Annotated in this window: 48 protein-coding genes, 1 other RNA gene and 1 pseudogene (1 of these 50 only partly in view); 31 read left to right on the top strand and 19 right to left on the bottom strand. The window is 72.3% G+C overall.

Features of this window, described 5'->3' with window-relative positions:
• Positions 1–132 carry the 3' end of a hypothetical protein gene (locus ACF1FZ_RS06615; protein ID WP_391772268.1) on the top strand. 876 nt of this gene lie to the left of the window's left edge, so only the last 132 of its 1,008 coding nucleotides appear in the window; the start codon falls outside the window, past its left edge; it ends in the stop codon at positions 130–132.
• A 62-nt stretch (positions 133–194) separates the two neighbouring features.
• Here ACF1FZ_RS06615 and ACF1FZ_RS06610 read toward each other — a convergent pair whose 3' ends face one another.
• The gene (locus ACF1FZ_RS06610; protein ID WP_391772267.1) at positions 195–938 is read right to left on the bottom strand and encodes a bifunctional DNA primase/polymerase; all 744 of its coding nucleotides are present in this window, start codon (positions 936–938) and stop codon (positions 195–197) included.
• A gap of 141 nt (positions 939–1,079) precedes the next feature.
• Positions 1,080–1,709, bottom strand: coding sequence for a TetR/AcrR family transcriptional regulator (locus ACF1FZ_RS06605; protein ID WP_391772266.1), 630 nt, complete (start codon positions 1,707–1,709; stop codon positions 1,080–1,082).
• Between the two features lie 161 nt (positions 1,710–1,870).
• On the opposite strand from ACF1FZ_RS06605, the pseudogene ddaH reads away from it, so the two are divergent.
• Positions 1,871–2,707, top strand: a pseudogene (gene ddaH, locus ACF1FZ_RS06600) (dimethylargininase); the annotation flags it as partial.
• Here the strand turns inward: ddaH and ACF1FZ_RS06595 are convergent.
• Positions 2,704–3,699 carry a small ribosomal subunit Rsm22 family protein gene (locus ACF1FZ_RS06595; RefSeq protein WP_391772265.1) on the bottom strand — a complete coding sequence of 332 codons (996 nt, stop codon included), beginning with the start codon at positions 3,697–3,699 and terminating at the stop codon, positions 2,704–2,706. The pseudogene ddaH and the gene ACF1FZ_RS06595 overlap by 4 nt on opposite strands.
• A 167-nt stretch (positions 3,700–3,866) precedes the next feature.
• Between ACF1FZ_RS06595 and ACF1FZ_RS06590 the strand changes: the two genes are divergently transcribed.
• Positions 3,867–5,171, top strand: a complete 1,305-nt coding sequence (locus ACF1FZ_RS06590; protein WP_391772264.1) for a hypothetical protein — start codon at positions 3,867–3,869, stop codon at positions 5,169–5,171.
• A 120-nt stretch (positions 5,172–5,291) separates the two neighbouring features.
• Here ACF1FZ_RS06590 and ACF1FZ_RS06585 read toward each other — a convergent pair whose 3' ends face one another.
• Positions 5,292–6,686, bottom strand: a complete 1,395-nt coding sequence (locus tag ACF1FZ_RS06585) for a Bcr/CflA family multidrug efflux MFS transporter (protein WP_391772263.1) — start codon at positions 6,684–6,686, stop codon at positions 5,292–5,294.
• Between the two features lie 86 nt (positions 6,687–6,772).
• Between ACF1FZ_RS06585 and ACF1FZ_RS06580 the strand changes: the two genes are divergently transcribed.
• A complete protein-coding gene (locus tag ACF1FZ_RS06580) occupies positions 6,773–7,780 on the top strand; it encodes a Gfo/Idh/MocA family protein (RefSeq protein ID WP_391772262.1) in 1,008 nt (335 codons plus the stop codon).
• 22 nt (positions 7,781–7,802) lie between these two features.
• Here the strand turns inward: ACF1FZ_RS06580 and ACF1FZ_RS06575 are convergent, their stop codons facing one another.
• Positions 7,803–9,470, bottom strand: a complete 1,668-nt coding sequence (locus tag ACF1FZ_RS06575; RefSeq protein WP_391772261.1) for an alkaline phosphatase D family protein — start codon at positions 9,468–9,470, stop codon at positions 7,803–7,805.
• Between the two features lie 143 nt (positions 9,471–9,613).
• Here ACF1FZ_RS06575 and ACF1FZ_RS06570 point away from each other — a divergent pair, with 143 nt between their 5' ends.
• The 3 genes from ACF1FZ_RS06570 (at position 9,614) to ACF1FZ_RS06560 (ending at position 12,054) form a co-directional block, all read left to right on the top strand.
• Positions 9,614–10,369, top strand: coding sequence for an SDR family oxidoreductase (locus tag ACF1FZ_RS06570; protein WP_391772260.1), 756 nt, complete (start codon positions 9,614–9,616; stop codon positions 10,367–10,369).
• 137 nt (positions 10,370–10,506) lie between these two features.
• On the top strand, positions 10,507–10,971 hold the full coding sequence (locus ACF1FZ_RS06565; protein ID WP_391772259.1) for a lamin tail domain-containing protein: 465 nt from the start codon (positions 10,507–10,509) through the stop codon (positions 10,969–10,971).
• A gap of 228 nt (positions 10,972–11,199) precedes the next feature.
• On the top strand, positions 11,200–12,054 hold the full coding sequence (locus ACF1FZ_RS06560) for a PhzF family phenazine biosynthesis protein (protein WP_391772258.1): 855 nt from the start codon (positions 11,200–11,202) through the stop codon (positions 12,052–12,054).
• A 26-nt stretch (positions 12,055–12,080) separates the two neighbouring features.
• On the opposite strand, the gene ACF1FZ_RS06555 is transcribed toward ACF1FZ_RS06560, so the two are convergent.
• Together ACF1FZ_RS06555 and ACF1FZ_RS06550 are read right to left on the bottom strand one after the other, a co-directional pair.
• Complete coding sequence (locus ACF1FZ_RS06555) at positions 12,081–13,079, bottom strand: aldo/keto reductase (protein ID WP_391772257.1); 999 nt, start codon at positions 13,077–13,079, stop codon at positions 12,081–12,083.
• Between the two features lie 85 nt (positions 13,080–13,164).
• A complete protein-coding gene (locus tag ACF1FZ_RS06550; RefSeq protein ID WP_391772256.1) occupies positions 13,165–13,776 on the bottom strand; it encodes a TetR/AcrR family transcriptional regulator in 612 nt (203 codons plus the stop codon).
• A gap of 104 nt (positions 13,777–13,880) precedes the next feature.
• Here ACF1FZ_RS06550 and ACF1FZ_RS06545 point away from each other — a divergent pair, with 104 nt between their 5' ends.
• From ACF1FZ_RS06545 to ACF1FZ_RS06530, 4 genes are all read left to right on the top strand, one after another.
• Positions 13,881–15,326, top strand: a complete 1,446-nt coding sequence (locus tag ACF1FZ_RS06545; protein WP_391772255.1) for an MFS transporter — start codon at positions 13,881–13,883, stop codon at positions 15,324–15,326.
• A 42-nt stretch (positions 15,327–15,368) separates the two neighbouring features.
• Positions 15,369–15,950 (top strand): GNAT family N-acetyltransferase, encoded by a 582-nt coding sequence (locus ACF1FZ_RS06540; protein ID WP_391772254.1) that lies wholly within the window; start codon positions 15,369–15,371, stop codon positions 15,948–15,950.
• Between the two features lie 78 nt (positions 15,951–16,028).
• Entirely contained in the window at positions 16,029–16,931 is a 903-nt protein-coding gene (locus ACF1FZ_RS06535; RefSeq protein WP_391772253.1) for a glycosyltransferase family 2 protein, read from the top strand.
• A 146-nt stretch (positions 16,932–17,077) separates the two neighbouring features.
• Positions 17,078–17,506: a pyridoxamine 5'-phosphate oxidase family protein gene (locus tag ACF1FZ_RS06530; protein WP_391772252.1), complete on the top strand. Its 429-nt coding sequence runs from the start codon at positions 17,078–17,080 to the stop codon at positions 17,504–17,506.
• 328 nt (positions 17,507–17,834) lie between these two features.
• Here ACF1FZ_RS06530 and ACF1FZ_RS06525 read toward each other — a convergent pair whose 3' ends face one another.
• Positions 17,835–18,674 (bottom strand): SDR family oxidoreductase, encoded by an 840-nt coding sequence (locus ACF1FZ_RS06525; RefSeq protein ID WP_391772251.1) that lies wholly within the window; start codon positions 18,672–18,674, stop codon positions 17,835–17,837.
• Between the two features lie 51 nt (positions 18,675–18,725).
• Positions 18,726–19,190 carry a MarR family winged helix-turn-helix transcriptional regulator gene (locus ACF1FZ_RS06520; RefSeq protein ID WP_391772250.1) on the bottom strand — a complete coding sequence of 155 codons (465 nt, stop codon included), beginning with the start codon at positions 19,188–19,190 and terminating at the stop codon, positions 18,726–18,728.
• A gap of 621 nt (positions 19,191–19,811) precedes the next feature.
• On the opposite strand from ACF1FZ_RS06520, the gene ACF1FZ_RS06515 reads away from it, so the two are divergent.
• The 6 genes from ACF1FZ_RS06515 (at position 19,812) to ACF1FZ_RS06490 (ending at position 31,810) form a co-directional block, all read left to right on the top strand.
• Positions 19,812–21,656, top strand: coding sequence for an amino acid adenylation domain-containing protein (locus tag ACF1FZ_RS06515; RefSeq protein ID WP_391772249.1), 1,845 nt, complete (start codon positions 19,812–19,814; stop codon positions 21,654–21,656).
• A gap of 81 nt (positions 21,657–21,737) precedes the next feature.
• Complete coding sequence (locus tag ACF1FZ_RS06510; RefSeq protein ID WP_391772248.1) at positions 21,738–26,366, top strand: amino acid adenylation domain-containing protein; 4,629 nt, start codon at positions 21,738–21,740, stop codon at positions 26,364–26,366.
• An 80-nt stretch (positions 26,367–26,446) separates the two neighbouring features.
• On the top strand, positions 26,447–27,664 hold the full coding sequence (locus tag ACF1FZ_RS06505) for a 3-deoxy-7-phosphoheptulonate synthase (RefSeq protein WP_391772247.1): 1,218 nt from the start codon (positions 26,447–26,449) through the stop codon (positions 27,662–27,664).
• The gene (locus ACF1FZ_RS06500; protein ID WP_391772246.1) at positions 27,661–29,643 is read left to right on the top strand and encodes an anthranilate synthase family protein; all 1,983 of its coding nucleotides are present in this window, start codon (positions 27,661–27,663) and stop codon (positions 29,641–29,643) included. The genes ACF1FZ_RS06505 and ACF1FZ_RS06500 overlap by 4 nt, the downstream gene beginning before the upstream one ends.
• On the top strand, positions 29,630–30,226 hold the full coding sequence (locus tag ACF1FZ_RS06495) for a flavin reductase family protein (RefSeq protein WP_391772245.1): 597 nt from the start codon (positions 29,630–29,632) through the stop codon (positions 30,224–30,226). Before ACF1FZ_RS06500 ends, ACF1FZ_RS06495 begins: the two co-directional genes overlap by 14 nt.
• A 6-nt stretch (positions 30,227–30,232) precedes the next feature.
• On the top strand, positions 30,233–31,810 hold the full coding sequence (locus ACF1FZ_RS06490; protein ID WP_391772244.1) for a 4-hydroxyphenylacetate 3-hydroxylase family protein: 1,578 nt from the start codon (positions 30,233–30,235) through the stop codon (positions 31,808–31,810).
• Positions 31,811–31,889: 79 nt separating this feature from the next.
• On the opposite strand, the gene ACF1FZ_RS06485 is transcribed toward ACF1FZ_RS06490, so the two are convergent.
• Entirely contained in the window at positions 31,890–32,558 is a 669-nt protein-coding gene (locus ACF1FZ_RS06485) for an O-methyltransferase (protein WP_391772243.1), read from the bottom strand.
• 319 nt (positions 32,559–32,877) lie between these two features.
• On the opposite strand from ACF1FZ_RS06485, the gene ACF1FZ_RS06480 reads away from it, so the two are divergent.
• From ACF1FZ_RS06480 to ACF1FZ_RS06450, 7 genes are all read left to right on the top strand, one after another.
• Complete coding sequence (locus ACF1FZ_RS06480; protein WP_391772242.1) at positions 32,878–33,315, top strand: VOC family protein; 438 nt, start codon at positions 32,878–32,880, stop codon at positions 33,313–33,315.
• Positions 33,312–34,265 (top strand): hypothetical protein, encoded by a 954-nt coding sequence (locus ACF1FZ_RS06475; RefSeq protein WP_391772241.1) that lies wholly within the window; start codon positions 33,312–33,314, stop codon positions 34,263–34,265. The genes ACF1FZ_RS06480 and ACF1FZ_RS06475 overlap by 4 nt, the downstream gene beginning before the upstream one ends.
• 50 nt (positions 34,266–34,315) lie before the next feature.
• Entirely contained in the window at positions 34,316–35,266 is a 951-nt protein-coding gene (locus ACF1FZ_RS06470; protein WP_391772240.1) for an LLM class flavin-dependent oxidoreductase, read from the top strand.
• Positions 35,263–36,126 (top strand): PhzF family phenazine biosynthesis protein, encoded by an 864-nt coding sequence (locus tag ACF1FZ_RS06465; RefSeq protein ID WP_391772239.1) that lies wholly within the window; start codon positions 35,263–35,265, stop codon positions 36,124–36,126. Before ACF1FZ_RS06470 ends, ACF1FZ_RS06465 begins: the two co-directional genes overlap by 4 nt.
• A gap of 49 nt (positions 36,127–36,175) precedes the next feature.
• Complete coding sequence (locus tag ACF1FZ_RS06460) at positions 36,176–37,969, top strand: gamma-glutamyltransferase family protein (RefSeq protein ID WP_391772238.1); 1,794 nt, start codon at positions 36,176–36,178, stop codon at positions 37,967–37,969.
• Between the two features lie 63 nt (positions 37,970–38,032).
• Positions 38,033–40,333 carry an ATP-binding cassette domain-containing protein gene (locus tag ACF1FZ_RS06455; protein WP_391772237.1) on the top strand — a complete coding sequence of 767 codons (2,301 nt, stop codon included), beginning with the start codon at positions 38,033–38,035 and terminating at the stop codon, positions 40,331–40,333.
• 79 nt (positions 40,334–40,412) lie between these two features.
• Complete coding sequence (locus ACF1FZ_RS06450; protein ID WP_391772236.1) at positions 40,413–40,613, top strand: 2-hydroxymuconate tautomerase; 201 nt, start codon at positions 40,413–40,415, stop codon at positions 40,611–40,613.
• Positions 40,614–40,687: 74 nt separating this feature from the next.
• Here the strand turns inward: ACF1FZ_RS06450 and ACF1FZ_RS06445 are convergent, their stop codons facing one another.
• The gene (locus ACF1FZ_RS06445) at positions 40,688–41,866 is read right to left on the bottom strand and encodes an FAD-dependent monooxygenase (protein ID WP_391772235.1); all 1,179 of its coding nucleotides are present in this window, start codon (positions 41,864–41,866) and stop codon (positions 40,688–40,690) included.
• Positions 41,867–42,077: 211 nt separating this feature from the next.
• On the opposite strand from ACF1FZ_RS06445, the gene ACF1FZ_RS06440 reads away from it, so the two are divergent.
• Positions 42,078–44,024 carry a chorismate-binding protein gene (locus tag ACF1FZ_RS06440; RefSeq protein WP_391772234.1) on the top strand — a complete coding sequence of 649 codons (1,947 nt, stop codon included), beginning with the start codon at positions 42,078–42,080 and terminating at the stop codon, positions 44,022–44,024.
• Positions 44,025–44,050: 26 nt separating this feature from the next.
• Here the strand turns inward: ACF1FZ_RS06440 and ACF1FZ_RS06435 are convergent, their stop codons facing one another.
• Complete coding sequence (locus tag ACF1FZ_RS06435) at positions 44,051–45,496, bottom strand: flavin monoamine oxidase family protein (RefSeq protein WP_391772233.1); 1,446 nt, start codon at positions 45,494–45,496, stop codon at positions 44,051–44,053.
• A 202-nt stretch (positions 45,497–45,698) separates the two neighbouring features.
• Between ACF1FZ_RS06435 and ACF1FZ_RS06430 the strand changes: the two genes are divergently transcribed.
• A complete protein-coding gene (locus tag ACF1FZ_RS06430) occupies positions 45,699–45,878 on the top strand; it encodes a hypothetical protein (protein WP_391772232.1) in 180 nt (59 codons plus the stop codon).
• Positions 45,875–46,435: a hypothetical protein gene (locus tag ACF1FZ_RS06425; protein ID WP_391772231.1), complete on the top strand. Its 561-nt coding sequence runs from the start codon at positions 45,875–45,877 to the stop codon at positions 46,433–46,435. Before ACF1FZ_RS06430 ends, ACF1FZ_RS06425 begins: the two co-directional genes overlap by 4 nt.
• Before the next feature lie 158 nt (positions 46,436–46,593).
• Here the strand turns inward: ACF1FZ_RS06425 and rnpB are convergent.
• An RNA gene (gene rnpB / locus ACF1FZ_RS06420) (RNase P RNA component class A) lies at positions 46,594–46,993 on the bottom strand.
• 18 nt (positions 46,994–47,011) lie between these two features.
• Positions 47,012–47,545: a TetR/AcrR family transcriptional regulator gene (locus ACF1FZ_RS06415; protein ID WP_391772230.1), complete on the bottom strand. Its 534-nt coding sequence runs from the start codon at positions 47,543–47,545 to the stop codon at positions 47,012–47,014.
• Between the two features lie 250 nt (positions 47,546–47,795).
• Between ACF1FZ_RS06415 and yaaA the strand changes: the two genes are divergently transcribed.
• Both yaaA and eda read left to right on the top strand, forming a co-directional pair.
• Positions 47,796–48,596 (top strand): peroxide stress protein YaaA, encoded by an 801-nt coding sequence (yaaA, locus tag ACF1FZ_RS06410; RefSeq protein WP_391772603.1) that lies wholly within the window; start codon positions 47,796–47,798, stop codon positions 48,594–48,596.
• Positions 48,597–48,664: 68 nt separating this feature from the next.
• Complete coding sequence (gene eda, locus ACF1FZ_RS06405) at positions 48,665–49,312, top strand: bifunctional 4-hydroxy-2-oxoglutarate aldolase/2-dehydro-3-deoxy-phosphogluconate aldolase (RefSeq protein WP_391772229.1); 648 nt, start codon at positions 48,665–48,667, stop codon at positions 49,310–49,312.
• A gap of 9 nt (positions 49,313–49,321) precedes the next feature.
• On the opposite strand, the gene ACF1FZ_RS06400 is transcribed toward eda, so the two are convergent.
• The 5 genes from ACF1FZ_RS06400 to ACF1FZ_RS06380 form a co-directional block, all read right to left on the bottom strand.
• A complete protein-coding gene (locus ACF1FZ_RS06400) occupies positions 49,322–49,456 on the bottom strand; it encodes a hypothetical protein (RefSeq protein WP_391772228.1) in 135 nt (44 codons plus the stop codon).
• 10 nt (positions 49,457–49,466) lie between these two features.
• Entirely contained in the window at positions 49,467–50,744 is a 1,278-nt protein-coding gene (locus ACF1FZ_RS06395) for a bifunctional RNase H/acid phosphatase (RefSeq protein ID WP_391772227.1), read from the bottom strand.
• Positions 50,744–51,487 (bottom strand): zinc ribbon domain-containing protein, encoded by a 744-nt coding sequence (locus tag ACF1FZ_RS06390; RefSeq protein ID WP_391772602.1) that lies wholly within the window; start codon positions 51,485–51,487, stop codon positions 50,744–50,746. Before ACF1FZ_RS06390 ends, ACF1FZ_RS06395 begins: the two co-directional genes overlap by 1 nt.
• Positions 51,484–52,320 (bottom strand): Nif3-like dinuclear metal center hexameric protein, encoded by an 837-nt coding sequence (locus ACF1FZ_RS06385; protein WP_391772226.1) that lies wholly within the window; start codon positions 52,318–52,320, stop codon positions 51,484–51,486. The genes ACF1FZ_RS06390 and ACF1FZ_RS06385 overlap by 4 nt, the downstream gene beginning before the upstream one ends.
• A gap of 595 nt (positions 52,321–52,915) precedes the next feature.
• The gene (locus tag ACF1FZ_RS06380) at positions 52,916–54,430 is read right to left on the bottom strand and encodes an MFS transporter (protein ID WP_391772225.1); all 1,515 of its coding nucleotides are present in this window, start codon (positions 54,428–54,430) and stop codon (positions 52,916–52,918) included.
• Between the two features lie 243 nt (positions 54,431–54,673).
• On the opposite strand from ACF1FZ_RS06380, the gene ACF1FZ_RS06375 reads away from it, so the two are divergent.
• Positions 54,674–56,215: an MFS transporter gene (locus ACF1FZ_RS06375; RefSeq protein WP_391772224.1), complete on the top strand. Its 1,542-nt coding sequence runs from the start codon at positions 54,674–54,676 to the stop codon at positions 56,213–56,215.
• Between the two features lie 94 nt (positions 56,216–56,309).
• Positions 56,310–56,966, top strand: coding sequence for a class I SAM-dependent methyltransferase (locus ACF1FZ_RS06370; RefSeq protein ID WP_391772223.1), 657 nt, complete (start codon positions 56,310–56,312; stop codon positions 56,964–56,966).
• The last annotated feature ends 154 nt before the right edge of the window (positions 56,967–57,120 follow it).

Below are 57,120 nucleotides of genomic sequence, written 5' to 3'. Positions count from 1 at the left end.
CTCACCAAGGAGCGGGTGTCGAGCCAGCTGGTCTACGTACCCGGGAAGAGCGCGGGGGACGCGGCGGGTACGGGCGGCAAGGTACGCGTGCTGAACCGGCTGCCCGGCCTGGTGGCGGCCCAGGGCTCCTGACCGCCACGGCCCGGGCGCGCGCCCGGGCCCCGGCGGGCGGGGGCGGCCGCCGGCGGTCGCTCTCAGCGGCTGAGCGGCCAGGGCACCGAATCGTGGTCGAGGTCACTCGCGTCGGCCGTGTCCGCGTACTGGGCGCAGGCGTCGGTGAGCGTCTCGAGCAGGGTCAGCGGGTCGGGCAGCGGGTTCTCCGGGCCACGGATCCAGTGCACGTCCAGCTCGCCGGGGAGCCGCGCGGGCGGCAGGAGGACGTAGCTGCCGCGGCAGTGCCAGCGGAGCCCGGGATGCTCGTCCATGGTCTCGGGGTGGCAGTCCAGCTCGCACGGCCACCACTCGTCCTCGTCGTCGGGGGTGCCGCGGGTGGCGGTGAAGAAGAGCATCCGGTCGGTGCCGGACCGGGCCACGGGGCCGACGTCGATGCCCGCCGCGAGGAGCCGCTCCAGGGCCGCGCTTCCTGCTGCGAGGGGGACGTCGAGGACGTCGTGGACCAGACCCGTCGCGGTGATGAAGTTGGCCAGCGGCTGGTTCTCCGCCCAGCGCTCGATCTGCGCGCGGTCCGTCGTGGACTGCGTCTGCCAGGCGAACGAGAGGGGGTGCCGCGCGGGGGTGGGACAGCCGACGCGTTCACACGAGCACCGGTAACCGGACGGGTGTGCGGCGGGTGAGATCGGCATACCGGCCTCGGCCACGGCCAGGAGCAGCGCCAGCCGCGCCGCGTCGTCGGCCACCGGCTGTGGCTTCGGCCGCCTGCGCAGCCACTGGGAAATCCTGCCCTCTGTGCCGCGATAGCGGCCGGAATCGGCGCCCATCTATCCCCTCACCTCAGCGGTTACCTCTCCATGGTCGCACCATCCTGCTCCCCGGGGGGCCGGAGTTCCCGAGCGGGGTCCTCGGGACGGTGGGTGCGGGCCGCCGTGCCCGTACGGAATGTCATGGAATGCACACCTGCTTCACGGCCGGTCGAAGAGCCCGCGCAGCGTGTGGTCGACGACCGCGTCCGCGTACGCGTGGGTGAGCGGAAGCGTTCTCAGCAGCCAGCGGTGGGTGAGCGGGGCGACCAGGAGCTCCAGCGCGATGCGCGGATCGATGTCCGCGCGGACCTCTCCGGCCTCCTGTGCGGCGCGCAGGCGTGTGACGTACAGCTGGAGCTGGGGTTCGAGCAGATTCTCGACGAACTGGGCCCCGAGTGCCGGGTCGATGATGCCCTCGGCGGCCAGGGCCCGGGTGGGGGCCTCGGTGGCCGGATCGTTCAGTTCGTCCACCGTGGCCCGCAGGACCAGCCTGAGGTCGGCCGCCAGGTCCCCGGTGTCCGGGATGCCGTACCCGCCGTCGGCCCCGGCCTCCTCCACCCCCTCCGCCTGCCGGGCGTTCATGTCGAGGAAGGCGTCCATGAGCACGGCCGCCTTGGACGGCCACCACCGGTAGATCGTCTGTTTGCCGACCCCGGCCCGGGCGGCGATGCCCTCGATCGTCGTCCTGGCGTACCCCACCTCGCCGACCAGTGCGAGCGCGGCGTCGTGGATCGCGCGGCGGGAGCGGTCGCTGCGACGGCTGGAGTCGGGGGCCTTGTGAGGTGACATCCGGCAAGCCTACGGCTCACGGCCCGATACGTATCGTCTTGACCGGCGCCCGGCCCCTCCTGCGAACCACCCGAACGGATCACTGTGCGACAGCCCGGCTCGGCGCACCATGAACTCACGCACCCACCCCGTGCGCATCCCACCGTTCCGCGGCCGCGGCCGCCGTTCGTGAGGAGCCTGCATTGACCCGTGACGCCACCCCTCGTCGCTACCTGATGTGCGCCCCGGCCCACTTCCAGGTGACGTACTCCATCAACCCGTGGATGGACCCGTCCAAACCGGTGGACCTCCCGCTGGCCACCACCCAGTGGGAGGACCTGCGCGACCGCTACCGGTCGCTCGGCCACACCGTGGAGCTCCTCACCCCCCGGCCCGATCTGCCCGACATGGTGTTCGCCGCCAACGGGGCCACCGTGATCGACGGCCGGGTGCTCGGCGCCCTGTTCGCCTACCGGGAGCGGTACGCGGAGGCCGAGGCGCACCGGGAGTGGTTCCGGGCCAACGGTTTCACCGAGATCCACGAGCCGGCCCACGTCAACGAGGGCGAGGGTGATTTCGCCGTGACCGCCTCGTACGTGCTGGCCGGCCGGGGCTTCCGCTCCAGTCCGCTGTCCCACGACGAGGCCCAGGAGTTCTTCGGGCGCCCGGTGATCGGGCTCGATCTGGTGGATCCGCGCTATTACCACCTGGACACGGCGCTGTGTGTGCTCGACGACACGGCCGACGAGATCATGTACTACCCCGGGGCCTTCTCGCCGGGCAGCCGGTCCGTGCTGGCCCGGCTCTTCCCCGACGCCCTGCTGGCCGGCGAGGCGGACGCCGCCTCGCTGGGCCTCAACGCGGTCAGCGACGGGCGGCACGTGCTGCTCCCGCAGGCCGCCACGGGGCTCTTCGGCCCGCTGCGGGACCGGGGCTTCGAGCCGGTCCCGATGGATCTGGGCGAGCTGCTCAAGGGCGGCGGCAGCGTGAAGTGCTGCACCCAGGAGCTGCGGGCCTAGGCGTTCCCGGGCGGCGGCCAGGGGTCGCCCCACGCGGTGTCCCGGGCGGCACGGTAGAGCGTGCCGTGCCGCTTGGTGACCGTGGCGCGCTGCAGGCCCTCGTCCCGGGTGCAGAGCTCCAGCAGCACCTGGCCCTTGCGGATCTGCGGCCTGCGGACGACCCGGGCGGTGACCGGATCGGTGGCGAACCGTGTCGCCACGACATAGCTGAACTTCTCGTCCTCGTGGCTGAGCGAGCCGCCCTTGACCCGGCGGTGCAGGGACGAGCGGCTGACCCGCGCCGAGAAGTGGCACCAGTCCGTGCCGCGCTCGATGGGGCACGCGTCGTCGTGCGGGCAGGGTGCGGCGACGGTCAGTCCGGCGGCGATCAGCCGGTCGCGGGCCTCGATGATCCGGTCGTATCCGTCGGGGGTGCCGGGTTCCACGATCACCACGGCCTGCGCGGCTGTCGCGGCGGCGTCCACCACCGCGGCCCGGTCCCCTGCCGTGAGCTCCTTGAGTACGTACGAGACGGTCACCAGGTCCGTGGGTGCCGGAGCCGGTGACGCGCCGATCCTCGCCCGTTCCCAGGTGGCGGCCCGCAGCGCGGGGATGCCGGAGGCCCCGGCCAGCTCACGTCCGAGCGCGAGGGCGGGCTCGGACCAGTCCAGGACCGTCGTCCGCGGCCCGTCCCAGGCTCCGGCGACCGCCCAGCTCGCCGCGCCCGTGCCGCCCCCGATGTCGGTGTGGGTGGCGGGCACCCAGTCCGGCGCGGCGTCGCGGAGGGCGGCGAGGCAGGACCGTACGGCCTCGAACGTCGCGGGCATCCGGTACGCGGCGTACGCGACGGCGTCCGAGCGGTCCCGCAGGATCGGGGCGTCGGTGGGGGTGGTCCCGCGGTAGCTGGCGATCAGCCGGTCGACGGCCTGCGCGGCCTGCGTCGGGGGCAGCCCGTCGAGCAGGACGGCCAGCGCCGCACGCAGGGCTTCCGCGGTGGGGAGAGTGGCGTTCACCGCCGAATTGTAGGCACTGCGGCCCCTCTCCCCGCAGTCCGGTGGTCCGGCACCGAACCGGGACGCAACGGCCGCGGAACCGAACTGCTTTCCTGCGTGGGCCCGTTGTTACGCTGACCGACGCCGTGTACGGGGAATGCTCAGGCGTTGGCTCGTCGGGGGGGACCATGAGACAGAGGATCGTACGCCTGGCGCTGGTGGGCGGGGTGCTCGTCCTCGCCCTGCTCCTTCTGCTCGCGACGTGCGGGGGCGGCGGCGAAACCGAGGGCAGGCCGGAGAAGCCCGCCGGGAAGAGCACCGGTCCCGCGACGCGGCTGGCCGTGCCCCCGGAGTACACGACGCGGCGCGGCTGGGAGGTCGTCGGCGCGGGGCCCGATCACGCCGTCTCCCACACGACGGGCCGGCTGGCCTACCTCGAGGAGGTCTCCGGCCACCGTTACCGGCTGCGGACCCTCGACACGGAGACCGGCCGGGCCGGCTGGACCGGCGAGGCCTGGCGGCCGCCGGACCCGCCGGGCTTCCCGAAGCTGCTCATTGTCGCCAAGGACGACCGGCAGTTCTTCGTCACCTGGTCCTTCGGGAGGGCCGGTGACGGGCTCATCCCCTCGGAGACCTTCGTGTCCCTCGACGTGTACGACGTGGTGGACGGGGAGCGCCGGCGCGTCGAGGTGCCGTGGACCGGGGCGCCGACCGTCACGACGACCGGTCCTGGAGTCCTGATCAGCGACGGCGGGGCGAACAGCGCGGTCGTGGATCCGGTCAGCGGTGAGGTGTCCAGGATCGCCGCGTCCGCGGTGGCGTACCCGAGGGGCTGCACGGCCTGCAAGCAGCTCACCGAGGTGCGCGGGCAGACGGCGAAGGGCCTGCTGCTGAGCGGGGTCCGCGAATTCTGGGTGCGGGGCGGCTGGTTCAGCAGGGGGAACGCGCCGAAGGGCGCCGACCCGGCGACAGGGGTGCCGACCTCCGTGGCGCCGGGCCTGGTCCTGGCGAAGTGGCAGCTCCCCGAGGGTGCGAAGCGGGCCGCCACGCATCAGATGTGGACGGTCCACGACGCGGTGGGCGGGAAGCCTGTCGTATCGGTGGAGTGCCACACGCCGGCCATGGAGCCGGGACGCTATCCGCAGGCCGTCGTCTCGCCCTCGGGGGATTACCTGGTGGCGGGGAACCTGGCCTTCGACCTGGAGGCGGGGAAGGGGTTCTGTTTCGAGGAGGAGGGCGGCGCGGCGCGGCTGACGCTCGTGTCCGTGACGGACGGCGGCAGCGCCTACGGCGCGACGACCGCGCGCGACGCGGACGAGGCACTGGACGGCGAGGGCCGCGGTCCGGTCAGGATGAGCTTCACGACCTGGGGCGTCGAGGCACTGCCACCGAACACGCGGCTGCCCGAGGAGGAGACCTCCGGCGTCGGCGTCTTCCGCTGGACGGACCGTGAGGGCCGGCTGCGCCTGCTGGGCTACCCGCGCGTGGGCTGAACCCTCCGGCACCCCCTTCCGCCCCGTGGCCACGACGGAACCGGCCGGACCCGGGCGTGCGGAGGCCCGGGCGGACCGTCCCGCCCGGGTCTTCGCGACTCCGTCCCCGCAGGGAGCCGTTCAGCCCTTGGGGGCCGGTTTCCGCACGGCGCCCGTGTTCTGCCACGGCCTGCACAACAGCAGGAAGCACGCCACCGCGGACAGTGCGCAGACCACCTGCACGACGGCCATCGGCACAGCGGTCTTCTCACCCGCGATCCCGACCAGGGGTGAGGCGATGGCACCGATCAGGAACTGGCTCGTCCCCAGCAGCGCGGAGGCCGAACCGGCCGCGTGCCTGGTGCGCATGAGGGCCTGGGTGTTGGTGTTGGGCATCGCCAGGCCCATCGCCGACATGAGCACGAACAGCCCGGCGGCCACCGGCAGCAGGCCTGCCTCGCCGAAGACCCCTGAGGTCATCAGCAGCAGGGCGATCGCCGCGACGGAGATGACGGCGAGGCCGAAACCGAGTGCCTTGTCCAGGCTGACCCTTCCGACGAGCAGCTTGCCGTTGATCTGGCCGACGGCGATCAGGCCGACGGAATTGATCCCGAAGAGCAGGCTGAAGGTCTGCGGCGAGGCGCCGTAGATCTCCTGGACGACGAACGGGGAGGCGCTCACATAGGCGAAGAGCGCGGCGAAGGCGAGGCTGCCCGCGACCATGTACCCGGTGAACACCCGGTCGGCCAGCAGCCCGCGCATGGTGCGCAGCGCGTCGCCGACACCGCCGGTGTGGCGCTGTGCGGCGGGGAGCGTCTCGTGGAGCCACTTCCAGACGACGAGGGTGAGCAGCACGCCGACGCCGGTGAGGACGACGAAGATGCCGCGCCAGTCCGTGAACTGGAGGACCTGTCCGCCGATCACGGGCGCGATGACGGGTGCCACTCCCGAGATCAGCATCAGGGTGGAGAAGAACCGGGCCATCTCGTCGCCGTCGTAGAGGTCACGGACGACCGCCCGGGAGATCACGATGCCGGCGGCGCCGGCCAGGCCCTGGAGGAGGCGGAAACCGATGAGGAGTTCCGCGGTGGGGGCGACCGCGCAGATCGCGGTGGCGATCACGTAGACGACCATGCCGAGGAGCAGCGGGGTGCGCCGGCCCCAGCGGTCGCTCATGGGTCCGACGACGAGCTGGCCGAGCGCCATGCCCAGGAGGCAGGCCGTCAGGGTGAGCTGGACGGTCGCGGCCGGGGCGTGCAGCGCGTCGGTGACCTCCGGGAGTGCCGGGAGGTACATGTCCATGGAGAGGGGCGGCAGTGCGGTGAGCCCGCCCAGCACGAGGGTGACCAGGAGGCCTGCCCGTCGTGCGGTGGTCGTGGAGGTGGCCGGGCTGCCCGGCAGGGTGGGGAGGGGGGCGGCCGGGGCACCCACTGCGGTGGGGGTGGCGATGGCCGTGGCGTCCTGTGCGGCGCCCTTGCTGCTTGTCGGTATGTGTTCTTGTCCTTGCTGGGCCCGGCTCGCGCCGCTGTCCGGCATCCTCGTCTCCGCTTCGTTGAATCCGCATCTATGCTCTCAGGTCAGTCGTAGTGGTCGATACCTTTTTCGGGTGAGGGCGGGCGGGCATGAGCGGGACTGTGCGTTGGGGTGTACTGGCGACGGGTGGCATAGCCGCGACCTTCACGGGGGATCTGCTGGCGATGAAGGATTCCGGGGCCGAGGTCGTGGCGGTCGCGTCCCGCTCCGAGGCCTCCGCGAAGGTCTTCGCCGAACGGTTCGGGATCGAGCGGGCGTACGGCAGCTGGGCCGAGCTCGTCGCCGACGACTCCGTCGATGTCGTCTACGTCGCCACCCCGCACTCCGCGCACCGGGAGGCGGCCGGGCTCGCGCTGGAGGCCGGCAAGCACGTGTTGTGCGAGAAGGCGTTCACGCTCAACGAGCGTGAGGCGCGGGAGCTGGTGGATCTGGCCCGGGAGCGCGGGCTGTTCCTGATGGAAGCCATGTGGACGTACTGCAATCCGCTCATCCGCCGGATGACGGAGCTGGTGCGGGACGGCGCGATCGGCGAGATCCGCACGGTGCAGGCCGACTTCGGCTTCGCGGGAACGTTCGGGGCCGAGCACCGGCTGCGCGACCGGGCACTGGGGGGTGGCGCACTGCTGGACCTCGGGGTCTATCCGGTGTCGTTCGCCCAGCTCCTGCTGGGTGAGCCGGACCGGGTGCAGGCCGACGCGCTGCTGTCCCCGGAGGGTGTCGACCTGAACACCGGGATGCTGCTGGGCTGGGACTCGGGTGCCACCGCGCTGCTGAGCTGCTCGATCGTCGGGGACCTGCCGACCGTCGCGTCGGTCACCGGCACGGCGGGGCGGATCGACTTCCCGCAGGGTTTCTTCCACCCGGAGCACTTCCTCCTGCACCGGCCGGGCCGGGAACCCGAGAAGGTCGTCACGGGCCCGGGGCCGCAGGGCCTTTCAGGCATGCAGTACGAGGCGGCCGAGGTGACGCGCGCGCTCCTGGCGGGTGAGAAGGAGTCCCCGCTGGTGCCGCTGGAGGGTTCGCTCGCCGTCATGCGGACGCTCGACACGGTGCGCGACCGTATCGGCGTCCGCTATCCGGCGGACGACCTCGGCTGACCTCGCGCGGGCCGGGGCCGGGTCACGCGGGGGTGAGCCCCGGGTTCCCGGCCTCGGTCACGAATGAGGCGGCCGTACTGACCGGCGCGCCGGGGGTGGTGACCGCCGGCACCGTGCGGAAGTCGGCGCGCGCCTGCTCCGTACCGAGGGTGACGAGCGCGTAACCGCGGCGGCCGTCGTAGAACTTCATGTGCGGGTTGGCCCGGGTCAGGTTGTTCCAGTTGGCCGGCTTCTCGGAGCCGTCCTTGCCGCTGCTGATCGAGGTGGCCACGACCTCCGTGCCGACGGTCCGCGACGCCGGGTCGTCGAAGTCCTTCTTGAGGTCGAAGCCGTAGCCGACGTGCACGTCGCCGGTCAGGACCATCAGGTTCTCGATCCCGGCGGCCTCCGCGCCGTCCATGACGCGCTGCCGGGAGGCGGGGTAGCCGTCCCACGAGTCCATGGACAGCTTGTAGGCGCCGTCCGGCACGTCGCGCCGCCGGGCGAAGGTGACCTGCTGCGGTACGACGTTCCACCGGGCGTCCGAGGTCTTCCAGCCGTCGAGCAGCCAGCGCTCCTGGGCGGCGCCCGTCATGGTGCGCGAGGGGTCCTCGGACTCCGGTCCGGGGACCTTCCAGCCGTCGCCGTACGCCTGGTTGCTGCGGTACTGGCGGGTGTCGAGGATGTCGAACTGGGCGAGCCGGCCGAAGCGCAGCCGGCGGTAGAGCCGCATGTCGGGGCCGGTGGGGCGCTGGGGGGTGCGCAGTGGCTGGTTCTCCCAGTACGCGCGGTAGGCGGCTGCCCTGCGCAGGAGGAACTCCTCCGGGGGGACGCTGTTCTCCGGAGTGCCGCCCGCGTAGTTGTTCTCGGTCTCGTGGTCGTCCCAGGTGACGACGAAGGGGTGCGCGGCGTGGGCGGCGCGCAGGTCGGGGTCGGACTTGTAGAGGCCGTACCGCATGCGGTAGTCCTCCAGCGTGAGCGTCTCCCGGGCGTAGTGGTCCGGCAGGACGCGGTCGGTGTAGTTGCGGGCGCCGCCGACGGCGCTGACCGCGTACTCGTAGAGGTAGTCGCCGAGGTGGAAGACCACGTCGACGTCCTCGTCCGCGAGGTGCTGGTAGGCGGTGAAGTAGCCGTCGTGGTACGCCTGGCAGGATACGGCGGCCAGGGCCAGGGAGCTGTTGCGGGCATGGCGGGCGGGCGCGGTGCGGGTGCGGCCGGCGGGGCTGGTCCAGTTGCCGGCGCGGAAGCGGTAGTAGAAGTTCCGGTCGGAGTCGAGGCCGTTCACGTCCACATGGACGCTGTGCCCGAATTCCGGGTGGGCGGTGGCGGACCCGCGCCGGACGACCCGCCGGAAGCGCTCGTCGCGGGCGATCTCCCAGCGGACCCCGACGCGCTCGGCGGGCAGCCCGCCGTCGGCCTCGTACGGGCGGGGCGCGAGTCTCGTCCACAGCAGGACGGAATCCGGCAGCGGGTCCCCGGACGCCACGCCGAGGGTGAAGGGGTCCTCGGTGATCCTGCGGGCGTCCAGCTCGGCGGCGGCCGCCGTACCCGCACCCGGCAGGTCGACGGCGAAGGCCAGGGCGGCGGCGGCACCGGTGACGGTGAGGAAACGGCGGCGGCCCACCCCGGAGCCGAACCTCTGCGCGGCGCTGCGCAGCTCGGCGGAATGGCCGTGCCGGCCGGACGGCCTGCTGTTCTGTGCGGGTGTCATGTGCCCCTCCCCTGCCGGATGTTGTCAGAGGCATTGGAGTGCGGGGCGACGACTTACCGTTGGCGGGTACACAACATCCTTATGGCGGTGCGATGAGCACCGGGTGCCGGCCGCCGCGAAACCTCCCGCTACGCTGCCGGGCCATGAACGCTGAGCAGAAGACCGCTGTCGTCACAGGTGCGGGATCGGGGATCGGCAGGGCGGTCGCCCTCACCCTTTCGGGTGCCGGCTGGACCGTGGCCCTGGCGGGGCGGCGGGCCGCTGCCCTGGAGGAGACGGCCGCAGCCGCCGGGCCCGGCCCCACGACGTGCCTGCCCACCGACGTGAGCGTCCCGGAGGAGGTGGCCGCGCTCTTCACCTCCGTACGGGAGCGTTTCGGCCGGCTGGACCTGCTCTTCAACAACGCGGGGACCTTCGGGCCGGGTTCGGTACCGGTCGAGGACCTCGCGTACGAGGACTGGCGGACGGTGGTGGACGTCAACCTGACGGGGACCTTCCTGTGCGCGCAGGCGGCGTACCGCGTGATGAAGGAGCAGGATCCGCAGGGTGGCCGGATCATCAACAACGGCTCCGTCTCCGCCCACGTGCCGCGGCCGCGGTCCATCGCCTACACGGCGACGAAGCACGCGGTGACCGGTCTGACCAAGTCGCTGTCGCTGGACGGCCGGCCGTACCGGATCGCCTGCGGACAGATCGACGTCGGCAACGCGGCGACCGACATGACGGAGCGGATGAGCACGGGCGTCCTCCAGGCCGGCGGGCAGGTGGCGGCCGAGCCGGTCATGGCGGCGGACGACGTGGCCCGGACGGTCCTGCACATGGCGGAGCTGCCGCTGGAGGCCAATGTCCAGTTCGCGACGGTGCTGGCCACAGCCATGCCGTACGTGGGCCGGGGTTGATCCGTCGCGGTCCGCGCACGCCCGGAAGCCGGCCCCGATCGACGGAGATCGCGAGTTTCCCGATAAGGCCCCGGGCAGGTGCGGGCCGCCCGTATGCTGCTGGCCTTCACCGGATGCACACAGAAGGACCACACAGTATGCGCATATCCACCGCCGCGCCCCTCGCCCTGGCCGCCGCCACCGCACTGGCCGGCTCGCTCCTCGCCACGGCCCCGGCCTCGGCGGCCTCCCACCAGGGCGGTCCGCACCTCGGCAAGATCCAGTACGACAGCCCGGGCAAGGGCACCCGGACGAACACGTCCCTCAACGCCGAGTACGTGGACCTCCACAACAACGGCAAGTCCGGACTGCAGCTCAAGGGCTACAGGCTGAAGGACGACACCGGCTACACGTACACCTTCCCCGCCTTCACCGTCGCCGCAGGGAAGACGGTCCGGATCCACACCGGCAAGGGCAGGAACGCCGGGGCACACGTGTACTGGAACCGCGGCTCGTACGTCTGGAACAACACCGGCGACAGGGCCCGGCTGTTCAAGCCGTCCGGTGCGCTCCTGGACTCCTGCTCCTGGGGGAAGGGCAGCGGCGTGAAGGTCTGCCACTGACCGCATGTGAACGGGCCGCCGCGGCCGGGGCGCGGGAGCGGCCGGGCGGGGTGGTCCGGGGGGGCAGGGCCCCGGGCCGCCCCGCGAGAACCCGGGGGACCCCGCGCGCAGTCACCGCGAGTCCCCCTGAGGCGCGGTGGAGAAGACGCCGGGAAGCGGGGAGGCCCCCGGAGAGCTCCGAAGGCGCCACCGGGAATGCCCGCCGCCACTCCTCGGTTGACCTGCGGCATGAGTTCACGTCCCGGCGTCGAAGTCCTCCGCTACACCGCGTTCTCCGCCGACCCCGCCGGGGGCAACCCCGCGGGGGTCGTCCTGGACGCCTCCACGCTCGACGACGCGGCGATGCTCGCCGTGGCCGCGGAGCTGGGTTACAGCGAGTCGGCGTTCCTCACCGCGCCGGACGGCCGGGGCGGTCACACCGTCCGCTACTTCAGCCCGAAGGCCGAGGTCCCCTTCTGCGGCCATGCCACGGTGGCCGCCGCCATCGCGCTCGCCGAGCGGGACGGTCCGGGCGATCTGGTGTTCTCCACTCCCGCCGGCACGGTCCCCGTCACCGTCGCCCGCGAGGGCGACGAGCTCCGCGCGACCCTCACCAGCGTCGAACCGCACATCACGGACATCGCGCCCGAGGACCTGACGGAGACCCTGGCCGCCCTGGACTGGCCGGCCACCGAGCTGGACCCCGCGCTGCCGCCCCGCATCGCCTACGCGGGCGCCCGCCACCTGGTGCTGGCCGCCGCGACCCGGGAACGGCTGGCGGACCTGTCGTACGACTTCGCCCGTCTGGAAACCCTCATGCACCGCCTCGGCCTGACGACCGTCCAGCTGGTGTGGCGGGAGTCCGGCACGGTCTTCCACGTCCGTGACCCGTTCCCGGTCGGCGGCGTCGTCGAGGACCCGGCGACGGGCGCGGCGGCGGCCGCCTTCGGTGCGTACGCGCGCGAGCTCGGCCTCGCCCCGCACGACGCGGTCCTCACGCTGCACCAGGGTGCCGACATGGGCCGTCCCGGCACCCTCACCGTCGAGCTGAGGCCGGGCGACACGCGGATCAGGGTGACCGGGACGGGGACCCGCATCGGCTGATCCGCCGGAGGCCCGCCCCGTCCCGCTCATGCCAGCAGGGCGGCCACCTCATCGAGCTGCCCGGGCCGCAGCGGTCCGTGGATCAGGGCAGCCGCGTTCTCCTCGGCCTGGGCGACCGTCCGGAAGCCGGGGATCGGGACCGCCCGCCCGCTGCGCGCCCACAGCCAGCCGAGGGCGCCCTGGGCGAGGGTGCGGCCGTCGGCGGTCAGCACCTCACGGACGGCCTCGACCCGCGCCGCCCGGTGCTCCGCCGGAACCCCGCCCGCCTCGAACCAGCTCAGCCAGGCGGGCGGGGTGGACCGGATGCCCCCTGCGGCCGGCCGCCGGCCCGGATCACGGGTGCCGGCGAGGAGCCCCCTCGCCAACGGGCTCCGGATGACACCGATCAGGCCCCGTTCCTCGCTGAGGCTCAGCATCCCGGGAGCGTCCTCCAGCACGTTGCAGGCGTGCTGGACGGCCGCACAGTGCTCACCTTCGGCGAAGAACGCGGCGCGCTCCGGGTCGTCGGTGCTCCAGGCATAGGCCCGGATCAGCCCCTCCGCCACGAACTCCTCGCACGCGTCGCGCAGTTCCGCCGCCTCGTCGAGCGGGGTGTCGCCGAGGTGCAGCTGGCAGAGGTCGACCCGGTCGGTCCCCAGCCTGCGCAGCGAGGCGACGAGCGCCTCACGGGCGTACCCGGGAGAGCTGTCGGCGCCGTTCATCGTGCGGGTCCGCTCGTCGAACAGGTTGCCCCACTCGGTGGCGACGACGGCTTCGTCGCGCCTCCCCGCGAGCGCCCTGCCCAGCACGCGTTCGCTGTGCCCGGCCCCGTACACGTCCGCGGTGTCGAAGAAGGTCACCCCGAGGTCGAGCGCCCGCCGGATCGCGGCCGCCGACTCGTCGTCGTCGACCTCGCCCCAGCCGAGCGGGCTGCCGTCGGGCGTCGACCACTCCCCGCCGATCGCCCAGCACCCGAAGCCGAGCGCACCGGCCTCGACACCGCTACGGCCCAGCGTCCTCTTCCGCCCGTTCGTTTCTGTCCGCATGACGGCAGAAGCTACGAGCTGGAGTGCACACGAAGCCAGACACCGGTCACCGGGACCTGGCCGGCTCACCCGCGCGGGACCCGCGTCAGCTCACGTACACGCCCGCCCTCGCCGCCACCGCCGCCGCCTCGGCCGCGCGGTCGGCGACCGCCTCGTCCAGAGGGTCGCCGCTGGCCAGCAGCCGGTAGTAGAGGGGTGCCGACACCGCCCGGATCACCTCGCGGGCGTCGGTGCCCGGGGGCAGCTCCCCCCTCCGGACCGCCGCTTCGACACAGCCCGCCCACTCCCCGATGCGTACCGCGTAGAAGCGGTGCAGGGCCTCGGCCGTCCGGGCGTCGCACGTGGCCGCCGCGGCGACGGCGGCGAAGAGGGGGCCTTGGCGCGCGTCGGTCAGCGTCCGCACCACGAGTCGCGCGTTGGCCCGGAGGTCCTCGTCCAGGGACCCGGTGTCCGTGCGCGGCACGGACTGCTCGGCCATGTCCGTCAGCAGGTCGGCGACCAGCCCTGCCGTGGTGGACCAGCGCCGGTAGACCGTCGTCTTGCCGACCTCGGCACGGCGGGCGACATCGGCGAGATCGAGCCGGTCGAAACCCTGCTCGACCAGCGCGTCGCCGGCCGCGCGCAGCACGGACTCCCGCACCCGGGCCGTACGCCCGCCGGGCCGGACCGTACCCGGTTCCACATCTTCCGCATTCATAACGGGTCTCCAGTTCCTTTAGCGGGCCATTCCCTGCTACGGTGAACCCATCTTAACGGAACCAAGGAACCGTTAAGCCTTCAGGTCTCCAGGAAAGGGCACCCATGTCCACCACCAGCACGGCACCCGCCACCGCACCTCCCCAGGCCCCCGCCCCGCGCATGACCGGCCGGCAGAAGCTCGTCCTCACCCTCCTCCTCGGCGCGCAGTTCATGATCGCCGTGGATTTCTCGATCCTGAACGTGGCCCTGCCCGCCGTCGGTGAGGGCCTCGGATTCTCCCTCTCCCAGCTCCAGTGGATCGCCACCTCCTTCGCCCTCGCCGCTGCGGGCTTCACCCTGCTGTTCGGACGTGTCGCCGACCTCATCGGCCGTAAGCGCCTGTTCACCGGCGGCATGGCCGTCCTCGGCCTGTCCTCCGCACTCGGCGGGTTCGCCACCTCGCCCGAGGTCCTGCTCACCGCGCGCGTCCTGCAGGGCCTGGCCACCGCGGCCGTCACCCCGGCCGGACTCGCACTGCTCACCACGGCGTTCAAGGAGGGCCCGCTGCGTGAGCGCGCCCTCGGCCTCAACGGTGCCCTGATGTCCGCCGGCTTCACGGCGGGGGCGATCCTCGGCGGGGTCCTGACCGATCTGCTCTCCTGGCGCTGGGCCTTCTTCGTCAACGTCCCGGTCGCCGCGCTCGTCGTCGCCCTCGCGCCGTCCGTGATCACCGACTCGCGGCCGGCCGGGCGGCCGAAGCTCGACCTGCCGGGTGCGGCGACCGTCACCGGCGGCCTGCTGCTGCTCGTCTACGGACTGACGCAGGCGGGCGAGTCCGGCTGGAGCACGCCTTCCACGCTCACCGCACTGCTCGCGGGCGCCGCGCTCCTCGTGGGGTTCTGGTTCGTCGAGAAGCGGGCGGCGGAACCTCTGGTGCCTGTGCACGTCCTCAGGCGGCGCAGCGTCATCTGGGGCAACGCCACGGGGTTGCTCGCCTTCGTCACCGAGACCTCCCTGGTCTTCCTGCTGACGCTCTACCTCCAGGAGGTCCTCGGCTACTCCCCGCTCGCCACCGGTCTCGCCTTCGGCGTCCTGGGCATCGGCACCGTGATCGGCGGCATGCTCGGCGGCCGTGCGGTCGGCAGGTTCGGCAGCCGGCGCACGATCGTCCTCGGCGGCGCCGTCCAGGCCGCCGCCACCCTCTCCCTCGTGGCGCTCGGCACCTCCGGCGGCTGGATCGCACTCCTGCTGGCCGCGACCTTCGTCGGCGGTGTCGGCAACATGCTGATGATCGTGGGCTTCATGGTCACCGCCACGTCCGGGCTGCCCGACGAGGAGCAGGGAGCGGCCACCGGGCTGGCCACGATGACGCAGCAGGTCGGCATCACCATGGGCATCCCGGTCATGAGCGCGATCGTCACCGCCCGGACGGGCACGGGCACCGGCCCCGGCGTGATGCTGTCCGGGATCTCGGCGGCGGTCCTCGTCAACTCCGTCCTCGTCCTCGCCGGAGCCCTCCTCGCCGGAGCGTTCCTCGGCCGGCCCGGCAGCCGGACGCCCGCCGGGTGAGTCGGGCCGGCGCCGGGGCACGGACGCGGCAGGATGACGGCCATGGCACAACCGCTGACCGTCCCCAGCATGACCGCCGGAGCCGATTTCGTCCTGCGCCCCTGGGAGATGAGCGACCTCTCCCTCATCCGCGAGGCGGCGAAGGACGACTACATCCCGCTGATCAGCACGGTCCCCTCCCCGTACTCCGACGAGGCGGCCGAGGCCTACGTCAGACGCCAGTGGGACCGGGCGGCCACCGGGGCCGGGTGTCCGTTCGCCATCGCGCGCACCCGGGACCGCCGGCCGGTCGGTTCCATCGGGCTCCAGCTCGCGGAGGCCGCCGAAGGCAGGGCGTCGCTCGGCTACTGGATGACGGCCCCGGGCCGTGGCCAGGGGGTCGCGGGAGCGGCGTTGCGCGCGGTCACCACCTGGGCCCTGCACGAGCTGCGCATCCCCCGGGTCCAGCTCCTCATCGAGCCGTGGAACACGGCGTCGGTACGGACGGCCGAGAGCGCCCACTACCGGCGCGAGGGTCTGCTGCGCGGCTGGCAGGAGATCGGGGGGCGGCGCCGGGACATGCTGATGTACGCCCGGCTGAACGGCGACCCGCCCCCTGATGACCGGGCACCGTCCGGAGGCTGAACACGAGACGTTACGATCGCGGGCACCGCGGCGGGCCAGTGGGTCCGCGGCCACCGGAACCTTCAGGAGAACCGAGCCTTGTCCGAACCACGCATCGGCGTATCCATCGTGACCATGGGAGACCGACCGCAGCAGGTCGAGGCACTGCTGGCGTCGGTGGCCGTGCAGGACGTGCGGCCCTCCCGCGTGGTCGTCGTGGGCAACGGCTCACCGCTTCCCGACTACGCCTCCTTCCCCGGCCTGACGGGCCTCGCCGGCGGTGTGAGCGTGCTCGAACTGGACGAGAACCTCGGCTGCCCCGGCGGCCGCAACGCGGCCCTGGACGCGCTCGCCGGCTTCGGTGACGTGGACGTGGTGATCGAGCTGGACGACGACGGCCTCCTGGTGGACAAGGACGTCTTCCGCACGGTCCGGGATCTGTACGCCGCCGATCCCCGCCTCGGCATCGTCGGTTTCCGCATCGCCGACGAACACGGCGAGACCCAGCGCCGGCACGTCCCCCGTCTGCGCGCCAAGGACCCGATGCGCCGCGGACCGGTCACCGCTTTCCTCGGCGGCGGCCACGCGCTCTCGATGAGGATGCTCGCCGAAACCGGCCCCTGGCCCGCCGAGTTCTTCTTCACGCACGAGGAGACGGACCTGTCCTGGCGGGCCCTCGACGCCGGCTGGAAGATCCTCTACGAGCCCGGCCTGCTGCTCCAGCACCCCAGGACGTCCCCTGCCCGGCACGCCGTCTACTACCGCATGACGGCCCGGAACCGCGTCTGGCTGGCCCGCCGTAACCTGCCCGCCCTCCTGGTCCCCGTCTATCTCGGCACCTGGATCCTGCTCACCGCCGTCCGTACCCGCTCGGCCTCCGGTCTGCGCGCCTGGGCGGCCGGCTTCGCCGAGGGGGTGCGCACCGGGTGCGGCGAACGGCACCCGATGCGCTGGCGCACGGTGTGGCGGATGACCCGCCTGGGCCGCCCGCCGGTCATCTGACCGGACAGGACGCCGGAGAGGGTCCGCGCGACGGGACTGCGCCGGGCAGTTCCGGCAGGGGTGGCGTGTCCCGCTGCCGTGCCGGGGCGGGCGTTGCACAATGCCGCTCCGAGGAACCACCGAGCGCACACCCGAGGAGTCCAGTGATGGCGTTGACCCGTGCAGAGCGTGAGCACTTCCTGGCCGAACCGCATGTCGCCGCATTGGCCGTGGACGCGGCGGAGGAGGGCCGGGCACCCCTCACCGTGCCCATCTGGTACCAGTACCAGCCCGGTGGCGACCTGTGGATCATGACCGGGCGGGACTCCCGCAAGGCCACCGCCATCGCCGCTGCCGGCCGCTTCAGCATCCTGGCCGACCGCGTCACACCGACCATCCGCTACGTCTCCGTCGAGGGCCCGGTCGTCGCCACGCTCCCCGCCACCCGCGAACAGCTGGCCGAGATCTCGTCCCGCTACCTTCCCGCGGAGAAGGCCGACGACTACGTCGACTTCGCCTGGAGGGAACACGGCGAGCAGGTCGTCGTCCACATGCGCCCCCAACGCTGGCTCAGCTCCGACATCGGCGACGCGTGAGCCCGGGGAGCGGGACCACGGAGGCGCCCGGCCGGGGACGAAGGAGCGCCCACGGCGACGATGCCGACGGCCGCGGCGCCGGGTAACCGCAGGCGCCCTCCGATACGTGACATGGATCTCTTCCGGTCGCGCCGGCCGGCTGCGGCGGCGCGCCCTCGCCTGTTGCTGCTTCCGGGCACCGAAGTCCGTCCGGGAGCGGCTCATGCCGATTGACGTGGGCATCGGGAAGGAAGGAATCCGTGAATCGCCGGGCCGGCGTGACCCGCTCGGCGCCGGCCCGGCGATCGGGACGGCCGTGGGCGGGCCGTCACGTTCCTGGCCCTCGGGGTCACGACGGACGTGCCTCACGGGAATGCGCCCAGGCGCCTGAGGCGGCGGCCTCCCTGACGTAGGTGGCGAACGTCTTCGGATGCCGGCCGGTGACCCGGCGGACCGTGTCCGACGGCCGGGCGTCCCCCAGGGCGGCCAGGGACGTGTACGCGCCGATCTCGTGCTCCACGGCGTCGGCCGGCCTGCCCTCCGCCAGTTGGCGGGTTCGGTAGGTGTCTTCGTCGCCGTGGAAGGCCTGGGGCAGGCCGGTGGCGCGCCCGATGACGGCCAGAGCATCCGCGAAGGACAGGGCCTCGGGTCCTGTCACCTCGTACGTGCCGCCGGCGTGTCCTTCCTCGGTCAGAGCGGCGACGGCCACGGCGGCGATGTCGTCCGTGTCGACGAACGTCTGACGGCACTCCCCCAGCGGGATCGCGAGCGTGCCGTCGAGCACCGCTCGGCGGAAGACGCCCTCGTCGAAGTTCTGGTTGAACCAGTCCGCCCGCACGACGGTCCATTCCGCCTCCGAGTCGCGCACCATCCGCTCGGCCTCCAGCAGGCGGTCATCTCCCATCTCCTCGACGGCACGGCTGGAAAGCAGGACCAGCCGCCGTACGCCCGCCGCGAGCGCGCGAGGCACGAAGTCCGGCCTGAGCGGCAGTTCGTGCGGGAGCATCAGGTAGACGCGCTCGGTCCCGGCCAGCGCCGGCTCCCAGGTGGTGTCGTCGTTCCAGTCGAACGGGATGTCGGTACCGCGGGAGGCCGGCCGCACCGGTCGGCCGGCGTCCCGAAGGCGGGTGAGGACCTGGCGGCCGGTGGAACCGTGCGCGCCGAGGACGAGGACGGGTGCGTTGCTCATGCCCGGCGCAACGAAGGACCCGCCGGGCGGCAACGGCCCGCCGGGCGGAAGTCACCGTACGGGTTCCGCCTCCATGGCCGCGGCCACCTTCTCGCAGAGCTCCGCGAACAGGGCGCCCTCGCCCTCGGTCAGGACGGAGGCGGCGAGCTGCCCGATGTCCTGGCGGCCCCGGGCGATCCGGGAGAGGAAAGCCTCCCCCTCACGGGTGAGCGAGGTGCTCAGCTCCCGCCGGTCCTCGCCCGACGCCCGCTGGGTCACCAGGTTCAGGTCCTTCAGCACCCGTAGTGCCTTCGACGTGGACTGCCGGGAGACGTCGAGCGCGGCGCTCAGTTCGGAGGGTCTCATGGAGCCCCGCACCCGCAGCAGTTCCAGGACGTCGTACTGGTGCCAGTTGACGCCCTCGGGATTGGCGCGGGACCGCCGTGCCACCAGAAGGCACTGCAGGTGGACCAGGGCTGCCTCCAGACCGCCGGGTTCCGAGGACCAGGGGGAGGTGGAGCCGTCTCGTGGAGTCATGGGTGCTTTCCGGTATGGAGGGTTACCGGTGGGTGGGGCTTTCCACGATATCAAGGGGCCACGCCGATGACACGGCCGAGCGCTCCCGGCCCCGTGCCGGGCAGCGCTCCCGTGCCGCCGGACGGTCCGCCGGCCGGTCCGCCGGCCGGACGCGGTGCCGCAGCCGTGGTCACGGTCGGCGGCGGGCCCGAAAAAATGGTTGCCCCGAGGACACCATCAGGGGGCGTGACCCTCCCGGCCCGGGGTACCGGAGTCCAAGGACCGGTCGGGGAACAACCGACCGCGACGCTTCGAGGCACCGTCCGCAGCGACTTTCGCACGGGAGTCGTCGCACCGAGCAATCGCACCGACCAGCCGCACCGACCAGGGCAGGAAAGCCTCTCCTGCCTCGATTCCCCTCCGTCAAGAACCACGGACGGCGTAATCGTCGGAGCAACCCGGCCCGAACCGGAGGAGTTTGACTTCGATACCATTCTGTGATTAGCATCGGTTTCCCTGCGGAAATCATTTTTCCGCGCCGCACGCTGAAAAAGCTCACTGCCCCGGCTCCCGTTCTCCCGGAACGCACCGACGAGAGCGCTGAAGCCATTCCCTTCGGACAGCACGCCGAGGAGAACAGCGATGACGGAAAACAATTCGCATTTACCATCGGGTTCACCACCGGGCGCCCCTCTCGTCCTCACCGCTCTGTTCGAAGAAGCGGTGCGTGACTACGGCGGGGCCGTAGCTCTGGCGCAAGGCGCGCAACGCGTCACGTACGACCAGCTCAACCGTCGGGCCAACCGCATGGCACGTCATCTCGTCGGCCGGGGGGTGGCCAAGGGCGACCGCATCGGTGTGCACATGCGCCGTTCTCCGGACCTCTACACCGTCCTGCTCGCGGTCCTCAAGGCCGGGGGGTGCGTGGTGCCGCTCGACCCCGCGCACCCCCCGGAGTTCGTCGGCCGCATCCTGCACGAAGCCGGCACCGCGACTGTGGTCTGCGACGACCCGGCCGGCCTTCCCCGCAGTGCCCACGAGGGCGCGCTCGCACTGCACGACCTGGTACGCGGGAGCGAGAGCCTGGACGACCGCGACGCGGACCTCGGCATCGGGCCGGAGGACACCGCGTTCCTCATGTACACCTCCGGATCCACGGGGAAACCCAAGGGTGTCCGGATCGCGCACCGGGGGCTGGCGCGGCTGGGCCCCCACAGCGGGGCCCTCGACATCACCCCGCAGGACGGGCTGACCCAGTCGGCCGCCTTCTCCTTCGCCGCCTCGACCATCGAGATCTGGCTCGCCCTGCTGCACGGCGCCACGCTGCTGCCGATGCCGCCCGGACTGCCGTCACTGCCCGTGCTGCGCGAGGCCGTGGAGGAGCGGGGCGCGACCGTGCTCAGTCTTCCGTGCGGCCTGTTCAACGCACTGGTCGACCACGAGCCGGAGTGCCTGAGAAACGTCCGGATCGTGCTGCTGAGCGGCGACTTCCCCTCCCCCGCCCATCTGCGCAAAGCCCTGGCCCACACGGACGCGACCATCTACAACGGCTACGGCTGCACCGAGAACTCCTCGATCACCGCCCTGTACCCGCTGAGGTCCGGTGACGAGCCGGACGGCGAGGGCGTGGTGCCGGTCGGCAGGCCGCTCCCGACGGTGACGCTGGAGGTGTACGACCCGGCGATGCGTCCGTGCGGGACCGACGAGGTGGGAGAACTGTGCGTGGGCGGGACCGGTGTGGCCCAGGGGTACGCCGGCCAACCGGAGCTGACCGCCCAGAAGTTCACCCGGGTCCCCGACGGCGGGCTGCTCTACCACACGGGCGACCTGGCACGGCGGAACGCGGACGGCGACATCGTGCTGCTCGGACGGTCCGACAGCATGGTGAAGATCCGCGGTTTCCGGGTGGAGACCAGTGCCGTGACCCTCGCGGTGCGCTCCCTCGACGGGATCGGGGACGCGGCGGTGAAGGCGTTCGAGGACGACACCCACGAAAAGCGTCTCGTCGCCTTCTACACCACCCGTGACGGCACGCCCGCCGACCCCTCGGACCTGGTCAGCCGGCTCTCCGAGCGGCTGCCCTCCTACATGGTCCCCTCCTCCTTCCACCATCTCGAGAAGATGCCGACGAACGTGAACGGAAAGATCGACCGCACCGCGCTCACCCTTCCCGGGCGGTCCGGTTCCCCGAAGCAGAAGTCCACGGAAGAGAAAGGCCGAACAGCTATGCAGAACCCGCTCGAAGCAGTCGTCCTGCAGTCCTGGATCGAGATCTCCGGAATGGAAGAATTCTCGACCACCGATTCGTTCCTCGGCCATGGCGGGAACTCCCTCCACTTCGTCCAGCTGGCGTCCCGCCTGCAGAAGATATTCGGAATCGAAATCACCACCGAGTCGGTTTTCCGGCACGGCACGGTGGAGCAACTGGCCCGGTTCATCGAGGAGAGCCGTGATCAGGAGCGGACCATCTCGACGTCCAACGGCTGACGGAGTTCCCGAAAACGGCCGGCACCCGCGCCGGCCCGGTCGTGTCATATCTCCGGAGGCTACGGAACCGTGAACAGTCCCTTGACCTCAGCAGTACTGGAATTGGCACGGAGAACGCTCCGGGCGCCCGGCCTGGGGCCGGACCAGCAGTTCTCCGAGTGCTGTGACGATCCCCAGCGGCTGGACGAACTGAGCGCGGTGCTGCGGGCCGTGTTCGCGGTCGACCTGCCGGCATCCGAACTCCGCCGTGAGGGCTCTGCGGCTGCGGTGGCCGAGCGCACCGCGCGGGGGCGCCCCCGCACCCGTGGCAACGAACTGGAAGCCGGCTCGGCGCCCAGGACCGGCGACGCGACGGAGGCTTCGTTCGGCCAGAGCGGCATCTGGCTCATCGACCAGTACCTCCCCACACCGGAGGCCTACAACGGCCCGTTCCTCGTCCGCCTGCCCTTCCGGCTCGACGGGGAGCGGCTGCGACGCTCCGTCTCGGGAGTGCTGCGCCGGCAGGAAGTCCTGCGCACCACCTACGCGTTACGGGACGCACGGCTCCTCCAGATCGTCTCGGACGACGACACGGCCTTCCACTACCGCGTCGAGCACTACGGCAGCGAGAAGGAACTGGACGCCATCGCCCAGCGGGTCGCGAACATCCGCTTCGACCTGGAGCACGGGCCGGTGACCTCGGTGACCTGCGCGCTCGGACCGGGCGAGGAGAGCGCGATCGTCTGCAACATCCACCACATCGCCTCGGACGCCGCCTCGGCCGGTGTCTTCCTCCGGGAACTCCTCGACGCCTACGACCGGATCGGGCGGGGCCTGGCGGTGGAGGCGGTGCCCGGGCGCCCGGACTACGCGGACTTCGCGCACTGGCACCGCGAGTACCTGACACCGCGCAGGACCGCGGAACTGCTCGACGAGTGGGCCGACCGGCTGGCCGGGGAACTTCCCGTGCTGGGTCTGCCCACGGACCGCCCCCGGCCCGCGGCGCAGGAACACCGGGGAGCCACCGTCCCCCTGCGTGTCCCGGCCGAGGTGACCGAGCGGCTGGAGCGGCTGGCGGAACGCGAGGGCGTGACGCTGTTCATGGTGCTGCTCGCGGTGTACGGCGTCTTCCTCGCCAAGCTGACACGTCAGGAGCGCGTGCTCGTCGGCTCCCCGGTCTCGCTGCGCGACGACCCGCAGACCCGGGATCTCGTCGGCTACTTCGTCAACATGGTCGTCCTGCGCCAGGACGTCACGGGTTCGATGAGCGTGCGCGAGGTCCTGCGGCGGTCACGCGAGGAGGTCACCGACGCGCTGCGGCTGAAATGGGCTCCCTTCGACAAGGTCGTCGAGCGCCTGAGGCCCGAGCGCAACAGCGGCCATACCCCCGTCGTGCAGACGATGCTCGTGCTGACCGATCCGGGTTCCGCCCAGTGCGCCCCCGACGGCACCCCGCTGCCCGTCCGGCGCGGCATGGCGCACGGCGCGAAGTACGACCTGTCCGTGGTGTTCGCCCGTGAGGATGACGGGCTGCACGGCACGCTCGAGTACGACTCGCACCTCTTCGACGAGGCCACGGCGAGGACGATGAGCGAGCGTCTGGGCCGACTGGCTGGCCGGTTCGCGGCGGCCGGACCGGACACCCCCGTCCGCGATCTCGGGCTGCTGTCCGCCGACGAGGAGCGGGAGCTCCTGGCCCGTAGCGACCTGGTGGACAGGGGCGCGCGCCCCGTGCCGGTGGGTGAGCTTTTCGAGCGACAGGCAGCGGCCACACCGGACGCCGTCGCGGTGACGGACGGCGGCCGCTCGTGGACGTACCGGGAACTGGACGAACGGGCCAACCGGCTCGCCGCCGTCCTGCGCGAGGAGGGGGCGGGGGCGGGCCGGCGGGTGGGCATCAGCCTGCCCCGCTCGTTCGACATGGTCGTCGGGCTGCTCGGCGTCGTGAAGTCGGGAGCCTCCTACGTCCCGGTGGACCCGTCCTACCCGCCGGAGCGGGTGGCGTACATGCTCGACGACGCCGGTGTCCTCCTCGTGCTCACCGACAGCAAGGTCGGCGCGGAACTCCCGCCCGGCCAGCGGTTGTTCGAGATGGACCGGGAAGCGGAGCGGACGGCCGCGGCCGATTCCGCCGGGCCGGGCCGGACCAGGGAACCCGAGGACGAGATCTACGTGGTCTACACCTCCGGGTCGACCGGCGCCCCGAAGGGCGTGGTCGTCCGGGACCGCACGGTGGGCAATCTGGTCCATGCCCAGCACGGGATCTCCCCGTGCGGGGCCGAGGGCACCACGCTTCAGTACATGACGCTCTCCTTCGACGTCTCCGTCATGGAGATCCTGGGGACTCTGTGTGCCGGCGGGACCCTCGCGCTGATATCCGAGGAGCTCCGGAAGGATCTGCACCGGCTGGCGGCGTTCGTCGCCGAGCACGAGGTCACCCGCCTCTACCTGCCCTACATCGCGCTCCAGCGGTTCGCCGCGATAGCGGTCGCGGAGGGGCTGCGGTGCGAGGGACTGCGTGAGGTCACCTCCGTGGGCGAGGCGCTGGTCGTCTCCCCGCAGATCCGGGAGTTCTTCGCCGGGCACCCGCGGGCCCGGCTGCTGAACATGTACGGCCCCTCCGAGACCCATCTGGCCACCTGGCACGAGTTGTCCGGCGATCCCCACGAGTGGCCCGAGGCGCCGGCCATCGGCCGTCCTGTCGAGGGCATGCGGCTGCTCGTCCTGGGCCCCGACCGCGAGCTCGTCCCTCCCGGAGTCACGGGCGAGCTGTACATCGGCGGCCCGCACCTCTCGCCCGGCTACCACGCCAGGCCCGAGGAGACGGCGCTTCGCTTCGTCGCCGATCCGTACGGCGGGGCCGGCGACCTCCTCTACCGCACGGGTGACCTCGTGCGGTGGAACGAGCGCGGCGACCTGGAGTACCTGGGCCGCGCCGACGACCAGATCAAGATCCGTGGTTACCGCATCGAGCCCACCGAGGTGGAGGCCGCCCTCGACGCCCTCGACGGGGTGAGGAGTTCGGCGGTGGTGGCCGTCGAACTCTCGGCGGGCGACCGCCGGCTGGCCGCCGCCGTCACGGGGGAGGGCACCGGTGACGACGGACGGTTACGGGCCGCTCTGGCCGCACGGCTCCCGGACCACATGGTGCCCGCCCACATCATCCCCTTCGACCGGCTCCCCACCACCCCGAGCGGGAAGATCGACCGTGGTGGACTGGCGGACAGACTGGCCGGCGAACTGCGGGACCGGCGCGCGGACCACCGCACCGGGGCGGCCGAACAGCCGAGGGCCGGCACCGAGCGCGAGATCGCCGACCAGTGGTCGGACGTGCTGGGAGCCGGGTCCATGGGGCGGGACGACGACTTCTTCACGCTGGGCGGCAACAGCATCATCGCCACCGAACTGGTCTACCGTCTGCGGCGGCTGTTCGACATCGACATACCGCTGCGGACCCTGTTCGACAACCCCACCGTCGCCGGGATGGCCGCGCGGATCGAGGAGCGGCGCGCCGGCGACCCCACGGCGTTCACGGCGCCTTCGGCCGACCTGCGCGCGGATGTGACCCTGCCGGACACGGTACGGGCCGGCGACCGCGAAACGGTCCCGGTGGGTGACGCGACCGAGATCCTGCTGACCGGCGCGACCGGCTTCCTCGGCAGCTACCTCCTGCGGGACCTGGCAGCCGTCCCCGGCAGCACGGTCAACTGCCTGGTACGCGCGGCCGATGCGCAGGCCGCCCTGGAACGGCTGCGCGCCACGGCGACCGCGTACGGCATCGCGGGCGACATCGTCTGGCAGCGGGTGCGTGCCGTGCCCGGAGACCTCACCCGTGCGCACCTGGGGCTGTCCGAGACAGACCGGGTGGAACTGACCGATTCGGTCCAGGTGGTCTACCACGCGGCCGCACACATCAACTTCGTCCTCCCGTACGCCTCGGTGAAGCCGACCAATGTCGACGGCATGCGGTCCGTGCTGGAGTTCGCCGCCACGGGGCGCCTCAAGCCGGTGCACTACATGTCGACCATCGCGGTGTTCGCCCCCGGCCAGGGAGCCGGGCCGATCACCGAGGAGGCGGTCCCCGGGACGAGTGAGGGGCTCGGTATCGGTTACACCCGGAGCAAGTGGGTGGCCGAGGGGATCGCGCGCCTGGCGCGTGAAACCGGCATGCCGGTGACCGTCTACCGCATCGGCCGCATCTCCGGGGACAGCGTCAGCGGCGCCTGCCAGGCCGACGACTTCCTGTGGCGCCAGATCAAGAGTTTCATCGAGCTCGGTTCGGCCCCGCCGGCCGAGGAGCTGACGACGGACCTGTTGCCGGTGGACTTCGTCAGCCGGGCCGTCGTCGCCCTCTCCCGCGAACCCTCCGCCGACGGCGGGACGTTCCACCTCTTCCACCCGCGTGGTTCCGACTTCACCCCGGTACACGCCGCCGTCCGCGAGTGCGGCTACGCACTGGAGACGGTGCCGGCCGACGAATGGCTGACGCGACTGGAGGAATCGGCCCGCCTTCCCGGGGGCAACGCCCTCGCGGCGGCCGTCCCGCTGTTCCGGGAAGGCGCGCTGGAGCTCGGCGAGAACACGTACGGCAACGAGAAGACGTCCCGGCTCCTCGAACGTCTGGGGCTGCACTACCCCGACATCGACCGCCGGTCCCTCTCCCGCATGATCCGCTACTTCGGCTCGACCGGGCAGCTGACCGGCCCGCACCACGCGCGGCAGATCGCGTAGGAGCAGCCGTTCAGCGGCTCTTCCGTCCAGACATCCGCAGGCGTCCACCCACGGACCGCCTCTGAGCGAAGGCCGACAGCATGTCTCAGAACCCCTTGCCGGGCACCGAGCACGACCCGTTGATCGCCTCGATGGTGGCCGGACTTCCCGCTTGTCAACAACCCCAGTGGCCCGACCGCTCTCTCCTCCCCCCGCTGCACGAACGCCTGGCCGGCGAGCCGCCCCTGGTCTCCTACGACAGCGTCAAGGCCCTCGGCGGGCTGCTCGCCCGAGCCGCCGAAGGCGAGTTCTGCCTGCTCCAGGCAGGCGACTGCGTGGAGTTGACCACCGAGTGCGAACCGCGTGACATCGCCCGCAAGGTGGAGATGCTCGACGTGCTCGGGGACATCATGTGCACGAGTTCCGGGCTGCCCGTCCTGCGCGTCGGACGCATAGCCGGCCAGTTCTCGAAGCCCCGCTCCCAGGACTGGGAAACAGTCCACGAGGACCGGCTGCCGGTGTACCGGGGCCCGGTCGTCAACGCACCGGATCCGCACCTGGCGGCCCGCACCCCCGACCCTTCCCGCATCATCGCGGGGATGCAGGCCGCCCGTTGCGCCGTCACCGCCATCGACCGGCTCGGGCGGGGCGAAGGCGCTCCACCGGAGGACCGGGTGTGGACCAGCCACGAGGCACTCCTGCTGGACTACGAACTGCCCCAGGTCCGGCGGCACGGGGAGGGCGGCAGCTATCTGGCCTCCACGCACTGGCCCTGGATCGGTGAACGCACCCGCCAGGCGGACAACGCGCACGTGCGGCTGATGGCCGAGCTGGACAACCCGGTGGCGTGCAAGATCGGCCCGGAGGCGACTCCGGACGAGGTGCTGGCCGTGTGCGGGGTGCTCGACCCGCACCGCACGCCCGGCAGGCTCACCCTCGTCACCCGGTTCGGTGCGGGACAGGTCGCCCGGGTGGGACCGCTGGTACGGGCCGTGAAGCAGGCCGGGCACCCCGTGCTGTGGATGTGCGACCCCATGCACGGGAACACCGTCAAGACGCCCGACGGGCTGAAGACGCGCAAGCTCGACGCGATCATGGCCGAGATCCGGCAGTGCATCGATGTCGTGTCGGAGAACTCCGGGCGGTGCGCCGGGCTCCATCTGGAGGCCTCCCCCGACGACATCTCCGAGTGCGACGGGGCGGGCCTGTCCCCGGTGCGGGGCCCTGGCTACCGGAGCCTGTGCGACCCCCGGCTCAGCCTCGTCCAGGCCGTGGCCGCCGCCGCTCACTGGCGACTTCCCGTGGGAGCGGCGGCATGAGCGCGGCCCACGGGCCCGTCGGCCGGCCCTGGGACCCCGATGCCCTGTTGCCGCCGCCCGGCCGGCCGTTCGCGGTGCTGCACCGGCCCGGGGCCGACCGCTCGGCGCCCGTCGAGATCCTGAGCGGTCCGGTCCGCCGCGCGGCCGGCCTCGATGCCCTGGATCTGGACGGCCCCGGCCCGGCGGCCCGGAGGGCGGACGGGGCGGGCACCCTGGTGCTGGCCCCCTACCGGCAGATCCGTGAGCGCGGCTTCGCCTGCCCCGACGACCGCGAGCCTCTGCTGGCGATGGAGGTGCGGGAACAACGACGGGTACCGCTGGAGCGGCTGCTGGACCGTCTGCCGGACCGGGCGCCGCAGGTGGCGGACCCCCGCTTCGACGTCGACGACGACGCGTACGCGGCCGCGGTGGACAGCATCGTCCACCGCGAGATCCATCGCGGCGAAGGCTCCAACTTCGTGCTGGCCCGCAGTCTGCACGGCCGGATCCGCGACTTCGACCGGGACGCCGCACTCGCGGTGCTGCGGGGGCTGATGACGGCGGAGACGGGCGCGTACTGGACGTTCCTGGTGTTCACCGGGGACCGGTACCTGATCGGCAGCACCCCGGAACAGCAGGTGCGTGTCCGCGGGGACCGGGTGGAGATGAACCCCATCAGCGGGACCTACCGGTACCCGCGTACGGGCGCGGACCTGCCGGGGCTGCTGCGTTTCCTGCGGGACCCCAAGGAGACCGACGAGCTCTACATGGTGGTGGACGAAGAGCTCAAGATGATGACGTCCCTGTGCGGCCGGGACGTGCGGGTCACCGGTCCGTCCCTGAAGTGGATGTCCCGGATCGCGCACACCGAGTACTACCTGTCGGGCCGCTCGGATCGCCCGCTCGGTGAGATCGTGCGGACCACCATGCCGGCGCCGACCGTGACGGGCAGCCCGGTGGAGAACGCCTGCCGGGTGATCGAACGGTACGAACCGCAGGGACGCGGCTACTACAGCGGGCTCATCGCGCTGCTCGGCCACGAGGGCGGGCAGCGCCGGCTCGACGCCGCCATCATGCTGCGCACGGCGGATCTCGGTGCGGACGGCGCGGTCCGGCTGACGGCGGGATCCACCGTGGTGCGGGAATCGGTGCCCGCCGACGAGACGGCGGAGACCACCGCCAAGCTGTCCGGCCTGCTCGCGGCGATGTCCGGCCGACGGACGGCGAAGGCTCCTGTGCCGGGCCCCGCCGCCGGGCTGGGTGCCGCGCCCGCGGTGCGCGGCGCGCTGGCCGCGCGCAACGACGGACTGGCGGCCTTCTGGTTCGAGGGCACCGGTCCGGCGCGCGCCGAGGGCCCCGAGGTCACGATCGTCGACGCCGAGGACGGCTTCACCTCCATGCTCGCCTACCAGCTGCGGTCGCTGGGGTGTGCGGTGCGCCTGGTGCCCTGGTACCGCGCGGAGGAGCCGGCCGGGGGCGGCGGCGTCTCCGGCGCCCGGGGCGTCGTCCTGCTCGGCCCGGGGCCCGGCGATCCGCGGGACTCCGCGAACGCGCGGGTGCTCGCCCTGCGGGCGGTGGCCGCCGAACGGCTCGCGGGCGGCCTGCCGCTCGCCGCGGTCTGCCTCGGGCACCAGATCGTCTGCACCCTGCTGGGACTCCGCGTCGCCAGGCTGCCCGATCCGGCGCAGGGCAGGCGACTGCGGGTCCCGCTGTGGGGCAGGACGCGGACCGCCGGCTTCTACAACAGCTTCGCGGCACGCGCGGACGACGACTGGCTACGGCCGGCCCTGTCCGGTTCGGCCGTCCAGGTGCAGCGACTCGGCGACGAGGTCATCGCCCTGCGCGGACCCGCCCTGTCCACCGTCCAGTTCCACGCGGAGTCGTTCCTGACCGAGGACGGCCCCGGCATCCTGACCGATCTGCTGACAGGCGCACTGGCACCGGCCGGGACGAACCGAGCGACCGTCCACGGGAGCAGGGGGACCCATGAACACGCCTGACGGAGGCATGCGCACCGCGCCCCGCCCGATCGACCCGCGCGCACTGCGCAGTTGTATGGGCCAGTTCGCCACCGGGGTCACCGTCATCACCTGCCGGCGGGGCGACACGGTGCACGGCACGACGGTCAACGCGTTCACCTCCGTATCACTGGACCCGCCCCTGGCACTGGTGGCCCTGGACCGGCGCAGCCGTGCGGGCGCGTTGCTGCTGGAGGACGGCGGGTACGTCGTCAACATCCTCGACGAGACACAACGCGACCTCGCCATGCACTTCGCCGGCCGCCCCATGCCGGGCCCGGTGCCGTGGGTGGACGAGAGCGGACCCTGTCCCCGGCTGGCCGGCACCGTGGCGCATCTTGTCTGCCGGCGCTGGCAGGTGCACGACGGAGGCGACCACACGCTGCACATCGGCAGGGTCGAGGAGTTCGAGAGCCGTCCGGGACGGCCGCTGCTGTTCCACCGCGGCGCCTTCCCGAAGCTTGCGCCGGACGAGTCCGGTGCCGCCTGGTCGCTGTGCCTGGACGGCATGGACCCGGTGGAGCACTTCCACTCCCGCGACGAGACATACGAGACAAGGGGATGATGCAACATGACGGAGAAGGACGATGTGACCGGCACGGCGGCGGACTCCGGCGGCCGGACCGGCGAGGCACCGCGCCGCGTGACCCGGCCGATGACCGGTGACGAGTATCTGGAGAGCCTCCGGGACGGCCGGGAGATCTGGGCGTACGGGGAGCGGGTCGACGACGTCACCAAGCACCCGGCGTTCCGCAACACGGCGCGGATGACCGCCCGCCTGTACGACGCCCTGCACGACCCCGAGCACCACGACACGCTGACCGCGCCCACCGACACGGGCAGCGACGGCTTCACGCACAAGTTCTACCGGGTGCCGCGCAGTGTGGAGGACGTGGTCGGGGACCGGGACGCGATCGCCCGCTGGGCCCGGCTCACCTACGGCTGGATGGGGCGGAGCCCGGACTACAAGGCCAGCTTCCTGGTGACACTGGGCGCGAACCCGGAGTACTACGGGGAGTTCGCGGACAACGCCCGGCGCTGGTACGCCGAGGCGCAGGAGCGGGTGCTGTTCTGGAACCACGCGGTGATCAACCCTCCGGTGGACCGCCACCGGGGGCCGGACGAGGTCGACGACGTGTTCGTGCACGTCGAGAAGGAGTGCGACGACGGCCTCGTGGTCAGCGGGGCGAAGGTGGTGGCCACGGGATCGGCGCTGACCCACTTCAACTTCGTCGCGCACTACGGCCTGCCGGTGAAGAAGAAGGAGTTCGCCCTGGTGGCCACCCTGCCGATGGAGGCACCGGGGGTGAAACTGATCTGCCGTCAGTCGTACGAACTGGCCGCCAGCCGCATGGGCAGCCCCTTCGACTATCCGCTGTCGAGCCGGCTGGACGAGAACGACACCGTCTTCATCCTGGACAAGGTGAAGATCCCCTGGGAGAACGTCTTCATCTACGGGGACACGGCGAAGGCCGGCACCTTCCTGAACACCTCCGGGTTCACGCACCGGCTCACGTTCCACGGTGTCACCCGGCTCGCGGTCAAGCTCGATTTCCTGGCCGGTCTGCTGCTCAAGGGGCTGGACGTGACCGGGACCAAGGATTTCCGGGGTGTGCAGACACGGGTCGGTGAAGTACTCGCGTGGCGCAACATGTTCTGGGGCCTGAGTGACGCCATGGCGCGCAACCCGAACGCGTGGCACGACGGCGGGCTGCTGCCGAATCTGGATTACGGCATGGCGTACCGCTGGTTCATGACCATCGGGTATCCGCGCGTACGCGAGATCATTCTGCAGGACCTCAGCAGCGGTCTCATCTATCTCAATTCGCACGCCAAGGATTTCCAGAATCCCGAACTCCGGCCGCATCTGGACCGGTACATGCGGGGTTCGAACGGATACGACTCGGTGGAGCGGGTCAAGCTGATGAAGCTGATCTGGGATTCGGTGGGCACGGAGTTCGCGGGACGGCACGAACTCTACGAGCGCAACTACTCGGGCAACCACGAGAACGTGCGCATCGAGCTCCTGATGGCCCAGACGGCCTCCGGCCTCGTCGACGGTTACCGGGGTTTCGCGGAGGAGTGCATGGCGGAGTACGACCTGGACGGCTGGACCGCTCCCGACCTGATCGGCCCCGACCAGGCATGAGCACCGGGGCGGACCTCCTTGGGGGGCGGCTCGCGGCCGGTGTCCGGTCCGCCGCCGCCCCCGAAGGCCCTGCGGCGCGTCAGGGCAGGATCAGCGCCAGGGTGAACCCGTCGTACCCCTTCCTCCCCACCGTCTGGATCGAGGTGGCGCTGACCCGGGGTTCGGCGGCCAGCATCTCGTGGAACCGCCGCATTCCCCGGATGCCTCCGTCCGGGTTGCCGGCTTCACCGACCGCTCCGCCGAGCACGACGTTGTCGACGACGATCACTCCGCCGGGGCGGGAGAGCTCGAGGGCCCAGGTGAAGTACTCCGGGGTGTCGGGTTTGTTGGCGTCGATGAATACCAGGTCGAACGGCGGGTCGCCGGCCTTCGCGAGGGCGGGGAGGATGTCGAGCGCCCTGCCCACGTGCTGTTCGACGACGTCGGCGACGCCGGCCCGTTCCAGGTGGCCGGCGGCGGCCTCGGCGAACGTGCGCTCCCACTCGATGGTGACCAGCCGCCCGCCGGGGGGCAGCGCGCGGGCGAGCCAGATGGTGCTGTACCCGCCGAAGGTGCCTATCTCGAGAATGCGCCCGGCACCCTGGATGCGGGCCAGCAGGTGCAGCAGTTTCCCCTGGGGGCGGGACACCCCGATATCGGGGAGGTCGAATGCGATGTGCGCCTGGGCGGCGGCCGCCAGTGCGGGGTCCTCGTCACCGAGAACCGCGTCGAAGTAGTCGTCCACCGCGCTCCACTGATTCTGTGTCATGACATCACTGTTCCCCGAGAAGGAAGGCATCCGACAGGAATCCGGAGATTTTTTACAAGAATTGGTGACGCTTCGCGAATGCCGACCTGCTGATTTATGCTGCCCGGAAAAACCCGACCGCCACCCTCTCGCCCACCACGCCCGGAAACTCGGGAATCTTTTTCGTTACTTGACCTGATTTCCGGGAAATCGCTAACCTGAATGAGGAAAAGAAGAATATTCGATCTCTCCAGACCGAGAGGAGCGCAGTACCTTGCCTCGACCCCGGACAGCCACCGAGCGACCGACGGGCCTCGACCTCTTACCGGAGCTTCACCACGTGGGAGTACAGACGGGCGACATCGACAACTGTGCCGCCTGGTACCAGGAGTTCTTCGGCTGCCGGCCGAACTGGACCCTGGACACCTTTTCCGACCTCACCCTGAGCCGTCTGCCCGGCATCACCCGGCTGACCGAGCTGGCGGTGGCCGGGCTGCGCTTCCACCTCTTCGAACGCGCCGGCCACGACGACGTCGTCCCCGGCGGCAACACCCGCCAGTTCCAGCACATCTGCCTGTCCACCGGTTCGGCCGAGGAGCTCCGGGCCTGGCGTGAGCGCTGGCTCCGCCTGTACGAGTCCGGCCGCTACACCTTCGCCGGTGAGGAACAGCCCACCGACATCGTCACCGACGCGGACGGCGTGCAGAGCTGTTACGTCCTGGACGTCAACGGGCTGGAGTTCGAGTTCACCTACGTCCCACCAGGAGGAGAACGATGAACACGCGCGTCCACCGCACCGTGACCGAACTGCCCGTACCCGACGACTGGGACTTCGGGGACTTCCCGTACGGCCTGGAGCCGCTCACCCTGCCCGAGCCGCCTACGCCCGAGGCCGGACACGACATACCCGACGTGCTGCCGGCCGACGAATCCCTCGTGGACCGGAGCGCGGCCTGCCCGCGGACGGGTGCGGCCCTGGCCACCCCCGACTTCGCCCACCAGCTCTTCTGGTTCCGCTGGATCACCGGGCACCAGGCCACGTTCGTCGTATGGCAACTGACCGCGCACGCTCTGCACCAGGCCCGGACCCGGAGCGATCCCACCCCGTCCCTGCGCGCGATGACGGACCTCACCGACGCCTACACCTCGATGCTGCTCTACACCAGCTCGTGCCCGGCCGACGTCTACGGCACGGTCATCCGGCCCAGCATGTACCTCCAGCACCGCAGCTTCAGCGGCACCTGGGCCCCGGACTTCGTGCCCGTGCAGGGGCTGCTGCGGGGCAAGAAGACGGAGTGGGACAGCACACCCGAGGGCGAGAAGCTCAAGCGCGCCGTCCGGACCTACCACACGGTGCACGCGGGGGTGGCGGCCAAGCTGGTGCCCGGCGGCAGGTCGCTGCTCCAGGAGTCCGCCAGGGAGACCGCGCCTGCGCACCCCGAGACGCAGGCGCTGCTCTACGACCACTACTTCCTGACCCTGCGGGCCCCGGTCGACACGGTGGAGCTGGTCGACCAGTTACGGAGCCGGCTGCGCGCGATCTCGCTCGACGTCGCCACCAACGGTCTGTACCCGGGCCTCACCCCGGAGGAGGACGCGGCCTTCCCGGACGAGCTGGGGAGCCCCGAGGTGCGGCGCTACGAGGAGGACTTCCGCACCGCCCTCAGCCGGATCGACGTCACCGCCCGACAGCTCAAGCCGAAGGTGCTGCACAGCACCGCACACTGACCGGCCGTCGCCGCGAGGAGACGCCCGACACGAAAGGGAGTGAGGAACGAGTGCGTCACGGAGTGGTGATCCTGCCCGAACGGCGCTGGGCACAGGCTCGCGACCAGTGGGTCCTGGCCGAGCGTCTCGGCTTCGACCACGCCTGGACCTACGACCAGTTGATGTGGCGCTGGCTGCGCGACGAACCCTGGTTCGCCTGTGTGCCCACCCTGGCCGCCGCTGCCGCCGTCACCTCGCGGATCACGCTGGGCACGATGGTCGCCACCCCCACCTACCGCCATCCGGTGACGCTGGCGAAGGAGCTGATGTCCCTGGAGGACATCGCGGGGGGCCGGTTCGTCTGCGGCCTGGGTGCCGGGGCGGGTGGCCTGGACGACCGGGTGGTGGACCCCGCCGAACGTACCCCGCGACAACGCGCCGACCGCTTCACCGAGTTCGTCGAGGCGCTGGACCTGCTGCTCACCGACCGGGTCTCCTCCTACGCGGGCGCCCACTACGACTTCCACGACGTCCCCGTGAACCCGGGGTGCCTGACTCTCCCCAGGGCGCCCTTCGCCGTCGCCGCGACCGGGCCACGCGGCATGCGGCTGGCTGCCCGGCAGGCTGACACCTGGGTCACCGCGGGACCACCGGGCCGCTTCGACGCCCTGCCCTACGAGAAGGCGCTGCCCGACATCGCACGCCAACTGGACCGCCTGGACGACGCCTGCGCCGCGACCGGACGCGACCCGGCCACGCTGAACCGGCTCCTGCTGACCGGTGCCCTGGTCGGCGGGGTGCTCGACTCCGTCGAGTCCTACCGGGACGCGGTGGGCCGGTTCGGTGAACTGGGCATCACCGACCTGGTCGTGCACTGGCCGCGCGCGTCCTTCCCGTACCAGGGCGATCCGCGTGTGCTGGAGGCCGTCGCGGAGGAGGTGCTCCTCCCCCGCCCGCAGACCGCGGACACCACCCCGGGACGGGACGCCGCAGGGCAGAGCACCGCGGGAGGCGGACGATGATCGGTTACGAGATCGTCGACATGTTCACCGACATCCCGTACAACGGCTGCGCCCTCGGTGTCGTGCCCGACGCCCGGGGGCTCTCGGAGCCGGACATGCTCGCCGTCGCCCGGGAGGTCGCCCTGACCGAAACGGCGTTCGTGCTGCCGCCCGGCCTGCCGGGCTCCGCCTACCGGGTCCGGGTGATGACGCCGGCCGGGGAGTCACCGTTCGGAGGCCACAGCGCGGTGGGGACGGCCAGCGTGCTGGTCCGCACCGGACGGCTCGCGCCCGGCGAGGCGGTGCAGGAGTGCGGCGGCCGGCAGCTCACCGTGACGGCCGGGCCCGACGGCTCCGCCCTGACCGTCGCGGGTACGCCACTGCTGCGGCCCGAGTGGGATCCCCGTCCGCTCCTGGCGGCGTGCGGCCTGTCCGGCTCCGACCTCGCCGCGACACCGCACCTGACCGGCTTCGGGCCCGCCTTACACTTCCTGCCGGTACATGAGGAGGCACTGGCCGGGGCGTCGGCCGATCTGGCCGACCCGGTCTGGGAGGACTGCCCCGACGCCGTGCTCGTCGCGTACGACCACGGGAGCCGGACCGCACGCATCCGGGTGTTCGCGCCCGGATACGGCATGCCCGAGGACCCCGCCTGCGCCTCCGCCGCCCTGGGCCTCGGCGCCTGGCTGGCCCGGGAGAAGGCGCTGCCCGGCACGGACGGCCGGCACACCTACCGGATTCTCCAGGGCGAGGGGACGGGCCGGCCGGCCACCCTCTCCTGCACCGTGGACCTGCGGGAGGGCCGGGCCACGGCCGCCTCGGTCCACGGCCGCGTCACCGCCACCGCGTCCGGCCGGCTGGTTCCACCGGGCCGCCCCTGACCGTGGGGCGCGCGCCGAGACCTCGTACGAAGAGAAAGGGACTACCCACGTGCTCTTCCGACCGGAACTGCGCGGCACCCGTGGTGCCGTGGCGTCCACCCACTGGCTGGCCTCCAGCACCGGAATGTCCATGCTCGACCGCGGCGGCAACGCCTTCGACGCCGCGGTCGCCGCCGCCTTCGTCATCCAGGTGGTGGAACCGCACCTCAACGGGCCGGGCGGAGACGTGCCCATCCTCGCCCACCGCTCCGGGTCCGGCCGGGTCGACGTCATCTGCGGGCAGGGACCGATGCCCGCGGGGGCGACCGTGGACGCCTTCACCGAGCGGGGCCTGGCCGTGGTCCCCGGTTCCGGACTGCTGCCGGCCGTCGTCCCGGGCGCCTTCGGCGCCTGGCTCCGGCTGCTGAAGGAGTACGGCACGCTGCCCCTGGAGGTCGTGCTCGAACCCGCCATCGGGTACGCGGAACGGGGCTACCCCCTGCTGCCCAAGGCGGCGGCCATGATCGGCGCGCTGTCGGACCTCTTCCGCGACACCTGGACGGAGTCGGGCCGGACCTACCTGAGGCGGGGCGTCGCCCCGCGGGCCGGGGAACGGGTCACCAATCCCGCGCTGGCCCGCACCTTCCGGCGCATCGTCAGCGAGGCGAAGGCGCCGGGGCGGGACCGCGAGGGCCGGATCGACGCGGCCACGGAGGCGTACTACACCGGCTTCGTGGCGGAGGCGATCGACACCTATCTGGCCGGGGCCGAGGAGATGGACTCCACCGGACGGCGCAACAGCGGGCTGCTGACCGGGGCGGACATGGCCGCGTGGAGGCCGGGGCTGGAGGAGTCGCTGAGCCTGGAGTACCGGGGCCGTACGGTGCACAAACCGGGCCCGTGGTCGCAGGGCCCGGTCTTCCTCCAGCAGCTGGCCCTGCTGGAGGGCTTCGACCTGACGGCGATGGGGCCGGGCAGTGCCGCGTACGTACACACGGTGGTCGAGGCCGCCAAGCTCGCGTTCGCCGACCGTGAGGCGTGGTTCGGTGACCCGGTCCACGCCGACGTACCGATGCGGGCCCTGCTGGACCCCGCGTACACCGCCGAACGGCGCGCGCTCATCGGCTCCGAGGCGTCCGGCGAGCTGCGGCCCGGCCGGCCCGGAGGGCGCGAGCCCCTGCTCCCGCCGCTGCACGACGAGAGCGTCACACCGGCGAACCCTGCCTGGCTGGGCGAGCTGGAGCAGGGCATCCCGGCCGTCATGAAGCTGACCGCCGCCACCGGCGACACCTGCTGTGTCACCGCGACCGACGCCGCGGGCAACATGGTGGTGGCGACGCCCAGCGGAGGCTGGCTCAAGAGCTCTCCGGTGGTTCCGGGGCTGGGCTTCCCCCTCGGCACCCGTGGCCAGATGGCGACCCTGATGCCGGGCCATGCCAACACCCTGGCGCCGGGCAAGCGCCCGCGCACCACGCTCAGCCCGACCATGGTCCTGATGGACGGGCAGCCGCAGCTGGCGTTCGGCACGCCGGGCGGCGACCAGCAGGACCAGTGGACCCTGGGCTTCTTCCTCAATCACGTGGAACACGGCATGGGCCCGCAGGCGGCCGTCGAGGCCCGGACCTTCCACACCGACCACGTGCCCACGTCGTTCGCCCCGCGCCGGTTCCGCCCCGGAACCGTGGTGCTGGAGAGCGGCTGGTCCGCGGAGGAACTGGAACTGCTGCGGCGGCGAGGCCACGAGGTGGAGCTGGCGCCCGACTACTCACTGAGCAAGGTGTGCGTCACCGGTCCGGCGGGCGACGGCCTGGTGCTCGGAGCGGCGAGCCCACGCGGCGCGCAGGCCTACGCGGTCGCCGGGTAGGAGGAGAACACGTGAAATGGTTTCCTCATGGCAACCACCTGTCGAGCTGAGGAAGGGGCTGACATGGCGGCTCACCGGAAGACCGACCCCGAGGACTTCATCGTTCTGGGCGAGGCCCGGCAGAACAATCTCAAGGGCGTCGACCTGCGTATCCCGAAGAGGAAGCTGACCGTCTTCACCGGGGTCTCCGGGTCGGGGAAGTCCTCGGTGGTGTTCGACACCATCGCGGTGGAGTCCCAGCGGCAGCTCAACGAGACCCTGCCGGCCTTCGTCCGCAACCGGATGCCCAAGTACGAACGACCGGACGCCGAGGTGATGGAGAACCTCTCCACGGCGATCGTCATCGACCAGCGGCAGGTCGGCGGCAACGCCCGATCGACGGTCGGCACGATGACCGAGATCCTTCCCATGCTGCGGGTGCTCTTCTCCCGCGCGGGCAGCCCCGGCGTAGGCCCTTCGCACATGTTCTCCTACAACGATCCGCGCGGCATGTGCGAGGCCTGCCAGGGGCTCGGCACGACGGTGCGGCTGGAACTCGACCGGCTGCTCGACGAGAGCAAGAGCCTCAACGAGGGGGCCATCGGCTTCCCGTCGTTCGCGGTCGGCACCTTCCAGTGGCAGCTCTACGGCGAGTCCGGGCTCTTCGACCCGGACCTGCCGTTACGCGACTTCTCCCCGAAGGACCGTGAACTGCTGCTGTACGGGAAGGGGTTCACCGTCGACCGGGCCGGCCGCAACGGTGTGTACAAGAACGAGTACGAGGGGATCGTCGAGCGCTTCACCCGCCGGTACGTCAAACCCGGCCTGGACCACGCGAAAGGCAGGGAACGCGAGGCGATCGAACGGGTGGTGACGCAGGGCCCCTGCGCCGTGTGCCACGGTGGCCGGCTCAACGAGGCGGCCCTCGCCTCGCGCATCGACGGGGACAGCATCGCGGACTTCACCGCGATGGAGATCACCGAGCTGATCGAGCGGCTCGCCCGCGTGGAGATCCCGGCGGTCAAGCCGGTGGTGGCGGGCGCGCGGGCCGCGCTGGAGCGCATCAGGTCCGTCGGGCTCGGCTATCTGTCCCTGGGGCGGCAGACCGCGAGCCTCTCCGGTGGTGAGGCCCAGCGGCTCAAGATGGTGCGGCACCTGAGCAGCAGCCTGACCGGTCTCACGTACATCTTCGACGAGCCCAGCGTCGGCCTCCATCCACGCGACGTGCGGCGCATGAACGAGATCCTGCTGGCGCTGCGCGACAGGGGGAACACCGTACTGGTGGTGGAGCACGACCGGGACGTCGTCGCCATCGCCGACCACGTCATCGACATGGGCCCCGGGGCCGGCCGCGCCGGCGGCGAGGTGACGTTCGAGGGCACCCCGGCTGGTCTGCGCAGGTCCCGCACCGTGACCGGCGAGCAGCTGAGGAGCATTCGCGGGCTCAAGAAGCGCTACCGCTCCCCCACCGGCGCCCTGACCGTACGCGATGCCGACCTGCACAACCTGCGCGATGTCACGGTCGACATCCCCACCGGGGTCCTGACCGCCGTGACCGGTGTGGCCGGTTCCGGCAAGAGCACCCTCGTCTCCAAGGTGTTCACCGCGCAGTACCCCGAAGCCATCGTGATCGACCAGTCGTCGATCGGCATCTCCCTGCGGTCCAACCCCGCCACGTACACCGACATCATGGACACCCTGCGGCGGCGGTTCGCCCAGGCGTCGGGCGAGAAGCCCGGCCTGTTCAGCTTCAACTCGGAAGGCGCCTGCCCGGAGTGCAAGGGCAAGGGTGTCATCGAGACGGACCTGGCCTTCATGGACCCGGTCACCACCGTGTGCGAGCGCTGCGACGGACGGCGGTACAACGACGAGGCCCTGCGCCACACCGTGGACGGCAGGACCGTCGTCGACGTCCTGGACATGACGGCCGAGGAGGCGGCGGGATTCTTCGACGACGCGTCCGCCCTGCGGAAGCTGGCCCTCCTCACCGAGGTCGGCCTCGGCTACCTGACCCTGGGCCAGCCGCTGTCGACGCTCTCCGGCGGTGAGCGGCAGCGCCTGAAGCTGGCGCACCGTCTCAAGGAGACGGGCAGCGTCTACGTCTTCGACGAGCCGACCACCGGCCTGCACATGAGCGACGTCGGCCGGCTGCTGGAGCTCTTCGACCGGCTCGTGGACAGCGACAACACCGTGGTCGTGATCGAGCACGACCTCGACGTGGTCAAGCACGCCGACTGGGTCGTCGATCTCGGTCCGGAGGCGGGCGCCCACGGGGGGCGTGTGGTGTTCGAGGGCACGCCCGCCGAGCTGGCCCGGGCGGAGGACTCGCACACGGGCCGCAGTCTCGCCGCGGACCTGCGCGACCGGAAGAACGCGTCGTCCTGAAGCACGTCCCACCCACGACAGGTCCCACCCGCAGCGGGGGTCCGCCCCACCCTGGGCACCCCGCCGGAAGGAGTTCGCGATGCCCCTCATCCACGTCACTCTGCTGGACGGACGGTCGCCGCAGGAGGTGGCGTCCCTCGGGAAGGCGCTCACCGCCGCGGTGCACGAGACCCTCGGCACCCCGGTGGACGCCGTGCGGGTGATCGTGGAGGAGACGTCGCCGACGCGCTGGTTCGTCGGCGGTACGTCGGTGGCCGAGCAGCGCTCCGGCCCCTCGTGACCGGGTACCGGGGAACACGGACGGCGGGCCCCTCGGCCACTTCCGCCGAGGGGCCCGCCGCGGTGGTGCCCGGGTCAGCGCGCGGCGCCGCCGAGCAGGCTGTCGGCACGGGCGAAGCGGTCACGGACCAGCTCGACGCGGTCCGGGGACCAGGACGGGAGGTCGTCCTGGCCGAGCCGTCCGCTGCGGGTGACCAGATGGGCGTTGAACGCCTCCAGGCCGAGGTCCGTGTACCGGTCCAGCTCCTCGAACCACTCCTGGCTGATCCGCGCGGTGCGCTGCATGGATTCCACGTCCGGCCTGCGCTCGGCCTCGTAGGCGGCGAGGGCCTCGGGCACCGCTCCGTGTCCGTCCACCGCCAGGGCGAGGGCCAGGGCGTCCTCCATGGCCAGCCTGGTCCCCGAGCCGATGGAGAAGTGCGTGGTGTGCGCGCTGTCCCCCAGGAGGGCGACGTTGCCGTGGCTCCACCGCCGGTTGCGGACGACGGCGAAGCGGTCCCACCGCGATCTGTTCGTCCGCAGCCCGTGGCCCTCCAGTACGTCGGCGAAGAATCCGGCGATCCGGCCGGCGGCGGCCCGGCCGCAGTCCCGCGTGCCGGGCGCCCCCTCGGTGAACCCGGCGGCCTCCCAGACGTGGTCGTCGACCTCCGCGATGAAGGTGCTGAGTCCGGGGGCGTAGGGGTAGGCGTGGGCGTGCATCGAGCCGAACTCCGTCTCGGCGACGGCGAAGGTCAGGGCGGTGAAGGGCCGGTCGGTGCCGAGCCACAGGTACCGCGATCCGCGCCGGCCCCCTTCGGTGCCGAACTCCTCACGGTGGGCCTCGCGCGTCGAGGAGTTGACGCCGTCGGCCGCCACCACCAGGTCGTACGTCCGGGCCAGCAGGGCCGCTTCGGGTGCGCGCGTGCCGTAGCGGATGGTCACGCCCAGCTCCGTGCAGCGCGTGCGCAGCAGGCTCAGCAGGACACGCCGGCCGATCGCCGAGAAGCGGTAGCCCCCGTTGCGCATCACCTGGCCTCGGTGGTGGACGTCGATCCTGGACCACTGCGCGCATTCGGTGGCGAGGCGGGCGAACAGCCGGGGGTCGGCCGCCTCTATGCCGCCGAGGGCCCCCTCGGAGAAGACCACGCCGAAGCCGAAGGTCTCGTCGGGGGCGTTGGCCTCCCAGACGTCGATCTCGCATCCGGGCCGCAGCCGCTTGACGAGTGCGGCCGTGTAGAGGCCGCCGGGTCCGGCTCCGATGATCGCGATACGCATGACACCTCACTGGGACTCGGTCGAGTGACTCGGTGGCGCACGGGGCAGCCAAGACGTCCGGCCTGCGGGAACAACTCCGCCGGAGCACGTAGCCGTCGTGGTGGGCCGTATGAAGCCCTCCAGCCCATGACTCCTGTCCGCTGCGGCGCCGGTTGAACCGGACGGACCAGCCCACCACCGTCCTGCTGAGCGAGAAGAAGGGAACCGGCCGATGGGAACGACGGACTCCGACGTCACCGGAGTGAGCGGCGTTCGCGTACTGGAGCGTCTGTACGGGGCTGCCCCGCCGCCCTTCGCCCTGCTGCGCAGGCACCGTGCCGACGGGCACGGGCCGGGCCCGGTGGAGGTGTTGTTCGGAGAGATGGAGACCGTCCGCTCGCTGGACGAGGCCGGGCCGGCCCGCACCGCGCGGGGCCCCGGCGCACTGGTCCTGCTGCCCTTCCGACAGGTGGCCGAGCACGGTCTGCGATGCCACGACGACGGCACCCCCCTGCGCGTCCTGCGGGTCTCCGAGCACCACGTGCTGCCGGAGGGCGCGCTGACCGGCCGCGGCTGCGTGCCGGTGCGGTGGCAGGAGGCGGGGTTCACGACGGACGACGCCCACTACGAAGGGCTGGTACGCGAGTTCGCCGCCTCGGAGGCGGCCCGGGGAGGACTGAACGTCCTGCTCCGGCGCGACTACGGCGCCCGGCTGCCCGGATTCCGCCCGTCGGTCGCGGTGGAGCTGTTCCGGCGCTTGCTGGCCGCGGAGGCGGAGGCGTACTGGACGTTCCTCGTACACACCGGGGGCAGGCGGCCCACCACTCTGGTGGGGGCGACTCCGCAGGGCCACGTGTCCGTGAAGGACCACCGGGTGGTCATGAACCCGCTGTGCGGCACCTACCGCTATCCGCCTCACGGGCCGCGCACCGGAGAACTGCTCGCCTTCCTCGCCGACCGCAAGGAGTCCGAGGAGCTGGCGACCACGACGGACGCGGAGCTGGCGGTTCTGTGCGCGCTGGCCGGTCCGGGGATACGGGTGGAAGGGCCGTTCCTGCGGAGGATGGCCCATCTGCTGCACACCCAGTGCCGGATCAGCGGTCCGGCGGTGACGAGTGCCCGCGAGACCCTTTCGCGGGCGATGTTCGCCTCCACGGCGGTGGGGAGCCCGTATGCCGAGGCGTGCCGTGCCATCCACCGCCACGAGACGACCGGCCGGGGTTACTACGGCGGGCTCCTCGCGCTGCTCGGCCGTGACGACCGGGGCAACGAGGAGCTGGACTCCGCAGCGGTGCTCCGCACCCTGGACATCGACCATCTGGGCCGTGCCCGGCTGTCGGTGGGGGCGACCATCGGCAGCCGGTCGTCACCGGAGTCGGAGACGGCCGAGACGCGGGCCAAGGCCCGGGCCCTGCTGACGGCTCTCACGGCGCCTCCGCCCGAGGCGTCCTCCCCCCGGCGCCACGGGCCCGACGACACCGCCCCCGGTGCCGCCGGCCCGGACGGCGACGACCGGGTCCGGGAGTCCCTGGCCCGGCGGCACGCGTCGTTCTCCTCGTTCTGGACGAGCGGCGGGAGCGCGCCGCCGGCGCGTGCCGGCCGGGTGCTCGTGCTGGACACGGGCGGGGAGGACCTGAGCACCCTGGTGCACATGGTGACCTCGGTGCACGGGCCCGCCGAGGTGCTCCGGTACGAGGACCCCGAAGCCGGCAGCACCCTGTCCCGGCACCGGGGGCCCGTGCTGCTGGCCTCCGGACCGGGCCGGCCCGACGACCCGGACAGCCCCCGGATGGCGGTGCTCCGCCAGATGAGCGGGGCTCTCCTGCGCGGGCGCCCGCCGGGCCGCGCCCCGGTGGCCGGGGTGGGGCTCGGCTTCCAGTTGCTCGCCCTCGCCGTCCTGCCGGACGCGCGGGTCACCGCCAGGACCGGCACCGGACTCGCCAGGGACGTCGAGGTCTTCGGCAGGCTGGTCACGGCCGCCTTCCGCAACACCTACGCGATCACGTCCGGTCCTGCCGCCGCCGCGCCCGCGCGCCACGATCTGCCCGTCCTGTGTCCGGGCCCGGACCGGCGGGAGCTGATCGCGATGCACGGCGCGGCCGTCCGGGGCGTGCAGTTCCGCCCGGAGTCGGTCATGACCTCCCAGGGCGCGGAAGTGCTGCGCTCACTCCTGAGCTGAATGCGGCCGGGCCGTGCCGGACCCCCTCAGGGGGCAGCGGTCCGGCCGAGCTCCAGGACGGTGCGGGCCGCGGACTCCAGGGCGAAGGTCATCGAGCCGCCGTTCGGCTCGAAACCGGCGTGGTCCCCGGCGAAGTGGACGCGCCCCTCCGGCCTGCGGATCACCGGCAGCAGGGCGCTGTGCCCACGTTCGGGAAGGATGTACGCCCCTTCCGCGTAGGGCCGTTCGTCCCAGCAGACGGACGCACCGGTCTCGAAGTGGTCGCGGGCACCCGGAAGCATCCGGTCGAGCTCGGTGAGCACGAAGTTCTGGCGCTCCTCCTCCGTCATGACGGAGACCGCCCTGGCACGCCACCCCGTCATCAGGCACTCCATGATCTTCCTGGGTCCCGGCAGCTGGGGCGTCGCGTCGCGTATCCAGCGTATGGGCAGGTCGGTGGAGAAGCTCGCGTTCCGCTGCGGCCAGAACTGGCGGCGCATCTGCAGGTACACCCGGACCACGGACGAGTACTTCACCCGGCGCATCGCGTCGTGCTTCGCGTCGGAGAGACACGCGTCGGTGAAGTCGATGTGCCGGATCGCGCTGAACGGGACGGTGACGACGACCCGTTCGGCTTCCATGGTCCGCAGGCTGCCGTGGTCCAGGAAGGTGACCCGGGCCCGCTCCTCGTCCTGTTCGACGCGGACCACGGGACGGCGGTAGTGGATGTTGCCCTTGAGCCGTTCCGCGAAGGCCTGCGGGAACCGGTCGGTGCCGCCCTTCACCTTGGCCCACCGGGGGTCGGCGTTGCTGAGCGAGTGCGGGCTCGCCTCGTGGCGCAGCCAGGACAGCGCGGACGCCGTCTTCAGGTCGCCCCCGCGCATCTCCAGGAACATGGGCTCCATGAGATCGATGGCCGCCTGGGAAGCGCCACGGTCCGTGAGGACCTGGTGCACGGACAGCCGGTCGTAGGGGGCGAGCAGTTCGGTGGCCTCCCAGTCGGGCGCGCTGAGGTCCGGCTGGAGGCTGTCGCCGACGGCGGTCACGTACCGCTCGATCATGCCCTGGACGCCGAGTTCCGCCTCGTGCGGGTGGAGCGCCAGTCCTGCCGCCGCCACGGCCTGTGGGTCTGGGGTGAAGAACCGCCCCTTGGCGAAGTAGGAGAAGGTGGTGTCGAAGAGGTCGGCCGTCTCCGTCTCCACGCCGAGTTCGCGCAGGTAGTGCATCGCGTAGTGACAGTGCGGCGTCAGCGTCATCGCACCCGCCTCCGCGTGCAGTCCGTCGGCGAACGGAGCCCGTAACGTGTAGGCGCGCCCGCCGGGCCGGGTGTCCGCTTCCAGGACGGTCACCTCGCAGTCCCGCGCGGCGAGTTCGTAGGCGACGGCCAGGCCGGCGAGGCCGGCGCCGATGACGATCACGGACCGCGGGGGCCGTAGACCCGGCATGCCACTGTCGAAGGCGCTGCGTACTTCTGTCTGCGTGGCTTCACGCATGGGCGTTCTCCGTTCCGATCAGCCGAACAACAGTGCTCCTCGTGCTCCTGCCCCGTGTTTCTCCTGACGATCGGCCGAATCCCACACAACACGCCATCCACAAAGGCTGGTTGGATACCTGTGGGATTCCGCTGTCGCCTTCGCACGCGGTACGGAACCGGACGAGCCCGCTCAGTGCCCGGGCGCGGGGGAAGCGGCCCGCGTGACCAGGCCGCTCACGGAAGCACAGGCACGCGGGACGGCCTGGTCAGGGCAGAGCGAGGACTACGGCGTGGCACGCGTCGGCCGGAGTGCCGGACGGGTCTTCGCCCTGGAGCACGGGGCCCCGTGGGACGCCACCGGTGGCGTGAGCCTTCCCAGGGCGGATGCGAGGCCGTCGTGATCTCCTCATCGGCTGAGCACCCGCCTGCCCGGTTCGGGTACGCCCGCGACGGGCGCCTCCTCTGCTCCTTCGGCATCGGCGAGGAGAGGACCAGGCGCGGTGAAGACCGTGACCTCCTGCTGCCCGCGTTCGTCAGTGAGGGCCTCCTCGGACATGACGGCACGGAGTACGCGGAGGAGAGCGAGGAAATACCGCACCACCGACGCCGGTGTCCGGCCGTCATCGGGACCCACTTCGGGCTCTCGCCACCCCAGGGGTGGCTCGACGTCACACCCATGCCTGCCCGCACCGCCAACGGAACCGCCGATACCTTCCCGTTCGATCGTCGCCCCGAGGGCGAGGAGCGACAGACGGTCCCCGACCGGTACCGCGAAGCTGTCGCCGAGTTCCGGACGGGCAACGTACCGCCCACGACGACCGGCCACCGGATCTCCCTCATCCACCGGGGAACCCTCGTGCGAGAGGAGGAGGAACGCGAGACGCGGGCCCCTCCACCCAAGGCGTACGAGGAGCCTCTGCCAGGGAGGTGCAGCCGGAGTCCGCAGCGTCCTCCATGAGGGGCCGCCATCACCCCCGATCGCCCCAGGGCACCCGGAGCAGCCGGGAGAAACGGACGAACAGCCTGAGCGGACTGGGGCCCACCGGGAGGACGAGATCCCTCCGACCCGCACACATGCGGGTCGGAGGGATCTGGTCCCTTCACATGAGGGGGCGGCAGACGAGTCGGGCTGTACGCCGGGTTCTGTCGCCCGGTCGCCTCGCGGCGGCCGGGGAGACGGCCATCCATCTAGGGCCGGCATTGCTGCCGGCCTCGTGCGGTCTACCCGCGAACTCGGGCGGGCAGCCCTCGGGCGTTCGCGCAGGAGCACCGGGGCGCTCCCTCTTGACCTTGCTCCGGGTGGGGTTTACCTAGCCGCCTGAGTCGCCTCAGGCGCTGGTGGTCTCTTACACCACCGTTTCACCCTTACCGGGGACCGAGGTCCCCGGCGGTCTGTTTTCTGTGGCACTGTCCCGCGGGTCACCCCGGGTGGCCGTTAGCCATCACCCTGCCCTGTGGAGCCCGGACGTTCCTCGGGAGGATCCGGGGATCCTCACGCGGCCGTCCGCCCGGCTCGTCTGCCGTGGTGACCATGCTACCCGGCGGGACCGGCGGTGAAGGCCGCGATGCCCGCCTCCCAGGCCGCGGAGAGATCCGCCCCCGGGGGGAAGCGGCCGTTGAGTTCCAGGACCACCATTCCGTGGGCGAAGGCCCAGGCCGCCCGGGCCCGGTCCTCGTCGCCCCCGGCGGCACGGAACAGCGGGGCTGCGGCAGCGTCCGCCGCCCCGGCGGCGGGGAGGGCCCGGTCCATGGTGAGGAGGTAGAGGTGCGGGTGGGCCAGGGCGTAGGTGCGGTACGCGGTGGCGAGCGCGGAGAAGGATTCCGGGGCCGCCGCCTCGGCGGCGGCCAGGACCCCGGCGGTCTCCCGGAGCATCTCGGCGGCCAGCGCCGCCACCACGGACGACTTGTCCGGGAAGTGCTTGTAGAGGGACGGCGCCTTGACCCCCACCCGGTCGGCCAGCCGTCGCATGGTGAGCGCTTCGGGGCCCTCCGCCTCCAGCAGGACACGTGCGGCGGCGATGATCTGCCGGGGCCTGCCGGCGGCCGGGGCGGTGGCGAGGTCACTCACGTAGGAGGCCTTCCCTGGGGACGGGGTCGGTACGCGGTCCGTAACCGAGTACGTGATCGTACGAGATGCGGACAAGCCGGCCGCCGGGGACCCGGGCGGCCCCGCAGGCACCCGGTGGGGCGGGGCTCCCGAGCGCGGGCCTGAGCGGTGGCGCCGGTCTCGCGGGCGGGCTCCGGACGGGCCGGCCCGTACCCTTGCCGGGGGCTCCCACCCGCGCGGAGTCCTTGTGCCCCGTATGAAGGAGACCTCCGTGCTCGTGCTGTTGCCGCCCTCCGAAGGTAAGGCCGCCTCGGGGCGCGGAGCACCGCTGAAGCCGGAGTCCCTGTCCCTGCCGGGCCTCGCCGGCTCCCGGGCCGCGGTCCTCGACGAACTGGTCGAGCTGTGCTTGTCGGACGAGGAGAAGGCCCGTGAGGTGCTCGGCCTGAGCGAAGGGCTGCGGGGTGAGATCGCCAAGAACGCGGAGCTGCGCACCGCCGGGGCCCGGCCCGCCGGGGAGATCTACACCGGGGTGCTGTACGACGCCCTCGGCCTGGCCTCCCTGGACGCTGCGGCCGAGCGGCGGGCCGGGGAGTCGCTGCTGGTCTTCTCCGGCCTGTGGGGTGCGGTGCGGGTGGGCGACCGGATTCCCTCGTACCGCTGTTCGATGGGGGTGAAGCTGCCGGGCCTGGGTGCGCTGAACGGGCACTGGCGCGCCCCGATGGCGTCGGTCATGCCGGAAGCGGCCGGGGACGGGCTGGTCCTGGACCTGCGCTCGTCCGCGTACGCCGGGGCGTGGAAGCCCGTGGGCGAGGTCGCGGAGCGCACGGCGCGTGTGCGGGTGCTCCAGTCGCGGGTGGTGGACGGGGTGGAGAAGCGGTCCGTGGTCAGCCACTTCAACAAGGCGACGAAGGGCCGGATGGTCCGGGACCTGCTGCTGGCCGGAGCCCTGCCGAAGGACCCGGCGGAGCTGGTGGAGGTGCTTCGCGATCTCGGTTACGCCGTGGAGGCGCAGGCTCCCGGCCGGGCCGGGCGGCCGTGGGCGCTCGACGTGGTGGTCACCGAGATCCACTGACCACGGGTGCGTTGCGCGCTGCGCAACGCACGTTGCGCAGCGTGCCGTCCTCCCGGCAGGATGAGTCCATGACCTCCTCCGCGCCCGCCGCCGTGTCCGCTTCCGTGCTCGACCTCGCCCCCGTCGTACCCGTCGTCGTGATCGACGACGCGGCCGACGCGGTGCCCCTGGCCCGTGCGCTCGTCGCGGGCGGGCTGCCCGCGATCGAGGTCACCCTGCGGACGGCCGCCGCCCTCGACGCGATCCGGGCGATCGCGTCGGAGGTCCCCGGGGCCGTGGTCGGCGCGGGCACGGTGCTCTCTCCGGCGCACGTGACGGAGACCGTCGCGGCCGGAGCGCGTTTCCTGGTCAGCCCGGGCTGGACGGACGCCCTGCTGGACGCGATGAAGGCATCGGGAGTGCCGTTCCTGCCCGGCGTCTCGACCACTTCCGAGGTGGTCGCGCTGCTGGAGCGCGGGATCACCGAGATGAAGTTCTTCCCCGCCGAGGCCGCGGGCGGCACCGCCTATCTGAAGGCTCTGGCCTCCCCCCTCCCCCAGGCGCGGTTCTGCCCGACGGGCGGCGTCTCGCTCGCCTCGGCGCCGTCGTACCTGGCCCTGCCCAACGTCGGTTGTGTGGGCGGCAGCTGGATGGTGCCCGGTGACGCGGTGGCGGCCGGGGACTGGGCGCGCGTGGAGCGGCTGGCGGCCGAGGCCGCGGCGCTCGGCCGCGGCTGAGCCAGGAGATCAGCGGCTCGGCGCACCCAGGCCGCCGAGCCGCACCGGCAGCGGGGACACCGCCTCGAAGACTCCTGCCGGGGCGGTGACCACCGGGATCAGCAGTCCGGCGACGCGACCCGGGAGACCTGTGGACCAGGTCACCGCGGCGCCGTCACCGCAGGTGCGAGGTGTCGTTGAGGAGCCTGAGCGACGGGTTTCCGTCCGCGTAGTACGCCACCGTCGAGACCGAGGCGGGCGAGAGCTCCATACGGAACAGCGACTCCGGCGGGGCGCCCAGCGCGAGCCGGACCAGGGTCTTGACCGGGGTGACGTGCGTGACCAGGAGCACCGTGCGGCCCGCGTAGCGGGCGACCAGCCGGTCGCGGGTGGCGGAGACACGCTCCGCCACCTCGGCGAAACTCTCCCCTCCGCCCGTGGGTGCCGCGTCGGGGGACGCCAGCCAGGCCGTGAGGTCGGCGGCGTGACGCTCCCTCACCTCGGCGAAGGTGAGGCCCTCCCAGGCGCCGAAGTCCGTCTCACGCAGGCCCTCGTCGATGCGGACCTCCAGGCCGAGCCGTGCGGCCACGGCGGACGCCGTCTCCCGGCAGCGGCGCAGCGGGGAGCTGACGATCTCCTGGACGGTGCCCCGGGCGGCGAACGCCTCCGCCGCGCGGGCGGCCTGGCGCCGGCCGGTCTCCGAGAGCTCGGGGTCGCTGCCGCCGCTCCCCGAGAACCGCTTCTCGGGGGTGAGGGCCGTCTCGCCGTGCCGGAGCAGGATGAAGGTGGCGGGCGCGCCCAGGTCAGGTGCGCTGCCCCAGCCCACCTGCGGGGCCGCCGCCGGGCCCGTTTGCGGAAATGCCGTCGGCTCCGTCTGCGGAGCGGCCGTCGCCGGACGGGCCGCGGCCATCGCGGCCCGGACCTTCGCCGCGCCCGCCACCGCGTCGCCGGGCGGGGGCGAGTCGGGGGCAGCCGGTGTGCGGGGCGTCTCCAGGCCGGCCGTCGAGGACGCCCGGCCCCACTGTCCGCCCCGCCCGCCCGCGTCCATCGCCTCGTTGGCGAGCCGGTCGGCGTGCTTGTTCCGCTCGCGCGGGATCCACTCGTACGTGACCGAGGAGGCGGGCAGGATGCTCGCGGCCTCCGCGGCGAGCGGCTTCATGTCGGGGTGCTTGATCTTCCAGCGCCCCGACATCTGCTCGACCACCAGCTTGGAGTCCATCCGGACACGCACCTCCACGGGTGTGTCCGGGAACAGCTCCTTCACCGCCCTCAGTCCGGCGATCAGGCCCTTGTACTCCGCGACGTTGTTCGTCGCCACGCCGATGTACTCGGCGGCCTCGGCGAGGGTCCCGGCATCGTGGGGGTCGAGGACGACCGCGCCGTAGCCGGCGGGCCCCGGGTTGCCCCGGGAGCCGCCGTCGGCCTCGACGACCAGCCGGCGTGGAGCGGTCATTACAGGCCCGACTCCGAGGTGCGCACCAGGATGCGGCGGCAGTTCTCGCAGCGGAGCACGGTGTCGGGGGACGCCGCCTTCACGTCGTTGACCTCGGTGATGTTCAGCTCCAGGCGGCAGCCCTCGCAGCGGCGCTGGTAGAGCCGCGCGGCGCCGACACCGCCCTGCTGGGCGCGGAGCTTGTCGTACAGCTTGAGCAGGTCGGCGGGGACCGCACCGGCGACGACCTCACGGTCCTTGGCCACGGTGGCGGCCTCGGCCTCGAGCTCCCGGGTCGCGGCGTCCCGGCGGGCGGTCGCGTCGTCGACCTTGGCCTGCACCGCGCTGACACGCTCGGTCAGCTCGGCGACGCGCTCCTGGGCGGACTCGCGGCGCTCCATGATCTCGAGGACCACGTCCTCCAGGTCGCCCTGGCGCTTGGCGAGCGAGGTGATCTCGCGCTGGAGGCTCTCCAGGTCCTTCGGCGAGGAGACCGCGCCGGAGTCGAGCCGCTGCTGGTCGCGGACGGCGCGCTGACGCACCTGGTCGACGTCCTGCTCCGCCTTGGTCTGCTCGCGGGTGGTGTCGCTCTCCTCGGTCTGCGAGGCGACGAGCAGGTCACGCAGCTGCGCGAGGTCGCTGTTGAGCGAGTCCAGCTCGGCGTGCTCGGGCAGCGAGGTGCGCTTGTGGTCGAGCTGCGACAGACGTACGTCGAGTGCCTGGACTTCGAGGAGTCGGATCTGGTCGGCGGGCGCGGCGTTCAGTTGGGGGCTCCAGAAGAGTGGTGGGTGGTCCAGGGATCGGTGACCTGCTTCGAGACGTGGACGCGCAGGTCCCATCCGTGGCGGTCGGAAATTGCGTCGAGCTGTGCGGCGGCCTGCTCGCACCAGGGCCATTCGGTGGCCCAGTGCGCGGCATCGACGAGGCCGAGCGGGGAGTGCTGGACGGTCTCGGAGGCCGGGTGATGGCGCAGGTCCGCGGTGAGGAAGGCGTCGACACCGGCGGCGCGTACGGCGTCGAAGAGGCTGTCGCCGGAGCCGCCGCTCACCGCGACCCGGCGCACGAGCGCGTCCGGGTCGCCGGCCAGCCGGATGCCCTGCGCGGTGGCCGGCAGCCGGGCGGCGGCGCGGGCGGCGAAGTCGCGGAGGGTCTCGGGGTGGTCCAGCTCGCAGATCCGGCCGAGCCCGCGGCGGCCGCCGGAGTCGGCGGGGTCCGGCACCAGGGGGCCGGTGACCCGCAGGTCCAGGGCACCGGCGAGGGCGTCGGAGACCCCGGGGTCGGCGGTGTCGGCGTTCGTGTGCGCCACGTGCAGGGCGATGTCGTGCTTGATGAGCCCGTGCACGACCCTGCCCTTGAAGGTGGAGGCCGCGACCGTCGTCGTACCGCGCAGGTACAGGGGGTGGTGGGTGACGATCAGCTGGGCGCCGAGGGTGCGGGCCTCGTCGGCGATCTGCTGGACGGGGTCGACGGCGAAGAGGACCCGGTCGATCTCCGCTCCGGGGTCGCCGCAGACCGTGCCGACCGCGTCCCATCCTTCGGCCCGCCCGGGAGGCCAGAGGGCGTCGAGCTCGGCGATGACTTCAGACAGACGGGGCACGGAGGAAAGGCTACCTGTCCGCCACCGCCCGCCGCCCCTGGCCGCCGGGGCTGCGCCGCGGGAACGGCGGCCGGTACGAATCGTTACTCACCCCGCTGCCGGCGGGAGCGCCCGGTGTGCCCAGGTCCGTTGCGCTGGGGCAGGCGCCCCTCACCGGGCGTACCGCCCCCGGGTGAACCGCGATCCGGGCCACGCAGCCGTTCCGTGGGGCGCCGGCGGCGACCCCGTGCCGGATGGCGGCGGGGCCGCGACACACACGTGAGCGATCACCACGGGGAGACTTCCCACGTGTCCGAAGTCCGAACGGCACGGCCCTGTCCCCCTCCTGCCCGGGGCGGACGCGGACGGGGCCGAAGCCGGCGGCTGCGGAAAGCACCGAGGGGGCGCGACCGCGCAGGGTGTGACCGCGCAGCCGCACGGCCGTCACCGCCGCCCCTCCGAAGGGGGCGGCGGCCTGGTGGCCCGAACCGCTCCGTACGGCACGAGGACCGCCGCGGCCGGGGCGGCCCTCGGCCGTGCGACAGCGGTGTCCGGCTCCGGCCCCCCGCCGCCCCGGGGAGACCGGAGGCCGCAGACGGGGGCCGGACCGGAGGGCTCACGCCTCCGGGGAGTTCAGCGCCGGCGCGGACTCGTTGCCGGGCCGTTCCGCCCGGCCTCCGGATCGCGCGCCCGGACGTCCGCGTGCATCCGCGTCTCCCCGGCCCGGCAGCCAGAACAGCATCATCAGCGCTCCGGCCACCAGCACCACGGCGGAGGTGCGGAAGGCCGACGCGTATCCGGCCGTGATCTCGGCCGCGCCCGTCGAGCCCCCGGTGCGGGCCGCCGCGACCGTGGACAGGACGGCGAGACCCAGCGCGCCGCCCATCGTCCGGGAGGTGTTGACCAGTCCGGAGACGAGCCCGGCGTCACCCGGGGCCGCTCCGGAGGTGGCGAGCGTGGCCAGCGGGGTGGAGGCCAGTCCGGCTCCGGCCATCATCAGGACGCCGGGGAGGCAGACCGCGGTGAGGTAGGAGCCGTGCACACCCATGGTGGACTGCCAGCCGAAGCCGGCGGCGGCGACCAGGGCGCCGGCCACGGCCAGGGGCTTGGCGCCGGTCCGCGCCATGATCGCGGGCGCCGCCTTCGCCCCGATGAAGACCGCGGCGGAGCTCGGTACGAGCGCGAATCCGGCCTCCAGCGGTGTGTAGCCCAGTACGTTCTGGGCGTAGACGGTCATGAAGTACCACATGCAGAAGGTCGCCGACCCCAGCAGCAGCATCGACACGTTCGCCGCTGAGACGGCACGCACTCCCAGCACCCGCAACGGCATCAGCGGCGCGGCCGCCCTGGACTCCACCAGGACGAACACGCCGAGCAGGGCCAGGCCGCCCAGCAGGGGCACCAGTGTCGCGGTGCCGGTCCAGCCCGCGGCCTCGGTCTGCACGATGCCGTACGCCGTCGCCGCCAGGCCGGCCGTGACGAGCACCGCGCCCAGCAGGTCCACGCGGCGCCGGTCGCCCGCCCGGCCCTCGGCCAGCCACACGGCCGCGCAGGCGAGGGCGAGGACGCCGATCGGCACGTTGACGAGCAGGACCCATCGCCAGGAGAGGACGTCGGTGAGCACCCCGCCGACCAGTCCGCCGGCCGCTCCGCCGCCCGCGCCGACCGCCATCCAGGTGCCGATCGCCCTGGACCGCGCGGGGCCTTCGGGGACGGCCGCGGTGAGGATGGTGAGCGTCGCCGGGGACAGCACCGCGGCGCCGAGCCCCTGCCCGGCACGGGCCGCGAGGAGCTGCCAGCCCTCCTGCGCGCACCCGCCGGCCAGCGAGGCCGCGGTGAAGAGGCCGAGTCCGGTCAGGAACATCCTCTTGCGGCCGTATATGTCCGCGGCCCGCCCGCCGAGCAGCATGAACCCGGCGAAGGCGATCGAGTAGGCGTTGACGACCCATTGCAGTCCGGGTGCGCTCAGGCCCAGGTCGGAGCGCATGGACGGCAGCGCCACATTGACGACGGACACATCGAGGACGACCAGGAACTGGCCGGTGCACGCGGCCGCGACCACGGCCCACGTACGGGTTCTCGATCGGGCGGGAGGCCGCGCGGGCCGGGGGACGTCAGACATGGATGTCATATTCGCAGGCCATTCGTGCCCCGTACACCGGTTTCGGCTCCCCCTTCGGTCCCGTCCGGCCTCCGTCCCCCGCCGTACGCCCTCACCGACTGCCCCTCTTCACTCCTCGTTCACCGGAATACCGCAGGCGTACGGAAGCGTTCAGCGTGCACACACGTGGCGGTGGGCGCTGCCCTCCCGCGCGCTCCCGCACGCTCCGCCAGCCCCATCTTCCGCACTTCCGCCTGCCCGGAGGCCACACGTATGCAACGGACGACGAACGGACAGCAAGCCGGGGAGCTCCCCGACCCGCGCGGGGGCGAGGGCCTCCCCGGCCTCCGCGAGGGCAAGGGCCGCGGCGTCGTTCCCGTGCTCGCGTTCGCGGGGATCACCGTCGCGGTGATGCAGACCCTGCTCGTCCCCGTCATCAAGGACCTGCCGTCCCTGCTGGGCACCGACCCGGCGAACGCCACCTGGGTGATGACGGCCACCCTGCTCGCCGGGGCCGTCGCGACCCCGATCATGGGGCGGCTCGGCGATCTGTACGGCAAGCGGCGGATGCTGCTCGTCAGCCTCGCCGTGATGGTGGCCGGTTCGCTGGTCTGCGCCTCCACCGGCGACCTGGTGATCATGATCGCCGGCCGGGCGCTCCAGGGATTCGCCATGGGCGCCATTCCGCTGGGGATCGGCATCATGCGCGACGTGCTGCCGCGCGAGAAGCTCGGCTCGGCGATGGCCCTGATGAGCTCCTCCATAGGCGTGGGCGGCGGCCTCGCGCTGCCCGCCGCCGCGTTCGTCGCCCAGCACGCCGACTGGCACGCGCTCTTCCTCGGTTCGGCGGCACTCGGGGTGCTGGCCATGACCCTGACGGTGTGTGTCGTGCCGGAGCCCCCGCTGCGGGCTCCGGGACGCTTCGACCTCGTCGGCGCGCTCGGGCTCTCCCTCGGCCTGGTCTGCCTGCTGCTGCCCGTCACCAAGGGCGGCGACTGGGGCTGGTCCTCTCCCCTGACGCTCGGTCTGATCGCCGCGTCCCTGGTGGTCCTGGTGCTGTGGGGCCTGTTCGAGCTGCGCTCCCCCGCGCCGCTGGTCGACCTGCGTACCAGCGCCCGCCGTGAGGTGCTGCTCACCAACCTCGTCTCGATCATGGTCGGGGTCGCGTTCTACGCCGTCTCGCTGGTCCTGCCGCAACTGCTCCAGCTGCCCGCCTCGACGGGTTACGGACTGGGGCAGTCCATGGTGGTGGCCGGGCTCTGCGTGGCTCCGCTGGGCCTGACGATGATGTTCGTCGCCCCGCTGTACGCCCGGATCTCCGCCCGCCGCGGCCCCAAGGCCTCCCTGATGCTGGGCATGCTGGTCATCGCGGTCGGTTACGGCGCGGGGCTCGGCCTGATGAGTGCCGCCTGGCAGACCGTGGTGATCGCGGTGGTGCTCGGTGCGGGGATCGGGCTCGCCTACTCCTCGCTGCCCGCCCTGATCACCGGGGCGGTCGACGCGTCCGAGACGGGTGCGGCCAACGGCCTGAACACACTGATGCGGTCGATCGGCACCTCGCTGTCGAGTGCGGTGATCGGGATGGTGCTGGCCGACACCTCGACGCGGACGGGGTCGGTGGACGTTCCCACCATGGAGGGTTTCCGGACCTCGTTCATGATCGCCACGGGGGCGGTACTGGTCGGTCTCGTGCTGGCCGCGTTCCTGCCGGCGCAGCGGCCTGCGCGCCCGGTACTCCTGGCCAGCAGTGCGGGCGACGCGCTCGCCGCGGCTGGACAGGCTCCGGCCGGCGCCGCGGCGCCCTTGCGGCGCTGACCCGGCCCGTCCCTCCGCCCCGCCGACCGGAACGGCGGGGGCGTACGGCACGATGGGACGCCGTCCGATCCACCGCCCCACCAGGAGGAATCCCGTGGCCGCCGAGTCCGCCGCCCGTCCCGAGCCGGAGGTTCTCGCCGCCTTCGAGGCCGCCAAGGGCTTCATGCCGGTCCACGAAGGGCTCGCCCTGTACGCCGCCGCCGTCGAGGCCGGCGCACTGGGTCTGCCGCTCCTGGAGGTCGGTACGTACTGCGGGCGGTCCACCGTCCTGCTGGCGGACGCCGCCCGGGCGGCCGGGGTGACCGCCCTGACCGTCGACCACCACCGGGGCAGCGAGGAGCAGCAGCCGGGCTGGGAGTACCACGACCCGTCCGTGGTGGACCCGGAGACCGGCCTGATGGACACGCTTCCGGCCTTCCGGCGCACCCTGCACCGGGCGGGCCTGGAGGAGCACGTGGTGGCGCTCGTCGGGCGGTCCCCGCAGATCTCGGCCGTCTGGAGCGGGGCGCTCGGCCTGGTCTTCATCGACGGCGGGCACACCGACGAGCACGCGAACGGCGACTACGAGGGCTGGGCCCCGAAGGTCGCCGAGGGCGGTCTGCTGGTCATCCACGATGTGTTCCCCGACCCGGCGGACGGCGGCCAGGCCCCCTACCGCGTCCACCGGCGCGCCCTGTCCTCGGGGGCGTTCACCGAGATCTCGGTGACGGATTCCCTGCGCGTTCTGCGGCGTACGGGAACGGGGATCTGAAGGCCACGGATAACATCGCGACGTGCGTCACGACGACCTCTCTCCCCCCGCGGCGGGGGGGGGGCCCCGGGGCGGGGGGCCCCGGCGCCCGCGGCGGGGGGGGGGGGGCCGGCGCGGGGGGGGAGGGGGCGGGGGGGGCCGCCGGGGGGGCGGC

The sequence above is a fragment of the Streptomyces sp. NPDC014623 genome (assembly GCF_043088245.1).
Taxonomy (GTDB): domain Bacteria; phylum Actinomycetota; class Actinomycetes; order Streptomycetales; family Streptomycetaceae; genus Streptomyces.
The sequence above is the reverse complement of the archived record's forward strand: the minus strand, read 5'-3'. Positions and strand labels throughout refer to the sequence as shown.

Excerpts from the sequence above, each read along its gene's own strand:
- ACF1FZ_RS06575 (WP_391772261.1), bottom strand. The coding sequence starts at position 9,470 with ATGACACCCGCACAGAACAGCAGGCCGTCCGGCCGGCACGGCCATTCC.
- ACF1FZ_RS06455 (WP_391772237.1), top strand. The coding sequence starts at position 38,033 with ATGGCGGCTCACCGGAAGACCGACCCCGAGGACTTCATCGTTCTGGGC.
- ACF1FZ_RS06550 (WP_391772256.1), bottom strand. The coding sequence starts at position 13,776 with ATGAATGCGGAAGATGTGGAACCGGGTACGGTCCGGCCCGGCGGGCGT.
- ACF1FZ_RS06605 (WP_391772266.1), bottom strand. The coding sequence starts at position 1,709 with ATGTCACCTCACAAGGCCCCCGACTCCAGCCGTCGCAGCGACCGCTCC.
- ACF1FZ_RS06450 (WP_391772236.1), top strand. The coding sequence starts at position 40,413 with ATGCCCCTCATCCACGTCACTCTGCTGGACGGACGGTCGCCGCAGGAG.
- ACF1FZ_RS06380 (WP_391772225.1), bottom strand. The coding sequence starts at position 54,430 with ATGACATCCATGTCTGACGTCCCCCGGCCCGCGCGGCCTCCCGCCCGA.
- ACF1FZ_RS06580 (WP_391772262.1), top strand. The coding sequence starts at position 6,773 with ATGAGCGGGACTGTGCGTTGGGGTGTACTGGCGACGGGTGGCATAGCC.
- ACF1FZ_RS06585 (WP_391772263.1), bottom strand. The coding sequence starts at position 6,686 with ATGCCGGACAGCGGCGCGAGCCGGGCCCAGCAAGGACAAGAACACATA.
- ACF1FZ_RS06590 (WP_391772264.1), top strand. The coding sequence starts at position 3,867 with ATGAGACAGAGGATCGTACGCCTGGCGCTGGTGGGCGGGGTGCTCGTC.
- eda (WP_391772229.1), top strand. The coding sequence starts at position 48,665 with ATGACCTCCTCCGCGCCCGCCGCCGTGTCCGCTTCCGTGCTCGACCTC.
- ACF1FZ_RS06525 (WP_391772251.1), bottom strand. The coding sequence starts at position 18,674 with ATGAGCAACGCACCCGTCCTCGTCCTCGGCGCGCACGGTTCCACCGGC.
- ACF1FZ_RS06500 (WP_391772246.1), top strand. The coding sequence starts at position 27,661 with ATGAGCGCGGCCCACGGGCCCGTCGGCCGGCCCTGGGACCCCGATGCC.
- ACF1FZ_RS06560 (WP_391772258.1), top strand. The coding sequence starts at position 11,200 with ATGAGTTCACGTCCCGGCGTCGAAGTCCTCCGCTACACCGCGTTCTCC.
- ACF1FZ_RS06565 (WP_391772259.1), top strand. The coding sequence starts at position 10,507 with ATGCGCATATCCACCGCCGCGCCCCTCGCCCTGGCCGCCGCCACCGCA.
- ACF1FZ_RS06490 (WP_391772244.1), top strand. The coding sequence starts at position 30,233 with ATGACGGAGAAGGACGATGTGACCGGCACGGCGGCGGACTCCGGCGGC.
- ACF1FZ_RS06540 (WP_391772254.1), top strand. The coding sequence starts at position 15,369 with ATGGCACAACCGCTGACCGTCCCCAGCATGACCGCCGGAGCCGATTTC.
- ACF1FZ_RS06505 (WP_391772247.1), top strand. The coding sequence starts at position 26,447 with ATGTCTCAGAACCCCTTGCCGGGCACCGAGCACGACCCGTTGATCGCC.
- ACF1FZ_RS06375 (WP_391772224.1), top strand. The coding sequence starts at position 54,674 with ATGCAACGGACGACGAACGGACAGCAAGCCGGGGAGCTCCCCGACCCG.
- ACF1FZ_RS06435 (WP_391772233.1), bottom strand. The coding sequence starts at position 45,496 with ATGCGTGAAGCCACGCAGACAGAAGTACGCAGCGCCTTCGACAGTGGC.
- ACF1FZ_RS06475 (WP_391772241.1), top strand. The coding sequence starts at position 33,312 with ATGAACACGCGCGTCCACCGCACCGTGACCGAACTGCCCGTACCCGAC.
- ACF1FZ_RS06530 (WP_391772252.1), top strand. The coding sequence starts at position 17,078 with ATGGCGTTGACCCGTGCAGAGCGTGAGCACTTCCTGGCCGAACCGCAT.
- ACF1FZ_RS06485 (WP_391772243.1), bottom strand. The coding sequence starts at position 32,558 with ATGACACAGAATCAGTGGAGCGCGGTGGACGACTACTTCGACGCGGTT.
- ACF1FZ_RS06555 (WP_391772257.1), bottom strand. The coding sequence starts at position 13,079 with ATGCGGACAGAAACGAACGGGCGGAAGAGGACGCTGGGCCGTAGCGGT.
- ACF1FZ_RS06520 (WP_391772250.1), bottom strand. The coding sequence starts at position 19,190 with ATGACTCCACGAGACGGCTCCACCTCCCCCTGGTCCTCGGAACCCGGC.
- ACF1FZ_RS06545 (WP_391772255.1), top strand. The coding sequence starts at position 13,881 with ATGTCCACCACCAGCACGGCACCCGCCACCGCACCTCCCCAGGCCCCC.
- ACF1FZ_RS06445 (WP_391772235.1), bottom strand. The coding sequence starts at position 41,866 with ATGCGTATCGCGATCATCGGAGCCGGACCCGGCGGCCTCTACACGGCC.
- ACF1FZ_RS06465 (WP_391772239.1), top strand. The coding sequence starts at position 35,263 with ATGATCGGTTACGAGATCGTCGACATGTTCACCGACATCCCGTACAAC.
- ACF1FZ_RS06495 (WP_391772245.1), top strand. The coding sequence starts at position 29,630 with ATGAACACGCCTGACGGAGGCATGCGCACCGCGCCCCGCCCGATCGAC.
- ACF1FZ_RS06515 (WP_391772249.1), top strand. The coding sequence starts at position 19,812 with ATGACGGAAAACAATTCGCATTTACCATCGGGTTCACCACCGGGCGCC.
- ACF1FZ_RS06395 (WP_391772227.1), bottom strand. The coding sequence starts at position 50,744 with ATGACCGCTCCACGCCGGCTGGTCGTCGAGGCCGACGGCGGCTCCCGG.
- ACF1FZ_RS06440 (WP_391772234.1), top strand. The coding sequence starts at position 42,078 with ATGGGAACGACGGACTCCGACGTCACCGGAGTGAGCGGCGTTCGCGTA.
- ACF1FZ_RS06610 (WP_391772267.1), bottom strand. The coding sequence starts at position 938 with ATGGGCGCCGATTCCGGCCGCTATCGCGGCACAGAGGGCAGGATTTCC.
- ACF1FZ_RS06570 (WP_391772260.1), top strand. The coding sequence starts at position 9,614 with ATGAACGCTGAGCAGAAGACCGCTGTCGTCACAGGTGCGGGATCGGGG.